Origin of the sequence: Pseudomonas sp. RIT-PI-q (assembly GCF_001297125.1) — a bacterium.
Lineage (GTDB): Bacteria > Pseudomonadota > Gammaproteobacteria > Pseudomonadales > Pseudomonadaceae > Aquipseudomonas.
On the sequence record NZ_LHPC01000010.1, the window covers coordinates 1 to 49,115 of the forward strand.

The 49,115-nt window shown below is 60.4% G+C and carries 43 protein-coding genes and 1 pseudogene; 17 read left to right on the plus strand and 27 right to left on the minus strand.

The features are described from left to right. Positions 1 to 691: 691 nt before the first annotated feature. The 12 genes from AEQ67_RS02285 to AEQ67_RS02340 form a co-directional block, all read right to left on the minus strand. Entirely contained in the window at positions 692 to 1,093 is a 402-nt protein-coding gene (locus tag AEQ67_RS02285; protein ID WP_019578566.1) for an ExbD/TolR family protein, read from the minus strand. Between the two features lies 1 nt (position 1,094). Beyond that, the gene (locus AEQ67_RS02290) at positions 1,095 to 1,820 is read right to left on the minus strand and encodes a MotA/TolQ/ExbB proton channel family protein (protein WP_059402269.1); all 726 of its coding nucleotides are present in this window, start codon (positions 1,818 to 1,820) and stop codon (positions 1,095 to 1,097) included. A gap of 84 nt (positions 1,821 to 1,904) precedes the next feature. Then, positions 1,905 to 2,714, minus strand: coding sequence for an energy transducer TonB (locus AEQ67_RS02295; protein WP_059402270.1), 810 nt, complete (start codon positions 2,712 to 2,714; stop codon positions 1,905 to 1,907). 116 nt (positions 2,715 to 2,830) lie between these two features. Beyond that, positions 2,831 to 5,599, minus strand: a complete 2,769-nt coding sequence (gene metC / locus AEQ67_RS02300; protein ID WP_059402271.1) for a cystathionine beta-lyase — start codon at positions 5,597 to 5,599, stop codon at positions 2,831 to 2,833. A gap of 8 nt (positions 5,600 to 5,607) precedes the next feature. Then, positions 5,608 to 6,204 carry a cysteine dioxygenase gene (locus AEQ67_RS02305; RefSeq protein ID WP_059402272.1) on the minus strand — a complete coding sequence of 199 codons (597 nt, stop codon included), beginning with the start codon at positions 6,202 to 6,204 and terminating at the stop codon, positions 5,608 to 5,610. 17 nt (positions 6,205 to 6,221) lie between these two features. Further along, complete coding sequence (locus AEQ67_RS02310) at positions 6,222 to 7,058, minus strand: amino acid ABC transporter ATP-binding protein (RefSeq protein ID WP_059402273.1); 837 nt, start codon at positions 7,056 to 7,058, stop codon at positions 6,222 to 6,224. Further along, a complete protein-coding gene (locus AEQ67_RS02315) occupies positions 7,045 to 7,833 on the minus strand; it encodes an amino acid ABC transporter permease (protein WP_059402274.1) in 789 nt (262 codons plus the stop codon). The genes AEQ67_RS02310 and AEQ67_RS02315 overlap by 14 nt, the downstream gene beginning before the upstream one ends. Next, entirely contained in the window at positions 7,823 to 8,557 is a 735-nt protein-coding gene (locus AEQ67_RS02320; protein WP_059402275.1) for an amino acid ABC transporter permease, read from the minus strand. Before AEQ67_RS02320 ends, AEQ67_RS02315 begins: the two co-directional genes overlap by 11 nt. Further along, complete coding sequence (locus AEQ67_RS02325) at positions 8,554 to 9,765, minus strand: aminotransferase class I/II-fold pyridoxal phosphate-dependent enzyme (protein ID WP_059402276.1); 1,212 nt, start codon at positions 9,763 to 9,765, stop codon at positions 8,554 to 8,556. Before AEQ67_RS02325 ends, AEQ67_RS02320 begins: the two co-directional genes overlap by 4 nt. Next, positions 9,762 to 11,186, minus strand: coding sequence for an FAD-binding oxidoreductase (locus AEQ67_RS02330; protein WP_059402277.1), 1,425 nt, complete (start codon positions 11,184 to 11,186; stop codon positions 9,762 to 9,764). Before AEQ67_RS02330 ends, AEQ67_RS02325 begins: the two co-directional genes overlap by 4 nt. Then, positions 11,183 to 12,034 carry a transporter substrate-binding domain-containing protein gene (locus AEQ67_RS02335; RefSeq protein WP_059402278.1) on the minus strand — a complete coding sequence of 284 codons (852 nt, stop codon included), beginning with the start codon at positions 12,032 to 12,034 and terminating at the stop codon, positions 11,183 to 11,185. Before AEQ67_RS02335 ends, AEQ67_RS02330 begins: the two co-directional genes overlap by 4 nt. Positions 12,035 to 12,088: 54 nt before the next feature. After that, positions 12,089 to 12,931, minus strand: coding sequence for a transporter substrate-binding domain-containing protein (locus tag AEQ67_RS02340; protein WP_059402279.1), 843 nt, complete (start codon positions 12,929 to 12,931; stop codon positions 12,089 to 12,091). Positions 12,932 to 13,183: 252 nt separating this feature from the next. Between AEQ67_RS02340 and AEQ67_RS02345 the strand changes: the two genes are divergently transcribed. From AEQ67_RS02345 to AEQ67_RS02355, 4 genes are all read left to right on the plus strand, one after another. Continuing rightward, complete coding sequence (locus tag AEQ67_RS02345) at positions 13,184 to 14,044, plus strand: LysR substrate-binding domain-containing protein (protein WP_059402280.1); 861 nt, start codon at positions 13,184 to 13,186, stop codon at positions 14,042 to 14,044. Between the two features lie 116 nt (positions 14,045 to 14,160). Beyond that, entirely contained in the window at positions 14,161 to 14,322 is a 162-nt protein-coding gene (locus AEQ67_RS35930) for a hypothetical protein (protein WP_008156931.1), read from the plus strand. Positions 14,323 to 14,375: 53 nt separating this feature from the next. Next, positions 14,376 to 14,966 (plus strand): helix-turn-helix domain-containing protein, encoded by a 591-nt coding sequence (locus AEQ67_RS02350; RefSeq protein ID WP_442965624.1) that lies wholly within the window; start codon positions 14,376 to 14,378, stop codon positions 14,964 to 14,966. 185 nt (positions 14,967 to 15,151) lie between these two features. Next, a complete protein-coding gene (locus tag AEQ67_RS02355; RefSeq protein ID WP_059402282.1) occupies positions 15,152 to 15,580 on the plus strand; it encodes a nuclear transport factor 2 family protein in 429 nt (142 codons plus the stop codon). A gap of 130 nt (positions 15,581 to 15,710) precedes the next feature. Here AEQ67_RS02355 and AEQ67_RS33500 read toward each other — a convergent pair. Then, positions 15,711 to 16,688, minus strand: a pseudogene (locus AEQ67_RS33500) (sterol desaturase family protein); the annotation flags it as partial. 397 nt (positions 16,689 to 17,085) lie between these two features. Here AEQ67_RS33500 and AEQ67_RS02365 point away from each other — a divergent pair. Together AEQ67_RS02365 and msrA are read left to right on the plus strand one after the other, a co-directional pair. Then, positions 17,086 to 17,505, plus strand: a complete 420-nt coding sequence (locus AEQ67_RS02365; protein WP_059402284.1) for an organic hydroperoxide resistance protein — start codon at positions 17,086 to 17,088, stop codon at positions 17,503 to 17,505. Between the two features lie 134 nt (positions 17,506 to 17,639). Continuing rightward, entirely contained in the window at positions 17,640 to 18,146 is a 507-nt protein-coding gene (gene msrA, locus AEQ67_RS02370; protein ID WP_059402285.1) for a peptide-methionine (S)-S-oxide reductase MsrA, read from the plus strand. Between the two features lie 22 nt (positions 18,147 to 18,168). On the opposite strand, the gene map is transcribed toward msrA, so the two are convergent. The 4 genes from map to AEQ67_RS02390 all read right to left on the minus strand — a co-directional run bounded on the left by map (position 18,169) and on the right by AEQ67_RS02390 (position 20,751). Then, positions 18,169 to 18,960: a type I methionyl aminopeptidase gene (gene map, locus AEQ67_RS02375; RefSeq protein WP_059402286.1), complete on the minus strand. Its 792-nt coding sequence runs from the start codon at positions 18,958 to 18,960 to the stop codon at positions 18,169 to 18,171. Beyond that, positions 18,957 to 19,223, minus strand: a complete 267-nt coding sequence (locus tag AEQ67_RS02380) for a ParD-like family protein (protein ID WP_059402287.1) — start codon at positions 19,221 to 19,223, stop codon at positions 18,957 to 18,959. The genes map and AEQ67_RS02380 overlap by 4 nt, the downstream gene beginning before the upstream one ends. A gap of 409 nt (positions 19,224 to 19,632) precedes the next feature. Beyond that, positions 19,633 to 20,070 carry a cupin domain-containing protein gene (locus AEQ67_RS02385; RefSeq protein ID WP_059402288.1) on the minus strand — a complete coding sequence of 146 codons (438 nt, stop codon included), beginning with the start codon at positions 20,068 to 20,070 and terminating at the stop codon, positions 19,633 to 19,635. A 153-nt stretch (positions 20,071 to 20,223) separates the two neighbouring features. Next, positions 20,224 to 20,751, minus strand: a complete 528-nt coding sequence (locus tag AEQ67_RS02390) for a winged helix-turn-helix transcriptional regulator (RefSeq protein WP_059402289.1) — start codon at positions 20,749 to 20,751, stop codon at positions 20,224 to 20,226. Between the two features lie 99 nt (positions 20,752 to 20,850). On the opposite strand from AEQ67_RS02390, the gene AEQ67_RS02395 reads away from it, so the two are divergent. Further along, on the plus strand, positions 20,851 to 21,480 hold the full coding sequence (locus AEQ67_RS02395; RefSeq protein WP_059402290.1) for an isochorismatase family cysteine hydrolase: 630 nt from the start codon (positions 20,851 to 20,853) through the stop codon (positions 21,478 to 21,480). 6 nt (positions 21,481 to 21,486) lie between these two features. Beyond that, positions 21,487 to 23,052: an aldehyde dehydrogenase (NADP(+)) gene (locus tag AEQ67_RS02400; RefSeq protein WP_059402291.1), complete on the plus strand. Its 1,566-nt coding sequence runs from the start codon at positions 21,487 to 21,489 to the stop codon at positions 23,050 to 23,052. A 143-nt stretch (positions 23,053 to 23,195) separates the two neighbouring features. Here AEQ67_RS02400 and AEQ67_RS02405 read toward each other — a convergent pair whose 3' ends face one another. After that, the gene (locus tag AEQ67_RS02405) at positions 23,196 to 23,918 is read right to left on the minus strand and encodes a cysteine hydrolase family protein (protein WP_059402292.1); all 723 of its coding nucleotides are present in this window, start codon (positions 23,916 to 23,918) and stop codon (positions 23,196 to 23,198) included. Between the two features lie 153 nt (positions 23,919 to 24,071). On the opposite strand from AEQ67_RS02405, the gene AEQ67_RS02410 reads away from it, so the two are divergent. Then, positions 24,072 to 24,968 carry an AraC family transcriptional regulator gene (locus AEQ67_RS02410; protein ID WP_059402293.1) on the plus strand — a complete coding sequence of 299 codons (897 nt, stop codon included), beginning with the start codon at positions 24,072 to 24,074 and terminating at the stop codon, positions 24,966 to 24,968. Positions 24,969 to 24,988: 20 nt separating this feature from the next. Then, positions 24,989 to 25,315: an NIPSNAP family protein gene (locus AEQ67_RS02415; protein ID WP_059402294.1), complete on the plus strand. Its 327-nt coding sequence runs from the start codon at positions 24,989 to 24,991 to the stop codon at positions 25,313 to 25,315. 8 nt (positions 25,316 to 25,323) lie between these two features. Here AEQ67_RS02415 and AEQ67_RS02420 read toward each other — a convergent pair whose 3' ends face one another. The 5 genes from AEQ67_RS02420 to speB form a co-directional block, all read right to left on the minus strand. Beyond that, the gene (locus AEQ67_RS02420) at positions 25,324 to 25,782 is read right to left on the minus strand and encodes a GNAT family N-acetyltransferase (protein ID WP_059402295.1); all 459 of its coding nucleotides are present in this window, start codon (positions 25,780 to 25,782) and stop codon (positions 25,324 to 25,326) included. Positions 25,783 to 25,928: 146 nt separating this feature from the next. Next, on the minus strand, positions 25,929 to 27,617 hold the full coding sequence (gene betA, locus AEQ67_RS02425) for a choline dehydrogenase (RefSeq protein ID WP_059402296.1): 1,689 nt from the start codon (positions 27,615 to 27,617) through the stop codon (positions 25,929 to 25,931). 2 nt (positions 27,618 to 27,619) lie between these two features. Beyond that, positions 27,620 to 29,188, minus strand: a complete 1,569-nt coding sequence (locus AEQ67_RS02430; protein ID WP_059402297.1) for a purine-cytosine permease family protein — start codon at positions 29,186 to 29,188, stop codon at positions 27,620 to 27,622. Positions 29,189 to 29,416: 228 nt separating this feature from the next. Next, entirely contained in the window at positions 29,417 to 30,925 is a 1,509-nt protein-coding gene (locus AEQ67_RS02435) for an aldehyde dehydrogenase family protein (RefSeq protein ID WP_059402298.1), read from the minus strand. 66 nt (positions 30,926 to 30,991) lie between these two features. Further along, positions 30,992 to 31,990, minus strand: coding sequence for an agmatinase (gene speB / locus AEQ67_RS02440; RefSeq protein WP_059402299.1), 999 nt, complete (start codon positions 31,988 to 31,990; stop codon positions 30,992 to 30,994). A gap of 151 nt (positions 31,991 to 32,141) precedes the next feature. On the opposite strand from speB, the gene AEQ67_RS02445 reads away from it, so the two are divergent. The 7 genes from AEQ67_RS02445 to AEQ67_RS02475 all read left to right on the plus strand — a co-directional run bounded on the left by AEQ67_RS02445 (position 32,142) and on the right by AEQ67_RS02475 (position 42,388). Beyond that, the gene (locus AEQ67_RS02445) at positions 32,142 to 33,056 is read left to right on the plus strand and encodes a LysR family transcriptional regulator (protein WP_059402300.1); all 915 of its coding nucleotides are present in this window, start codon (positions 32,142 to 32,144) and stop codon (positions 33,054 to 33,056) included. Positions 33,057 to 33,112: 56 nt separating this feature from the next. Continuing rightward, the gene (locus AEQ67_RS02450; RefSeq protein WP_059402301.1) at positions 33,113 to 34,621 is read left to right on the plus strand and encodes a sigma-54-dependent transcriptional regulator; all 1,509 of its coding nucleotides are present in this window, start codon (positions 33,113 to 33,115) and stop codon (positions 34,619 to 34,621) included. Between the two features lie 426 nt (positions 34,622 to 35,047). Beyond that, positions 35,048 to 35,425: a glycine cleavage system protein GcvH gene (gene gcvH, locus AEQ67_RS02455; protein WP_059402302.1), complete on the plus strand. Its 378-nt coding sequence runs from the start codon at positions 35,048 to 35,050 to the stop codon at positions 35,423 to 35,425. Between the two features lie 10 nt (positions 35,426 to 35,435). Then, positions 35,436 to 38,285, plus strand: a complete 2,850-nt coding sequence (gene gcvP / locus AEQ67_RS02460) for an aminomethyl-transferring glycine dehydrogenase (RefSeq protein ID WP_059402303.1) — start codon at positions 35,436 to 35,438, stop codon at positions 38,283 to 38,285. Between the two features lie 156 nt (positions 38,286 to 38,441). Further along, a complete protein-coding gene (glyA, locus tag AEQ67_RS02465; RefSeq protein WP_059402304.1) occupies positions 38,442 to 39,698 on the plus strand; it encodes a serine hydroxymethyltransferase in 1,257 nt (418 codons plus the stop codon). A gap of 254 nt (positions 39,699 to 39,952) precedes the next feature. Next, entirely contained in the window at positions 39,953 to 40,942 is a 990-nt protein-coding gene (gene lipA / locus AEQ67_RS02470) for a lipoyl synthase (RefSeq protein WP_059402305.1), read from the plus strand. A gap of 30 nt (positions 40,943 to 40,972) precedes the next feature. Continuing rightward, positions 40,973 to 42,388 (plus strand): M15 family metallopeptidase, encoded by a 1,416-nt coding sequence (locus tag AEQ67_RS02475; RefSeq protein WP_059402306.1) that lies wholly within the window; start codon positions 40,973 to 40,975, stop codon positions 42,386 to 42,388. A 372-nt stretch (positions 42,389 to 42,760) separates the two neighbouring features. On the opposite strand, the gene AEQ67_RS02480 is transcribed toward AEQ67_RS02475, so the two are convergent. The 4 genes from AEQ67_RS02480 to AEQ67_RS02495 form a co-directional block, all read right to left on the minus strand. Next, the gene (locus tag AEQ67_RS02480) at positions 42,761 to 44,173 is read right to left on the minus strand and encodes a purine-cytosine permease family protein (RefSeq protein ID WP_059402307.1); all 1,413 of its coding nucleotides are present in this window, start codon (positions 44,171 to 44,173) and stop codon (positions 42,761 to 42,763) included. Positions 44,174 to 44,223: 50 nt separating this feature from the next. Next, positions 44,224 to 44,964: a TorF family putative porin gene (locus AEQ67_RS02485; protein WP_059402308.1), complete on the minus strand. Its 741-nt coding sequence runs from the start codon at positions 44,962 to 44,964 to the stop codon at positions 44,224 to 44,226. A 112-nt stretch (positions 44,965 to 45,076) separates the two neighbouring features. Beyond that, entirely contained in the window at positions 45,077 to 46,819 is a 1,743-nt protein-coding gene (locus AEQ67_RS02490) for an amidohydrolase (RefSeq protein WP_059402309.1), read from the minus strand. Positions 46,820 to 46,837: 18 nt separating this feature from the next. Beyond that, the gene (locus AEQ67_RS02495; protein ID WP_059402310.1) at positions 46,838 to 48,697 is read right to left on the minus strand and encodes an amidohydrolase; all 1,860 of its coding nucleotides are present in this window, start codon (positions 48,695 to 48,697) and stop codon (positions 46,838 to 46,840) included. Positions 48,698 to 49,115: the final 418 nt, after the last annotated feature.

The window sequence follows — 49,115 nt, forward strand, 5'->3', positions numbered from 1 at the left end:
ATCAAACTCTTCAGTTCAAACATCTTTGGGTTTTTAAGAAACCCTAAACTTGGCTCAGCAATCGTTGGTTACATCTTTGATTTCTCGCGGAGTAACTTGTGATGCTGATAATCTTGTTGACTATCAGCCTGACTCCACAAGCACCCACACGAATTGCTTGATTCAGTTGTTAAAGAGCGGTTGATCAAGACTTTCGTCTCAACCGAGGCGCGCATTCTACAGCGCCCCCTGTATCTGTCAAGCGGTTATTTTTCGAAGTTTTCAAAGTTTCCTTTGCAACTTCAACCACTTGCGCCTCCGATCTCTCGTTAGCGGGAGGCGAATTCTACAGCGTTACTCGCTGCTGTCAACACCTCTTTTGAGCCGCTTTCGACCGAGAAGATCGAATCGTTGATAAGGCGAAAACACACTGCCTTAATAACTCCTTCCAGGCTTCGATGAACTGAAGCAACCCGCTGCCGAAAACTGCGTAACTCTTTGTTTACCAATGAGTTTTCCGTTTCGACTGCGCCGGAAGTGGGGCGAATTATAGACTTCCAGAGTCTGCCGTCAACACTTAATTACAGTTTTCTATCACCAACTTGCGGATCGCCGCAAAGCAGCCCATTTCCTTCTATATAGAAGAGCAATTCACGCCCTTCTATATAGATGAACAGCAAATCGACTACCAACCCCACTACCCGGCGCTCACTCACTTCGCCGTAATCACCGACAACTTGGTAATCCCCGCCCGCTCGATAGAAGCCATAGCCCGGGCCACTTCGCCATAATTCACCCCGTTGTCCGCCTGCAACTGCACACGGACGTCGGGGTTTTTCGCCTTGGCAGCTTGCAGGTTGAACTCGAGCAGATCCGCCTGGATTTCATCCTTGTTGATGAACACCTTACCCTTGTCGTCGATGCTCACCACCAGCGGATCCTTCTGTTCCACCGGCGCCACCGATTCGGTCTTTGGCAGGTTGATCGGGATCGCATTGGTCAGCAGCGGCGCGGTGACGATAAACACCACCAGCAGCACCAACATGACGTCCACCAATGGCGTGACGTTGATCTCGCTGAGCACTTCATCGCTGTCTTGGGTCGAGAACGCCATATCAGGACGCCTCCTTGACTTTCTGCCCGGCGACGGTCGCACCGGATTTGCTCAGCACAGGATGCAGCAGCACACGGAACGCGTTTTTCTGCGCCAGGCTGTAGAAGTCGTGGGCGAAGTCATCGAGGTCGGCGGCGGTCAGTTTCAGGCGACGCAGAAAGTAGTTGTAGACCAGCACCGCCGGCACCGCGACGGCGATACCCACACCGGTGGCGACGAGGGCGGCACCAATCGGCCCGGCCACGGTTTCCAGGCTCGCCGAGCCCGCCGCACTGATGCCTTTCAGGGCCGACATGATCCCCCAGACAGTGCCGAACAGACCGATAAAGGGCGAGGTGCTGCCGATACTGGCGAGGATAGCCAAGCCGCTTTCCAGCGAGCGTCGTTCCCGCACGATCTGCTGGCGCAGGGCGCGTTCGAGGCGGTCTTGATGGTTGATTGCCTGGCTCAAGTCGGCGGCATGCGCGTCCTCCGGCACCTGGATCGCAGCGTAACCGGCCAGCGCGACGCGAGCGGCGGCGCCCGGTTGGCTATGGGCCAATTCAGCGGCGGAATCGAGACTGGAAGCGGCCCAGAAGTGTTTATGGAATTTTCGATCCTGCGTCTTCAGGCGGGTGAACTGCACCCCCTTGAGCAAGGCAAGGCCCCAGGTTGCAACGGAAAACAGGATCAACAGCCAGATGACGGTGTGTTCGATGGATTCGAAGGGGGACGCGATTAGATTCATGGTGGGCGCTCTCTGATATTAAGTTCTTTGAGTGGCTGTGCTCCTTTTGTGGGGTGGCACTCTGTTGCTGCGGAGGAAACCGACTTATTTGATCTTGAAATCGATGGGCACGCTGACCCAACCATCCAGGGCAACATCGCCCTGCTTGGCCGGGACGAAACTCCAGCGCTTGACCGCTGCCAGTGCGGCGTCGTCAAGTTGATCGCGGCCACTGCTTTTCTGGATCTGGATCTCACCGGGTTTGCCGCTGGCCAGGACATGCACCCGCAGCAGCACCGTGCCTTCCCAGCCGCGACGCATCGCCAGTGACGGGTATTCCGGCGCCGGGTTCTTCAGATAACCGGCGCTGGCCGACGCCGGGGTCACCGGTTTTGGCGCGGGGGGTGCCGGAGGGGCCGGCGCGGCGACCGGTTGTGGCGGCGCAGGGGGTGCGGGCGGCTGCTCCACTGGCTTAGCCACGGGCTTGGGAACCGGTTTGACCACGGGCTTAGGCTTGGGGACAGGTTTGGGTGGTGGTGGTTTCACGGCCAGTTCATCTTCAACCGGCGGTGGCGGTTCGACTACCGGCTGTGGAATCGGCTCGGGCGGCGGCACCACCCCCGGTGGCGCCGGCTGGGAGAATTTGATGGGCATCGGCGGGATCTCCGGGGGCACCACGGGCAACGCCGGCGGTGGGGCCTGGTTAACCCAGACAATCACCGCGCCATGCAGCACCAACGCGAACACCCCCAACAAGACCACTTCGCGACGACTCAATACGCGCTTGGGCGTGCTGTGCAGACGCGATAGCGCCAAGGGCTCCCGAAAAACCCGACCAAGGTCGAGCAGCTCGCCGCCGGGCAGCGGGTGCCGGAACACCTCTAGGGCACTTCTGGCGCTCTGGACATTGCCCATTCATTAACTCCTGTAGACCTTTGAATTTATCTGCCTACAGGCATAATCAACGAAAGCTATTATCTCTTAAAAGAATATTTAATTATCCAAATATGCAATTTGTGCATAACGATCCACTAAGCGAAAGTGCCAACCCAGGTTGCCGCAGCGAATCCCCGCTGCAAATCCTCGATCAACGCCTCGACATCCTCCAGCCCGATGTGCAACCGCAGTACCGGATTCATTGCGCGATCTGCGGCGCTGACACGATCCGTCGTGTCAGTAATCGTAATCAGGCTTTCGTAGCCGCCCCAGGAAGCACCCAGACCAAACAGCTGGAGCGCATCGATGAATCGCTCGACATAGGCGCCGTCTACATCGCGCAGTTCGAAGGACAGCAGACCGTTGCTGCCGTTGAAATCCCGCTGCCACAAGGCGTGACCAGGATGATCAGGCAAGGCCGGATGGAAAACCCGTTTCACCTGCGGTTGCGTTTGCAGCCACTGAGCGACTTCCAGGGCCTGGCGCTCGTGCACCTCCAGGCGTGGCGCCAGGGTGCGTGCGCCGCGCAGCACCAGGTAGGCATCGTCCGGGCTGACCGTACTGCCAAAAGTGTCGCTCATGGCGGCCAGCGCCGGCCAGACTTCTTCCCGCGTGCAGACGCTGCCCATCACCACATCACTATGGCCGCACAGGTATTTGGTCAACGCCATGATCGAGATGTCCGCGCCCAGGGCCAGTGGCCGATACAGGTAGCCCGAGCCCCACGTGTTGTCCACCGCCAGCAGGATGCCCCGCGGCTTGCAGAGCGCGGCGATGGCCGGCAAGTCGCAGAGTTCATACAGCAATGAACCAGGCACTTCGGTGTAGACCATTTTGGTGTTGGCTTGCAGCTGCGCTTGCAGGCCGCTGCCGTCCGCCGCGAAGTAGCTGACCTGGATGCCAAACGGTTCAAGAAATTCTTTGGCCAGACGTCGCACCGGCGAGTACACCGCATCGGTGATCAGCACATGATCGCCGGGGCGCAGGTAGGCCAGGAACGTCTGCGCGACCGCTGCCAGCCCAGTGCCGAACAAGCGGGTGCGATAGCCACCCTCCAGTTCGCTGACCAGGTCTTCCAGGGCGAAGGCCGTCGGGTTGCCTCGGGCGCCATAGCTCAGGACCCGCTCGCTGTCGCGACGGGAACGGGCGTCGCGCATCTGCGCAAGGTTGTCGAACAGTACGGTGCTTAAGCGGGTGACCGGCACGTTGACGGCCCGACCGCCTCCGCCCTTCTCGTTACGCGCCGAATGGACCAGGCGAGTACGTACCCGTGCATCATTACGCGCTTGTGGTTGCAGCGGCTTGAGACTGGCGATTTCTTCTTCGCTCATCTGCGCCAGCAAGCCGATTTCCCAGGCCAAGTACTGACGCGCCGCGTCTTTGTTACCGGAATGACGATCGTGGGTGAAGAACAGAAAATCAATGCAGTGCGCATCGGGCGGTGTATGGGCATTCTCTTGCACGGCAAAACCCGCCGCGCGCCAGGCACCGAGACCACCGTCCAGCAGCCTGGTTTGTGCGCGCTGAACTTCGGGCAATTCCAGCGCTGCAAAAGCGCCCAGCCGTGGATCATCGACCAGCAACACCAAAGGCCGCTGCTCACCGGCAACCTCTGCCGCCAACCTCGAACGGATCGACCAACGCGCACCGGCAATATGACCTTTGCGATAGACCATGCTCGGACGCAGATCCACCAGCACAACCGCGTCATCCTTCAGCGCATCGGCCAGTCCTTGTGCGGTGATCAAGGGCAACGCCTCGTGAGCGGCGGCCTCAAGCGCGGGCAACGCCAACCCACTGCTCACCCCGTCCGCCAGAACATAAGCTTCATGGCCCAATTGCCGCAGCCAACTGGCTACGATTGGTGCCCGCACGCCATCGCTGTCGATCAGCACCAACCGCGCCTGACGCACGCCGACATACAGATCGGTGGATTGAATCAACTGCCCGCCCGGTGTGTGTTGAGCGCCCGGCAGACTGCCCTCGGCATACTCCTCGGCGGTACGCACATCACACAGGAACAGACTGCGTCCGACGTCCCTGCCCCACTGCTCAACCTGAGCGGCTTCAACGGTTTCCACCCCGGCCCGCGCCGCCAGTTGCGCGGCGGCGAGACGCTGAGCCGGCAAAATCTTCGACGACACCTCATCGGCATAGCGTCGGGTGCTGCCATGCTCCAACTGGAAATCTTCCAGATACCAGCCCTGAGTGCCGTTTTCCAAGGCGTACACAGGGTTCTTCAAACCGAGATTGATCAACGTCTGAGCGCCGATGATGCTGCGGGTGCGGCCGGCGCAATTGACCACAATCGGCGTGCGCTCGTCCGGCACCAGATCGTGAACGCGATAGCCCAACTCGCCGTTAGGGCAGCACACAGAACCGGGAATGGTCATCTTGCGGTATTCATCGAACGGCCGCCCATCGAGCACCACCAACGGCTCACCCCGGGCCTGCCATTCGGCCAGTTGTTGTGCGGTGACATGAGGGGTGTGACTGGCCTCCTCGACCAATTCGCCAAAGGCCTTGGAGGGCACATGCACACCGGCAAACAGCTCAAGACCAGCCGCCTTCCAGCCATTGGCACCGCCGTCGAGCACATGCACGTTGCCATAGCCCAGCGCCTGTAATCGCTGTGCAGAGCGCGCCGCGACTTCCCCGCCGTCCTGGTCATAAATCACCAGCCGTACTAGAGGATTCGGCGCCAGACGCCGGGCCTCCAGTTCCAGTCGGCTATAGGGCAAATTCACCCCGAAAAACAGGTGCGCTTCGCCATATTGGCCGTGTTCGCGCACATCAAATAGGGCAATCTCCTGCGCGTCGAACAGCCATTGTTGCAGTTGCCCTGGGGTTACGGTCTGGCTCATGGGAACGATCATGCGTAGGCCTTGATCGACGGCGCCATTTGCGAGGCGTTGTAATTGAGAATGCGTCCGTCGCCCTCGACGCCGTAACGGCCGTTGAGGGATTCCAGCGGCAAACCGTAGAGGTGGAAATGCAGGGTCGCTTGCTCGCCTTCGACACGGATGCCATGCAGGTCGTCACCGAGAAACGAGATCGACGTGCCGGGCTGCACGATCACTTCCTTTTCCAGGTGCAAGGTGGTGAAGCCCGGCTCGCGACCTTCATCATCCCGGGCGTAGACGTAGTTGATTTCCTGGCCTTCGACCGCGCTGATGATGGCCCAGGTTTCATGGTTGTGCGCGATTGTACTTTTGCCCGGCAACAGCGAATTCAGGTACAGCGTCGGTGTGTCGCCGTCGTCATTGAGGCGATAGCGAAACGCCGTGCTGCCCTGCCCCGGCACCGGTGCCGGGAATTCGTCGAAGTTGAACAGATCACGGCGCTCGGCCAGGTTTTCCAGCAAGGCGACGATTTCCGCCAGCGCGGCGCGGTCGACGCCCCGTTGATTGATGACGCGGATTTTCTTCAGGAAATCCTCAATGACAGCGGCACGGTTAACGGTACTCATGAACAGGCTCCTCAGTATTAGACGGACAGGCTGTAGCGACTCAGATTGGTCAGCAGGTAGGGATCGTGAGCGATCACAGGTCGGCGCCCCGGATCGCCCAGGGCGTGACGGAGAAATTCCTGGGTACGTTCGCTGGTGGGGTTCTGGAAGATTTGCGCGGCGCTGCCGTGCTCGACGATCACGCCGTTTTCGGTGAAGTAAACGATGTCGCTGATTTCTTCGGCGAAGCGCATTTCATGGGTCACCAGCACGCAGGTCATGCCCTCCTCAGTCAGCTCGCGAATCACCGTCAGCACCTCGCCGACGGTTTCCGGGTCGAGGGCCGAGGTCACTTCATCGAACAGAATCAGTTCCGGGCGCATGGTCAGCGCCCGGGCAATCGCCACCCGCTGTTGCTGGCCGCCGGACAACTGTCCCGGATAGGCATCGGCCTTGTGCTCCATCCGCACCTTGGCCAACAACGCCCGTGCGTCTTTTTCGGCATCGACGCGGCTGCGACCCAGGACCTTGCGCGGCGCAATCACCAGGTTTTCCAGCACCGACAAATGCGGGAACAGGTTGTACTGCTGGAACACAAACCCCACACGTTTGCGCAACTCGATGCGCTGGGCTTCCTTGGCCAGGGTGTGAACCTCGGTGGCGCCGACGCGGATGCACCCGCGCTGGGGCTGCAACAGGCCGGTGATGCAGCGCAGGATGGTCGACTTGCCCGAGCCGGACGGACCGATGATCGACACGGCCTGGCCGCGATACACGTCGAGGTCGATGCCCTTGAGTACCGGGTTGCTGGCGAAGGACAGGTGCAGGTCGCGTAGGCTGACCAAGGGCTCGGCGACGGTTTCAGTAGAAGGCATAACGTCGCTCCAGGCGTTGGGTGAGTCGGGAAATCGGATAGCAGTAAGCAAAAAACAGCACCAGCAAACTCAGGTAAATCACCACGGTGAAGCCGGTCATGTTCACGGTGTTGCTGGCGATTTGCGCGGTGTCGATCACGTCATGCACACCCACCAGTGAGGCCAGTGCAGTGCCCATGGTGATCACCGCATACAGGTTCATCCACGGCGGCAACATGCGCTTGAAGCACTGCGGCAGGATGATCGAACGGAAAATCTGCCCGCGCGTGAAGGCCAGGGAACGAGCGGCTTCCCATTGGGTGCTGGGGATCGATGCAATGGCGCCACGGAAGATTTCCGCGACGTTGGCACTCGCCGGCAAGGCTAGGCCGATCGTGACCTTGACCCAGTCCGGGAACGAAACATAGGCGCTGCCGATGTGGATCTCGAACGGGAACACGTAGGTGGTGAAATAGATCAGCACCAGCCAAGGAGCATTGCGAAAAATCTGCACCCAGATCCGTGCCGGCAAACACAGCAGACGCAACGGCGAAAGCGCCAGTGCCCCGACCAACAAGCCCAACAACGAGCCCAGCCCGATCGCCACCAGACTGATCAGAATGTTCAGCCCAAAGCCTGCGGCCAGGGCCGGCGACCACTGCAGCAAGGCGTTGAACACCGGGCTTTGCGGCGCGAAATACACCAGCCACAGCACCGCGCCAGCCAACAGCAACAGCTTGCCGACATGCCGACGCGGCCAGGTCACCGGGGCAATGACGGACGATTCAATGGCCATAACCAGGCATCCTCAGGCGTGCTTCGAGCAAGCGCCCCACACAATTGACGATAAAACTCAGCAGGCCGAAAAAGCTCAGGATCAGGATCATCAACTCCAGCACGTTATCGCTCTGGGTCCAGATCATGATCGCGGCGTAGGTGATATCCCCCACGGCAATGGCCGAGGCCACGGCGGTCATTTTCACCAGGTCGATCAGGTTGTTGATCAGCGATGGCAAGGCGAAGCGCAGGGCCAGCGGCAGCTGCACATTCCACAACAACTGGCGGCTGCTGAATGCCAGCGAACTGGCGGCCTCAAGGGTCACCGCCGGCACCGCCTCAATCCCGGCGCGCAAGGCTTCGGCATGGAACGCGCCCTTGTGCAGCGAGATCACAATCACCACCCAGGCGAACGGTGTCAGCGGGTTGGCCGCGCCGACGGCCTGAGTCAGCAGCATGTTCAGCACCAGGAACGCGCAATACAGCTGCACCAGCGTCGGCGTGTTGCGGGTGACTTCGACAAACACCCGTGCCGGTTTGGCCAGCCAGGGTTTGCCTGACGTCAGCATCGCCGCCAGCCCGACACCCGCCAGCAGACTGCCGACGATGGTGAACAGGCACAGCAACACCGTGGTCAGCGCGCCTTGTTCCAGGGTGCCGCGTTGATAGGCGTCCAGCAGAAAGCTGTAGTTCAGGCCGAACCCGGCAGTCCAGTGGACGAAAAGCTCCAGCCAATGACTCATGCTTCGCCTCGCAATTGCCCGCAGGCATAAGCGATGCGGCGCCCCGCTTCAACGATGCTGTCGGTCGCCGTGGCGATGGACAGGCGAAACCAGGGTGACAAGCCATAAGCGCTGCCCGCCACACCGGCAACGCCCTCCTCCAGCAAATACGCGACGACATCGGCGTCGCTTTGCAGACGCTGACCGTCCGGGCGATAGCGGCCCAACAACCCGGCGCAGCGCACAAACACAAAGAAGCCGCCCTGAGGCTCAAGCACTTCAAGACCGTCGACGTCGCGCAAAGCGCTCACCAACACATCCCGACGCTGCTGATACGCCGCGACCTGCTCCGGTAAAAAATCCAGGCCACCTTCAAACGCGGCCAACGCGGCGGCCTGCCCTACCGAGGAAGCGCCCGAGGTGGATTGCGATTGCACGACCGCCATTGCCGCCGTCAGCACGTGCGGCCCGGCACCAAAACCGATGCGCCAGCCCGTCATGGCATACGTCTTGGACACTCCGCCGACCAGCAGGCAGCGCGCCTGTAAATCCGGTGCGACGTTGAGCAGGCTCTGGGCCGGCTGACCGTCAAAGCGAATGTGCTCGTAGAGTTCATCCAGCAGAATCAGCACCTGCGGATGACGACGCAATACCTCGGCCAACGCGTGCAGTTCAGCCGTGCTGTACACCGCGCCGCTGGGGTTGCCGGGACCGTTGAGAATCAGCCAGCGCGTGCGCTCGCCAATGTGTTGCGCCAGCTGTTGCGCCGTGAGTTTGCAACCTTGCGCCAGCCCGCATTCGATGAACACCGGCTCGCCACTGTTAAAGCGCACGCTGTCCGGAAAGGACGGCCAGTAAGGCGTTGGCACCAATACTTCGTCGCCATCGTCGAGGGTCGCGGCGAAGGCATTGAAGATGATCTGTTTCGCTCCGTTGGCAATCACAATGGATTCCAGCGGATAGTCCAGATGGTTTTCCCTTTGGAGCTTGCGTTGCACGGCGATACGCAAGTCCTTCACACCCGGCGTCGGGGTGTATTTGGTGGCACCGTTCGCAATGGCCGCATAGGCGGCTTGCTTGATGTGTTCGGGGGTGTCGAAATCCGGCTCGCCAGTGGTCAGGTCGAGAATATCGCGACCGGCATCACGCAATGCCGTGGCCTGGGATTTTGCCGCGGCATTGGCCGACAGCGAAACGCGCTGCACGCGTTTGGACAGGTGAAATGTCATGATTGAACCGCCTCAATGACCTTGCCTGGATTGAGCAGGTTTTTCGGGTCCAGCGCCTGTTTGATGCGGCGCATCAGGTCGAGCTCCACCGGACTTTTGTAGCGCTCAAGCAGGTCCAGCTTACGCTGGCCGATCCCGTGTTCGGCACTGATCGAGCCGCCGTGGGCGTGGGCACTGTCATGCACCAGCAAGCTGAGTGCCGCGTAATTCGCCATGTGCGCATCCACTGTCGAACCCAGCGGATGGGCGACGTTGTAGTGCAGGTTGCCGTCGCCCAGGTGGCCGAATGTGAAGTGGCGGACGCCGGGGAATTTCGCCTGCAACAACGCATCGGTGTCGGCGACAAAATCGACGATGCGGGAAATCGGCACCGAGATGTCGTGCTTCATGTTGCGACCGGCACGTTTCTGCGCCTCGCTCATGTGCTCTCGCAACAGCCACAAAGCTTCGCTTTGCGCGAGGCTTTCGGCGATCAGGGCATTGGCCAGCAAACTGTTTTCGAATGCTTCGCCGAGCACCTCTTCAAAGGCTTCGCGGGCGTGACTTTCGCTGTGGTTATCCGACAGTTCCAGCAGCGCGAACCAAGGCTGGTCAGCACTGAGAAAGGGCTGCGCCCCCTGCGGAAATTGTTCGCGCAACAGCGCCAGGCAATCGGCACTGAGCAATTCGAACGCGGTGAGGCTGGCACCAAAACCGGCACGCGCATGGGACAGGAATTGCACTGCCTGGGCCAACGAATCGAAGGCCAACAGCGCCGTAGCCTGTGCGTTGGGCAATGGGAAAAGTTTCAGGGTCGCGGCAGTGATAATGCCAAGAGTGCCTTCACTGCCGATAAACAGGTCGCGCAAGTCGTAGCCGGTATTGTCCTTGCGCAAACCGCGCAGGCCATTCCATATCTCGCCTTGGGCGGTGACCACTTCCAGGCCCAGGGTCAGTTCGCGGGTATTGCCGTAACGCAGCACCGCCGTACCCCCGGCGTTGGTGCCGAGGTTGCCGCCAATCGTGCAACTGCCTTCGGCGCCGAGGCTCAGGGGGAACAGTCGTCCGGCGTTGCGCGCCACATCCTGCACGGTTTGCAGGATGCAGCCGGCCTCGACGGTCAGGGTGTCGTTGTCCGTGTCGACGTAGCGCACGCGGTTCAGGCGATTGAGCAGCAGCAACACGGCGCGGCCACTGGCGTCCGGGGTCGCACCGCCCATCAGGCCGGTGTTGCCGCCCTGCACCACGATCGGCGTGTCATTGGCGACGCAGGCACGGACCACCGCCGCGACTTCCTCGGTGTTGGCCGGGTGCACGGCAGCGATCACCTGGCCGACGTAGCGTCCCTGCTTGTCGGTCAGGTACGGCGCCGCCTCTTCGCTGCTTTGCACATGAGCGGCGCCGAGCAACTGCTGCAATGTCGCGAACAACCCTTGGCTCATGGCTGAACCGCCAATGGCGCGGCGTTGCGATACTGTTCATGCAAGTCACGCAGGGCCTGGGACGGTGCCATACCGGTGCGTTCGCCCAAGGCGATCAGCCAACCACTGCGGTGCCAGTCGCGGACGATAGCGTCCAGTCTGGCCTGGGTATCGTGCTCGCCCTTGCGAATCCAGATCACTGAGTTCGACGGGATCAGATCCCCCGGTAGCGGAGTTTCATAACCGGCCCACTCGGCATCGCTCAACAATGCATGCATGGTCGGGCTGACATGCACCGCCGCCACGCAACCATTGCCCCGCAGGGACAACAGCGATTCCGACTGGCTGCGGAACGCCTTGATCTCGGCGCCGTAGGTTTCCTGCAACGGCTTGATGAAGTTGCTGCCCTGGGACACGCACACCGGCTTGCCCTTCAGGTCGGCCCATTGGCTGATGCCCGCGCCTTTGCGAATCAGCGCCGCGCCGCCTACTTCTTCGTAGGGCGTGGGCACGTAGTCGAGTATCTCGGCGCGCTCTTCGGTGAACTGCATGTTGGCGATCAGGATGTCGACCTTGCCCTGTTGCAGGAACTGCACGCGGTTGGGCGCCAGCACTGAAACCGTCTTCGTCTCCACACCAAGTGCCTTGCCGATGCCCTTGGCCAGTTCGACGTTGTAACCCAGGTGCTCACCTGTCTTCGGGTCGAGGGTGCCGAACGGCGGACCACTGAGAATCACCCCGACGCTGATGGCGTGGCGTTGCTCGATCTTGTCCAGGGTGGCATCGGCCTGGGCCAGGTTTGCGGTCAGCGCGGCGTATCCGGCCAGGCACAGGGTGGTCAGGGTTCTAGCGGAAAAAATTGACTTCATGCACGGCTACCTTGGGCGACGGTCGGTGGAAAACGCTGAGGTGCGAAACAACACTCAGGCGCCGTTGGCCTGGAACTGTTTCTGCAACTCGACCAGCGCCGGGGATGCCGGGGTGATGCGGTTGCGAGTCTGCGCTTCGATCAGCCAGCCACTGCGGTGCAGCTCTTTGATGATCGGGTCGAGTTTGGCCTGGGTATCGCTTTCGCCACGCCGGGTCCAGATCACGGATGGGGCCGGGTTGAGCTCCGGACTGAGCGCGCGATAGCCCTGCCATTCGGCGGTGTCGGCGAGCAACGGGTTGATCAGCGTGGCGTCATGCACCGCGGCGACGCAGTTGTTGCCCCGCAGCGCCAGCAAGGATTCCGACGAACTCTTGAAGGCCTTGATCTCGGCACCCAACTCGGTGAGCGGCTTGACGTAGCTGCTGCCCTGAGAGGTGCAGACCGGTTGGCCTTTGAGGTCTTCCCAGCGGCTGATCTTGCTGTCCTTGAGCACCGCTGCAGTGCCGCCGACACGGTAGAACGGCGTCGGCACGAAGCCGAGGATTTCGCCGCGTTCGGCGGTCCATTCCATGTTGGCGATCAGCAAATCAACTTTGCCCTGCTGCAAAAACTGCACGCGGTTGGCGGGCAATACCGGCACCAATTGTACTTCGGCGCCCAGTTGCCGACCCAATTCCTCAGCGAGGTCGACATTCAAGCCACGGGGTTTCTGTGTGGCGGGATCAATGCCGCCAAAGGGTCCGCCGGACAACAACACACCGACCACCAGCACATGACGTTGCTGGATTTTGTCCAGGGTGGCATCAGCCTGAGCGCTGGTCATCCCAACCATCGAGATCAAGGCCCCCAACATGACAGGCAACAATCGTTTAACCGGCGAGCGCTCAAGCAACATGGATTTCCCCTCAAGAATGATCGGCGTACCCCGACCTGATGTGTGGGCATCCTAGGTACAGTCCTGAAGTAACGGAAATTCAAATATCTAATATCGTTATAACTTACAGTATCAAAATTGACAGGCGATCGTCATAAAGCCCGTTTTTGCTGGGTGTTTTTTCCTGACAACTAAAACACCACCCATAACACATAAAGAACTGTAATATTTATGTTTGCACCCTTGATATAAAAACAACGCCGGGAAATGGCCATGTCGACCTCACCTACTCTCGATCTCGAATTACTGCGCACCTTCATCGCCGTGGTTGATCACCACAGTTTTGCCGAGGCCGGCGCGCAACTGGCCCGCACGCAATCGTCGGTCACCCAGCACATGCAACGCCTGGAACAACTCGTCGGTGTGAACCTGTTCGAGAAACGCGGGCGGCAAAAGCAACTCACCGAAGCCGGGTTGCAGTTACTGCGCCATGCACGGCAGATGCTCTCGCTCAACGACGACGCGCTGAACTCCCTGCGTGAAAGCAGTTTGAGCGGCGTGTTGCGCATCGGCTCGCCGCATGACATCGCCGACACCATCCTGCCGCCGATCCTCAGCCACATTGCCCGCTCGGCACCGCGTTTGCGCCTGGAGATCGATGTCGGCCGCAGCCCGTTCCTGATGGACGACCTGCACCGGGGCAAGGTCGACATGGTGATCTCCACCCGCGAAGACCCAAGCCTCGAAGGCTTTGCCTTGCGCACCTCGCCGGTGTGGTGGATCTGTTCGGCGCAGTACATTCATAACCCCGGCGAACCCTTGCCGCTGATCCTGGTGGATGAACCGAGCATCTATCGCCGCTACGCGCTGGAGGCTCTGGAACGCGCCAACATTCCCTGGCGCCAGGCGTATCTGGCGTCAAATCTGATTGGCATCAAAGCGGCCACTCGCGCAGGCCTTGGGGTCACGCCGAGAAGCATGGAAATGCTCGGCCCGGACATGCGCGTCCTGGGCGAGAACGACGGCTTGCCACGGCTGCCGGACGTGACCTATCACTTGTGGATTCGCCCCAACACCGTGAATCCGCTGGTGCGTCGGGCCTACGAATTGATCAGGAGCAGTCGGGGCCTCTGATCAGCGCCACTAAGAACCAAAAGGTATTAATAAATACAAAATAGGTATTTATCGTTATAAAAATATCCGCGTAGTCTCAGCTCATCCCGACATTCATCACCACAGTGAAGTGCCCCATGAATCCGACTGACAACCTCATCGACTTCGCCAGCTACCGCAAACGCAAACAGGCTCAGCAACGGGCACGGGCCATGTGGGAAATGTACGCACGCAACGCAGGTCTACAGGCCTTTCAGTGGGTGCAAGCCGCGAAAGCCACCGAGACTCGTCACGCGTGAACGTGCACGAACCCTCGCGCTTTCTGGCGAGCGCCGACGAACCCGTGCTGGATCTGAACAATTTGGAGTCACTGGAAGAAGACCCGATTTGCGAGCGGGTTGCACAGAACCTGCAGCGTCTGCGGGGCAAGCGTCATCTGTCGCTCGACGCCCTCGCCCGGCAATGCGGTGTAAGCCGGGCGATGCTCGCGCAGATTGAATCCGGGCGCAGCGTGCCCTCGATCAAAGTGCTGTGCAAAATCGCCAAAGGCTTGAAGGTATCAGTCGCGGCGTTTCTTGAGCATCGGGCCTTCGAAGGTGTGGCGGTGCTGTCGGCAAGCCAGAGCAAACGCCTGGTCAGCGCCAACGGAGCCTTTGTCAGCCGAGCACTGTTCCCTTTCGACGTTGCGCGCCAATCGGAGTTTTACGAACTGCGCCTCAGCCCCTTGGGAGAAGACCAGTCCGAGGGGCACGGCCCCGGCGTACAGGAGAACCTGGTGGTGTCGCAAGGCGTGCTGGAAATCAGCGTCAACGATGAACGCTATCTGCTCTCCACCGGCGACTCGATCCTGTTTTATGCCGACCAACCGCACCGCTATCGCAACCCCGCCGACAGTGAAGCAGTGGCGTATCTAGTGGTGACTTACCCGGAACGCCTCGACTGACAAACGCGCATGAAAAAGCCCGGCACGGATAATCCCTGCCGGGCTTTTTTGCGCCATTTTTATCGCAAGGATTATGTTCGGCCCTGTTGATTCTGTTGTGTCGGTCGGCAGATGATGCGGCGGAGCCCTTTATCGGTGCTTTCGAAAAACTGCCTCGCACAACAACAAAAATACAGGAGTAGAAAATGACCGAACTGAAACTGCATCCCAACGCCGCAGAATCCCTGAGCCAATGGCACGCCATGATCGGTAGCGGTGACTTGCGCGCCTTGCCCGAATTGCTGGACCCACACGCCGTATTCCGCTCGCCGATGGCGCACACGCCTTACCCGGGAGCCGCTGTGGTATCGATGATTCTCAACACGGTCATCGAGGTGTTTGAAGATTTTGTCTACCACCGCGAATTGGCGACGGCAGACGGGCTGAGCGTCGTCCTGGAGTTCAGCGCCAAAGTCAGCGGAAAAGAGTTAAAGGGCATCGACATGATCCGCTTCAATGAACAAGGAAAAATCGTCGAGTTTGAAGTGATGGTCCGTCCCTTGAGTGGTTTACAAGCCTTGGGCGAGCAAATGGGACAACGTCTTGGCGCGTACCTGGCAGCCAGTAAAGCCTGACCACGCGGCATCGTTTCGGGCGAGGCGCAGCACCCCGCGCCTCGCTTCTATCGACTTCGGCGCCTGAGTCGCTCGCACCTTTTAGCGTGGAGAGGCTCGACAGCAAATCCATGGCACGTCTGACGGGGATCTGCCGGGCAATGTCTAAAAACGGGGTGACGATCAGGCTGTAAACCGTCAGGTAACGATCGTGATCCTGTTCAGCGATGCCGAACCGGATGAGTTCGGGCTTCGAATGTGTGAGATACAGCGTACCGAACATCCAGTCCCACAGTGACAGGTTGATCCCGAAATTCCTGTTGTAGTGCCGGGGCGCGTCACTGTGGTGGATCTGGTGCTGGGCTGGGCTGTTCAGCACATGCTCAACCACGGGGCCGAATGAAAGCCAGACATGGCTGTGACGCAGGTTTGCCGCCAATGCGTTGAGGATCAACACCACATAGGTCACGCCAAACAGGGTGTAAGGGCTGATCTTCCCGCCACAGGCGTACCAGAAGACACCGGCATAGACGCCGACGCATAAGGTGTCAGTCAGTTTTTCGACGATCTTTTCCACAAAGTGAACCCGACTTGCCGTCGCCGGGACCAGCACAGGCGCCGAGTGATGGACTTTGTGGAACGCCCAGAGATACCGGGAATGAAAGGCGCGGTGGGCCCAGTAATGGATGAAGTCCTGGACAACAAACACACCCAGGCCGTAGAGCAAGCAGAGCGGCAGGTTCTGCGCCACTTGCGCGCGGGCGCCCCAAAGGTGGGTGAAAAAGCTGATGTAGTCGCCGGAGCGCAGGACGTGTGGATCAACCAGGCCGACGATGGGCAGCACCAGCGCAACTTTGAGGATGCCCCGCACGAAGTAGTAGCGGTAATCCAGCAACGCCGAACGATGGAAATAGACCCCACTGCCGCCAATGAATTGCCAGAAAGAATCGGCATCGGTCAGGCCGCGGGGCTTCCGGTATCGGAACAGGCCGTAGGCGACGCAGTAGGACGTAAAGAGAAAGACGACGCTGAAACGGCCGTTCAGATCGAACATACCCAGAAACTGGTCAGTGACCGGCTGGATAACCCACTTGATCAGGCCGTCATGGAAAAGCGCGAGAACGTCCACAAGAGACAGCCCTCCGACAAAGGTAGGGCATTGTAGATCAGAAACCGGATGCTGGTGTTCGCGCGGTGATTTGTATCGCTGTGTATTTATGCGGACGATCTTACACAGCGTTACACAACCGCTGGATCAAGACACATAGGCAGTACATGAAGGTGAAAAAGTAGGGCCGTCGCCTGATGCCGATCATTCAAACCATAACGCAATCCCTGTAGCAGCTGGCGAAGCCTGCGTCCGGCTGCGCAGCAGTCGTAAACCCTGCCGACGCGGTTTGCCTGACATACCGCGCGGCCTGATTTCACGACTGCTTCGCAGCCGAACGCAGGCTTCGCCAGCTGCTACAGGGATCGTGTTGTGGCTTGGTATGGGGCAGCCCTCAAACCTTTAGCAGGAACCCGAAATGATCAATAAAATCGACACCGTGCTGTACACCGGCAAAACCCACACCACCGGCGGCCGTGATGGCGAGTCGCGCAGCTCCGATGGTCGTCTGCAGATCAAGCTTTCCCCTCCCGGCTCGTCGGGCAGCGGCACCAATCCCGAACAACTGCTCGCTGCCGGTTGGTCGGCCTGTTTCATCGGTGCAATGGGCAAGGCGGCTGCCGCGTTGAAGGTGACGCTGCCGACGAACCTCGCTGTCGATGCCGAAGTAGACCTGGGCAAGACTGAAGATGCCTTCTTCCTTCAGGCGCGCCTCAATGTCAGCCTTCCGGGCCTGGACCCGGCTGTCGCTCGGACGGTGGTCGATGACGCACATCTGCGGTGCCCGTACTCCAAGGCGCTGAGTGGCAACATCGACATCACGATCAATCTGGTTTGACCGGTGCTGCCTGCCTTACCGGCAGGCATACTAAACATCGCGCATCCAAACGTTCAGGAGATCATCATGAGCAAGATCGCCACCTGCGAGTGGCTCACTCAATGGGCACGTTCACTGATGGGAAGGACCGTATTATGACGACGCAAACTGAAACGGCCATTCTGGCCGGCGGCTGCTTCTGGGGTATGCAGGATCTGATCAGGCGCCAGCCCGGCGTACTGGCCACGCGGGTGGGCTACACCGGCGGCGATGTGCCCGACGCGACGTACCGCAACCATGGCACACATGCGGAAGCGATCGAGATCGTGTTCGATCCGGAGCAAACCAGCTATCGCCGGATCCTTGAGTTTTTCTTCCAGATCCACGATCCGACAACGAAAAACCGTCAGGGCAACGATATTGGTTTGAGCTACCGCTCTGCGCTCTTCTATCTCGACGATGAGCAGAGGCGCGTAGCCGAGGATGCGGTGGCCGACGCTGATGCATCCGGCCTCTGGCCAGACAAGGTCGTGACTGAAGTCAGCCCCGCCGGCCCGTTCTGGGAGGCAGAACCTGAGCATCAGGACTACCTCGAACACTACCCCAATGGTTACACCTGCCACTTCATTCGGCCCGGCTGGAAATTACCCAAACGAGCGTGACGGTGCCGCAGGGCGATTGCGTTTAAACAATGGCGGGGTATTCATCGACACTGTCCGGCCAGGGCGTCAGCACCTTGAAGCCGTCGTCAGTGACCGCCACCATATGTTCCCATTGGGCCGAGAGTGAATGATCCTTGGTGACGACCGTCCAGCCGTCACTCAGGGTTTTCACATGGCGTTTGCCGGCGTTGAGCATCGGCTCGATGGTGAAGATCATGCCGGTTTTCAGCTTCAGGCCCTGGCCCGGAAAGCCGTAATGCAAGACCTGCGGCTCATCGTGATAAACCTTGCCGATACCATGGCCACAGTATTCGCGCACGACGCTGAAGCCATCCCTTTCGGCGACGCTCTGAATCGCATAACCAATGTCGCCCAGGGTAGCGCCTGGCTGGACTACCCGGATGCCGGCACACATGGCTTCATAGGTGGTTTTTACCAGACGTTTGGCGTCCGGGGACGGTTCGCCGACGAAGTACATGCGGCTGGTGTCGCCGTACCAACCGTCCTTGACCACGGCAATGTCGATGTTGACGATGTCGCCATCTTCGAGCGGCCTGGCCGACGGAATACCATGGCAGACCACCTGGTTGACGGACGCACACACGGTTTTCGGGAAGCCGTGATAACCGACATTGCCCGGAATGGCTTTCTGTACGTTGACGATATAGTCGTGGCAGATCCGGTCGAGTTCGTCGGTGGTGACCCCGGCCTTGACGTGGGGAGTGATCATGGCCAGCACCTCGGCAGCCAAAGTGCCCGCAACGCGCGACAGGGCTATTTGTTCCGGGGTATTGATGGTGACGTTAGCCTTCATTGCTTGACTCCCGAGACCGCATCAACGTCCGTGCGATGGGCAACATCGGCGAGTGCGCACACTTGCTTCACGTCAAGACCGCCAGCCAGTTCGGCACGAATCAGCACGCGGCAGATTTCGCTGTGGTCGAGGTTGGGATGTAACTCCGTCAACATGCCGATGCGCATCCAGTGCTCAGCCTGGGCATTGATCGAGCGACTCAGCGCATTGCTGGCGACACGCAGATTCTCGTGCATGTCTTCTGAAATTTTTACGATACCCACAGACCCATCCGATACGAAATGCATATGAATCGTATATTAGTCGATTACACGGTGAGATCGCAAATTCAGGGCATGAAAAAGCCCGCACTGGGCGGGCTTGGGCTTGTGAAAGTGAGTAGGTGGCCGGTGCTGGTCTCCGGCTTACGAGGTTTATCAGGACTCTGACAGAACAGTTTTGTGCTCTTCTGCTTCACACGGCATAAGGGCTGGATCTCAGCACGGAGATCTTTCTAACCGTGTACCCTTCGGAACGCGCCCCACGCTCCCTCGCTATCCTCTTGCGCATCAGTCTGCGTCTTCACCTACAGGTTGAAGAATAGCAAAAAGTCCGAACTGCGGAAGGGGCTTTTTTAGAACGATTCCACCCAAGGGCAAACCCTGCAGGATGGAAAAACTCTATCGCCCGCTCTTACTTCTCCAGCACCACCAGCGGCGTGTCTTTCTTCACAATGTACGTCGCCAATTCCGCGCCGTTACCCGTACCAATGTTCTTCGCGATATGCGCAGTCCCGGCGGGGATGTACAAGGAGTCGCCAGCCTTGAGCGTCACAGGTGGCTGCCCTTCAAGCTGATACTCGAACGTACCCTCGATCACGAAGGCGACTTCCACCCCAGGATGTGAGTGCTTGGGCGAGGCCACGCCCGGTTCGAAATCAACGCGAACCTGGATGACTTCACGCCCGGCGACGTCCAGATCCTTACGCAGAAGATCGGTGCGGTGAAGCCCTGCTTGCCAGCCTTTGGTCTCTTGAGCTTGAGAGAGGCCGGCGAATGCGCTGAGTGCCGCGGCAGTGGCCAGGGCGACGCCAAACGCGCCAGCGGTCTTACGAATATTGATACGGGACATCGCATTTTCTCCAATGAGTGCCGCAGATGCGGTGGTTCATTTCAAGCCCGCGTTGTATCGCGCACGTGTCCCGCAACGCATGGATTTGTATGTGAACGTAGCTACCGCGGCGGTGGATACGCACAGATACAAACTGCCGCGACCGGATCGACGCTAGACCTCCTGATCGCTCGGGCCCGCCCCGCGAATGCCCTTGAAGGCTTCACGTCGTGCTGATCGCTCTGCGGCATAGGCCGGGCTTTGCTGACTGATCAACTCTTCACGGCGCAAGAGTTCGCCGCAATGATCGCAGAGCGGCCCCAGCCCGGCGGTGTGGCCACAGGTTTTATGGGTGTACACGACCGCCACCCCCTCCTCGCCCGACTTGCACCAGGTTTCGCCCCAGGCGCGTAGCGCGAGCACCACTGAATAAAAGGCCTGCCCTTTCTCGGTCAGGTGGTACTCGTAACGCAGCGGCCGCTCGCTGTAGGCGCGACGCGAGACGAGCCCATCACCTTCCATACTCTTCAAGCGTGCAGCGACCATTTGCGGGGTTGCGCCAGTCTGCGCGTGGATCTCATCAAAGCGATGACTGCCCATGAACAACTCGCGCAGTACCAGCACGGTCCAGCGGTCGCCCACTACGGCCTCGGCCCGTGAAATCGGGCAGAGGGTTTCGGGAGCAGTTTTGTTTACCGACATTCGGTGTTGCCTCTTCATCACATACTATGATTATCATATCAACACGATGCCAGGGCAAGTCTACGGCACCGATCACTTGAAATCTGCGGAGAAATTGCCATGTCAAACGCCAGCTATCCTCTCGATCGGACCGCCTATCTGCTGGTCGATCCGTACAATGACTTTCTCTCGGAGGGCGGCAAGGTCTACCCCTTGATCGAGCCAATCGCCAACCAGGTCGGCCTGCTCGACAATTTGCGCACCCTCGACCGCGCCGTCCGTGCCAGCGGCCTGCAGGTGGTTATCGTACCGCACCGCCGTTGGCAGGAAGGCGACTACGAAGGTTGGGATCATCCAAGCCCCACCCAGTGCAAGGTCATGCACATGCATCACTTCGCACGCGGTGAATGGGGCGGCGACTGGCACCCCGATTTCGCGCCAAAGGACGGCGACATCGTCGTTCAGGAACATTGGGGTTCGAGCGGGTTTGCCAATACTGACCTCGATTTTCGCCTCAAGCAAAAGAGCATCACGCACGTAATCATCGTCGGCCTGCTGGCCAATACCTGCATCGAAGCGACAGCCCGTTATGCCGTGGAACTGGGTTACCACGTCACGCTGGTGCGCGATGCGACCGCCGCCTTCAAACCGGAAATGATGCATGCCGCGCATGAACTGAACGGCCCGACCTTCGCCCACGCGATTGTCACGACGGACGAACTCGTCGCGTCCCTTGCGGCGCAGGGGTAACGGACGATGAAATTGACCGGAAATCTGTTTATCGGCGCAAACGATGTCGCCGCCACCGAAGGAACCATGAAGGCGCTCAATCCCACCACCCACCAGCTGATCGAACCGGATTTCGCCTTGGGTGGCGTGGCCGATGTCGACCGGGCCGCGATACTCGCCGACGAGGCGTTTGATCTTTACAGCCATACCTCGCTTGCCCGGCGTGCGACGTTCCTTGAAAGCATTGCCGACAATCTCGATGCGGTCCGCCAGGAGTTGGCTGCACGGGCGGCACTCGAAACGGGTCTGCCTGAGGCGCAGCTTGAGGGCGAAGTGACAAGAGCCGCGACCCAGTTCCGCCAATTCGCCGAGGTCGTGCGCAGAGGGCGTTTTCTGCAGTTGGCCATCGACCCGGCACAGCCTGATCGTTTGCCACGTCCACGCATGGACCATCGATTGCAGAAGATGGCGATCGGCCCGGTGGCTATTTTCGGTGCGAGTAACTTCCCCATTTCCTACTCGGTCGCCGGTGGCGACACCGCGTCGGCGCTGGCGGCAGGCTCAACCGTTATCCTGAAGGCGCATAACGCGCATCCTGGCGCTTCGGAAATTCAGGCGCGGGCCATCCGCAAGGCCGTGCAGGAGAACGAATTGCCTGAGGGTGTCTTCTCGATGGTGCGCGGCAGTGGCAACGCGATCGGCGAAGCGCTGGTCGATCATCCCTTGGTCAAGGCCGTGACGTTCACCGGCTCGGAGCAAGGTGGCATGGCGCTCTATCGACGGGCGCAGCAACGCCCCGATCCCATCCCGGTCTTTACCGAGATGACCAGCGTCAACCCCACGTTTATCCTGCCCGATGCGCTGGCCGCACGTGGCGCACAGATTGGCGATGGTTTTGTCGAGCGGATGCTGGTCAATGTCGGGCAAGCCTGTCTCAAGCCCGCCATTCTGATCGCGATTGAAGGGGATGGCTTTGAGGCGTTACGCGCCGCGATGGTGAAACGTGTGAGCGAGGCATCGGCGCGCACGATGCTGACGCCGGGGATTCATGCGTCGTACATCAGCGGCCTCGCCGGTATGGAGAACGCTGGTGCACATCGTGTTGCCGAAGGTTCGGCATCGGGTGCGGATTTTGAGGGTCAATCGGCGTTGCTTGAGGTCGACGGTCGGCATTTCCTGAGCGACACCGCGCTTGCGCAAGAGGTTTTTGGTCCGTCTGCATTGCTGGTGAAGGTCAAGGATGAGGATGAAATGTTCGCTGTGGCTCGCTCGCTTCGCGGCCAGCTCAGCGCGGCCATGCATCTTGAAGAGGGTGATATGCCGCTGGCGCAGCGCTTGCTGCCGGTTCTGGAGCGGCGCACCGGGCGCATCGTTGTCAACGCTTTTGCCCATCCGCAGGAGGTGACTTTTGCCACCGTTCACGGGGGGCCGTTTCCGGCAACGTCGGATAGCCGCTTTACTTCGGTTGGCATGACGTCGATTGAGCGTTTTTTGCGGCCGGTGGCTTATCAGGGGTTTCCTGATGCGCTGTTGCCTGAGGCTTTGCGTGAGATCAACGCGTTGGGGTTGCCTCGGAGTGTGGAGGGGCGATAAGAGACCTGAAGACAAAACACCGCCCCCTGTAGGAGCTAGCTTGCTCGCGATGGACCCACAGGCACCGCGTTTATCCTGTTAAAACGCGCCATCTTTGACGTTCTTCGCGAGCAAGCTCGCTCCTACAGGGGTTAGCTCGCCTCCTATCGAACCTGAAGCAACCCAACCGTCTGCGCCGTACTCCAAAGCGCATTAGCGATGTACCGAAAGTTAATCAATGCCGCCAGATAACCATCCCCCTCAGGCGTCGTCGGCCCAGCAGTCGCATCACGCACCACTGCCACTTCAAACCCCTGCTCGAGCAACTCACGCAGATGCGACTCGACACAGAGATTGGCCGCCATACCCGCCAAAATAACCTGCGATACGCCATGCTTACGCAGCTGCAACGCCAGGTCATTGGTCTCCGGGCCATACACCTTATGCGGTGAAGCAATAATGGTTTTACCGTCAAGAATGTAGGGCTTGTACTCAGGCATAAAGTCCGCACCAGAGTTCTCAAACCCGTCAAGCGTCAACGGCCCCTTGCGATCAAACATACCAATACTGTGCATGACCTTCTCCAGCGGCCCGCCGAAATGCCACTCGTGATCACACGGATAGTAATAATGTGGAGACACGGCCACCGTGATGCCCGCCTCTTTGGCGGCAGCAAACAACTGGCCAAGGTGCTTGACCACGTCGTGTTCAACCACACTCTTGCCAAACACACCCCAACTCACGCCCTCGGGGCTGAGGAAGTCGATTTGCGGATCGATGACCACCAACGCCGCCCGTGACAGGTCAAGCTTCATCCCCGGATCCGGCAGCGCAGGCTCCGCCGGGTCGGCATACTGGGGGGCAGTGCGAATTGAATCGTTGCTCATGACAGTGGACTCCGGTCGCTTACAAGAAATATCACGCTACGCCATGGCGCCCTGAAGGAGCGTTGTCTACCATCGGCGAGCACTTCATCCTATGGCCGCGCCCTGCTCGACTTTTGCCAGGACGTACAGAGTCTTTACCCCGGCGTCTCTATCATGGATATCCTGTCCGAATTCTTCGAACGCACGAACCTCCAGGGTCGCTTGTTCTTCGCTGGCCAGGTGGAAGGTACGCTGGTGCTCGACAAGCCACCGGGCATGGCATTTATCCACGTCATCAGCCAGGGCGGTATCGACATGGTCCAGCCAGGGCTCCCGAAAATTTCAATCACCGAGCCGAGCGTGCTGTTTTGCCCCAGCAGCTGCCGCTACCAGTTGCGCTCCAGTTCGGTACAGGGCACGGAGCTGATTTGCGCCTCGTTCCAGTTCGGGCGCAACTCGCTGCAACCCTTCCCGCTGGGCCTCAAGGAAACGCTGGTGTTTGCGTTCAGCGAACTGGAAAACCTCGGGCCCGTGATCGCTTCACTGGTCGGCGAATTCCAGGATCAGGCGCCCGGCCGAACCAAGGCGCTCAACCTGCTGCTCGAATACATTTTCGTGGTGTTGGTGCGGCGCTCGGTCATCGAGCGCAAGATTTCCAGCGGCTTGCTCTACGCCCTCCAGGACGGACGCCTCGGCGCAGTATTCACCCGGATCCACGAGGAACCCGAGGCGCTGTGGACCGTCGAGAAACTGGCGAGCCTGGCGCACATGTCGAGGTCGAAATTTTCGGCGTGCTTCACCCGGATCATGGAAATATCACCGATGGGCTACGTCACTGCCTGGCGGATGAAAGTGGCCCGGGACATGCTGCGCGACGGTGTGCAAATCAAGGTGATCGCCGCGTCGGTGGGCTACAGCTCGCAAGCGTCGTTCTCCCGAACCTTCCTCAATGTGGTGGGCTCGCCACCAGCCGAATGGCTCAAGCGCGACGTCAGTGGTGAAGATGCTCCTCAGCTGACGGCGCGGGTATTGCGAGACCTGCCAGACGATTCAATCCCTGAAAACCCGTAACCCTGTGAGAGAGAAAACAGATGGTCACTTGCTACCTGAAATACGTACTCGACCCGTTCAAACTCGAAGCGTTTGAACACTACGGCAAGCTGTGGATTCCACTCGTGGAAAAATTTGGCGGCCAGCATCACGGCTACTTCCTGCCGTCCGAGGGTGCCAACAACATTGCGCTGGCGATGTTTACTTTCCCCAGCCTGGCGGCCTACGAAAGTTATCGCCAACAGTCGGCGAACGACCCGGAGTGCATCGCCGCTTTCAAGTACGCAGAAGAAACCCGCTGCATCCTCAGCTATGAGCGCAGCTTCTTCCGGCCGGTGTTCGGTGCCCAAGGAAATCAGACGATGTGAGCGCTGGATCAGCGTTGTTTCAAATCGAGGCAATAGGTGAAGTAACCCGTATCGCGCACGTACCCCAAGGACTCGTACAAGCGTTGCGCGCCGTAATTATCCGTCGCCGTTTCCAGCGTTATGCCCTTGGCGCCGGTCAATAGCGCAACGTCGCGGGCCGTATTCATCAACAGCGTCCCGACGCCCTTGCCTCGGGCGTCGGGTGCTGTGAACAAGTCACCGAGCAGCCAGGTGCGGTGCGCTTCGATGGAGGAAAAGGTCGGGAACAATTGCACGAAACCCAGTGCTTCGCCGCTGGCGTCCTCGGCGTAGAAAATCACCGATTCGTCCCGGGCGATGCGCTCGGCGATGAAGTCGCGGGACTGAGGCAGGTTCGATGGCTGGCCGTAGAAGCCTCGATAGGCGTCGAACAGGCTGGCGATTTTGTCGAGGTGGGAGGCGTCGGCGCGCAGGGCCAGGATAGCCATGAGGGTGCTCCATTGCGGTCTCAAGGATTTACAGCCTAGCAAAGGATCAAAAGATCGCAGCCTCGTTTCACTCGACAGCTCCTACAGGGTTTCCATTTCTCTGTAGGAGCTGTCGAGTGAAACGAGGCTGCGATCTTTTCGTAGAGTCAAACCCGCACATTACGCCCCGGCGACGTTGAGCGCTGGCTGTTCTCCCAGTTCTCGACCAGCCCCACCGGCGCATCGGACGCCGGCAGCATGCTGCGTCCAAGCACCAGATCGGAGGCCCGCTCGGCGAGCATGATCGTCGGTGCATTGAGGTTGCCGTTCGGCTCAGTCGGGAACACCGAAGAATCGATCACCCGCAACCCGGCGATGCCATGCACCCGCAGCTCGGAATCCACCACCGCCATGTCGTCCTCGCCCATACGGCACGAACCACAAGGGTGGTAAGTGCTCTCCAGGTTTTCACGGACGAAGGCGTCGATTTCTTCATCGCTGTTCACCAGTGACCCCGGTGCAATTTCGCCGTCGCGGAAACGGTCCATCGCCTTCTGGCCGATGATCTCGCGGGTCAGGCGAATGCAGCGGCGGAAGCCTTCGCGGTCCTCTTCCCGTTGCAAGTAGTTGAACTGGATTTCCGGATGCTCGTAAGGATCAGCCGAGCGCACGCGCACATGGCCACGGCTTTTTGGTTTGTTCGGCCCGGTGAGCACCATGAAGCCATGGCCCTTGATCGGTTTATTGCCGTCGTAACGCATGGCTGCCGGCAGAAAGTGAAACTGAATGTCCGGCCAGCGCAGGCCCTTGTCCGAGCGGATGAAACCACCGGCCTCGAAGTGGTTGGTGGCGCCGAGCCCGTCCTTGAACAACAGCCAGCGCAGGCCGATCAACAGCTTGCTCAGCGGGTCCATTTTGCTGTTGAGCGTCACTGGTTCCTTGCAGCCGAACTGAATGTACACCTCGGCGTGATCCTGCAGGTTCTCCCCTACTCCCGGCAGGTCATGACGCACGCCAATCCCGGCTTTGCGCAGCACCGCAGCCGGACCGATGCCGGAGCGTTGCAGCAGGTGCGGCGAACCGATGGGCCCGGACGATATGAGCACTTCCCGGTTGCAATAGACCTGGTGGGTCTGACCTTCGTGGTCATAGATGATGCCCACCGCACGTTTGCCTTCGAGGATGACCTGACGGGTCATCGCGTGGGTGATCACTGTCAGGTTCGGACGGCCCATGGCCGGGCGCAGATACGCGTTAGCGGTGGAACAGCGCACGCCATTCTTCACCGTCATGTGCATGGCACCGAAACCTTCCTGCATGAAACCGTTGCAGTCGTCGGTCTTGATGTAGCCCGCTTCGGCGCCGGCTTCGACCCAGGCCCCGTACAGCGGGTTCTTCATGTGGTTGCCGTTGGTGGTGTGCAGCGGCCCGGTTTGCCCGCGATAGTTGTCACCACCCGACTCGTAGCTCTCGGCCCGTTTGAAGTACGGCAGGCAATTGCGATAACCCCAACCCTGCGCGCCGAGGGATTCCCACTCGTCGAAGTCATAGGCATGGCCACGGATGTAGACCAGGCCATTGATCGACGACGAGCCGCCCAGCACCTTGCCTCGCGGACAGTGGATGCGCCGGCCGTTGAGGAACGGCTCCGGCTCGGTCTCGTAGCGCCAGTTGTACTTCTTGGTGTTCATCGGGATCGAGAACGCACTGGGCATCTGAATCACCACACTGCGGTCGCTGCCACCGAATTCCAGGACCAGGACCGAAGTGGCCGGGTCTTCGCTCAAGCGGTTGGCCAACACACAACCCGCCGAGCCGGCACCGATGATGATGTAGTCGTATTTTTGCGTATTCATGATTATCTCCGGACCGTCGATTCGTTGAAAACGTGCAATGAAGGCAGGGTTAACTTGTCGCCGGTGGTGTATTGCGGGCAGGTCTTTTCGATGTCCTGGATGACGGTTTCTTCACGTTTGAGATCGATCGAGCGGCTGAACCAGTAGTACACCAGCCCCGACACGATCAGCCCGACCAGCCAGGCGATGTCGATACTGCCGAGCGCTTTGGCCAGCGGGCCGACATACACCTCGCGCTGCTCGACGCCGTCGTAGATGTAGAAGAACGGGATCATCGAGATGAAGCCGATGGCGTACGCCGCGATGCCGCGCAGGCCCCAGCTGCCGTAGATGTTGCCGTGGGGCATGAAGAAGTGCGGGATGGCGTAGCGACCTTTGCGGACGAAGAAGTAGTCGGTCAGGTTGACCGAGGTCCAGGGCACCAGGAAGTACAGCATCACCACCAGATAAATGCCCAACACCGACAAGCCTTTACCCGAACTCTGGATGCTCAGGGCTACGCCCAGTTGCAGCAGGATCACGAAACCGATGGCCAAGATGCGCGCCTTGCGGGTCGGTTCGATGTGCTTGATGGAATCGACGCAGGTCAGCGTGGTCAGCTTGGCGCTGTAGATGTTCATCGCGATCACCGGCAGGAACGCCAGGATCGTCACGACTACCACGGCGGTGCCCATCAGCGGCGACACGGTATTGCCCACTTGCCCGAGGGCCACCAGCACGTCAGTGGAATGCAGGTGATCGGCCAGCCAGCCGCCTACGGAAATCATCCACGCGCCGGACAACGAGGCACCGAGGAAGACCACTGCAATCAGCTTGCCGCTGGAAGTGTTTTTCGGCAGGTAGCGCGAGTAGTCGGAGACATACGGGGCGTACGCGATGTTGTAGCTCGCCGCCGCCGCGAACTGGGCGATGAAACCGGTCCAGTTGAAACCCAACGGCGCCGGGGCCACTTCACCTTCCGCCAGTGCCGGCAGCACCGCATCGGGCACCCAGCCCATCACCACCGCCAAGGTCACCAGGCCGTACAGCGGCAGCGACAGGTAAAGCGCCCATTTGAAACTGCGGTGCATCCAGTCATGGCCAAGGATCGCCAGCACCGCCGCCGGTATAGTCACGGCCACCGCGATCACGGCGGGGTTGAAGCCGAAGAGCGTGTGCAGCCCTTGCATCATCAACACCAGGTTGACGATGTTGAAACCGGCGAACACAAACAGCGTTGCCAGCAGCACCAGGATCACACCGCGATAGCCGAACTGCGCGCGGGACTGGATCATCTGCGGCAGGCCCAGGTGTGGGCCTTGCGAACCGTGAAAGGCCATGAACAGCGTGCCGAACATGATGCCCAGCGTGCCGGCGAGTGTGGTCCAGAGCGCGGTCAGGCCGACGCTTGGGCCGACGAAGCCGATGGTCATGGTAAAGAAGGTGAAGTTGCCGAGGAACCAGAACGGGCCCTGGCTCGACAGTTTGTCGGTGCGCTCGTTTTCCGGGATGAAGTCAATCGAATGGCTTTCGACGACGGGTTTGTCATCGAGGACCGACACGCTCGGGGCTGACTTGGCGTTAGTGTTCATGATGGTCTCTTATTGTTGGAAGATCATGACGAGGTAACAGCATTCTTTTGGGTGAACGACGCCCCTTTGCCTCCTTGCCGTTCCAATGTCTTCAACCGCCGAAACCGTTTTTCTGTAGGAGCGAAGCTTGCTCGCGAATGCGGCGGATCAGCTGACATCAATATTGGATGTGCCGGCCTCTTCGCGAGCAAGCTTCGCTCCTACAAAGGCCGGGCGGTGTTCACCCGTTCAAGGCAACGTGATCCAGACTGCTTTGGTTTCGAGCAGGTAATCGAGCTGCTCTGCGCCCAGGTCCTTGCCGAATCCGGACTGTTTGTAGCCGCCGAACGGCATCGACGGGTCGAGGGTGCCGTGGGCGTTGACGTAGACCGAACCCGCTTTCAGCCGGGGAATCAGGCTGTGCACTTTCCCAAGGTCATTGGAATACAGTGCAGCGGCCAGGCCGTAGGGCGAATCATTGGCCAGGGCCAGGGCCTCTTCCTCATCGTCGAACGCTGCGGTGACCAGCACCGGGCCAAAGATCTCTTCCTGGACGATGCGCATGTCGTTGCGGCAATGGGCGAAAATGGTCGGCTCGACGAAGAAACCGGGACCTTCGACTGGCTGGCCGCCGTAGACCAGTTCGGCACCTTCCTGCTTGCCGGTTTCGATGTACTCGGTCACGCGCTGCTTTTGCAGGGCCGAGACCAGCGGGCCGATGAAGCAGTCTGGGTCCAGGCCCGGTGCCATTTTCAAGGTGCGCGTGTAGGCGATCAGCTCGCGGAGGAATTCGTCGTAGACGCTGCGATGAATATAGGCCCGCGTGCCGGCGTCGCACACCTGGCCAGAGTTGAAGAACACGCCATTGGCGACCGCTTGCGCAGCGGCCGGAATGTCGGCATCGGCCAGGACGATTACCGGTGATTTTCCTCCGAGTTCCAGCGTTAGTCGCTTCATTTCGTCCAGCGCAGCGCGTCCGACGGTGCGGCCGACCGGGGTCGAACCGGTGAAGGTCAGTTTGTCGATGCCGGGATGGGTGGCCATGGCCGCACCGACCACGCTGCCGCGCCCGGTGACGATGTTGATCACCCCGTCCGGAATGCCGGCTTCCTGCACCAGCTCGGCAAAACGCAAGGCCGACAGCGAGGTCAGTTCGGCGGGTTTAACCACCACGGTGCAACCGGTGGCCAGCGCAGCGCCAAGCTTCCAGGCCATGGTTTGCAGCGGGAAATTCCACGGCACGATGGCGCCCACCACACCCACCGCTTCCTTGCGTGTATAAGCCAGGTAATTGCCCGGCAGCGACGGCTCGACGGTGCGCCCATGAAGCTTGGTGGCCCAACCGGCGAAATAGCGCAGGGTATCGACCGTGCCCTGGATATCGACATCCTTGGCGAACGCCACGGACTTGCCCATGTCGATCGATTCGATTTCCGCCAGCTCAGCGGCGTTGGCTTCAATCAAGTCCGCCAGACGCTGGATCAGCCGTTCGCGTTCCGCCGGTTTCGCCTGGCGCCAGGCACCGCCGTCGAACTGTGCGCGGGCGGCTTGCACGGCGCGGTCCAGATCCTCGGTGGTGCCCATGGGAATGCGAGTGATCAGGCCTTCGGTAGAAGGTTCGATGACGTCGGAAGTCTGGCCGTCGCTGGCCTCGACAAAGGCCCCGCCAATGAACATTTTCTGGACCTTGCCGAGGAAAGTCTGGGTCGCTTCACAGACGCCGAATTTTTGCAGGTATTGCTTGACGATCGCGTCCATTTTTATTCTCTCTGCCCGGCGGTCAGTTCACACCGGGCACTGTGGTTTCGATGATCGAACCGGCATTCAGGCCGGGATGGTTTCGTTCTCGGCCGCACGTACCTTGGTCCGTTCGTGGAAGATGAAACCGATGCTGTTGAGCAGCAGTTGCGCCGCCAGAATCGAGGTCATGCCGGTCGGGTCATACACGGGCGCGACTTCCACCAGGTCCATGCCGACGATGTTGCCTTGGCTGCGTTTGGCCAGGGCCTGGATGATTTCCAGCACTTCGTAGTAGAGGAAGCCGCCATGGCTCGGCGTGCCGGTGCCGGGGGCGATGGACGGGTCGAAACCGTCAATGTCGATGGTGATGTAGTAGTTGATGTTTTGCGGAATCAACGCCAGCACACCTTCGACGCCAAGGCGGCGCACGTCGCGTACCGAAAGAATTTTCGAGCCCGCTGCATGGGCCGCTTCGTAGTCATCGCGGTTGGAAGAAGACACGTTGCGGATGCCCATCTGGGTCATGCCGACGATGTGGTTCATTTCCGAGGCGCGGCGCAGCGGGTTGCCGTGGCCGTAGCGAACGCCGTGGCGCTCGTCGACGAAATCCAGGTGCGCATCGAAGTGGATGATGTGGATCGGGCCGCGTCCCTCGAAGGCCTTGATCACCGGGGCGTGAACCGAGTGATCGCCGCCCAGTACCACTGGCATGACACCGGCATCGAGAATCTTGCGCACGGCGTATTCGGTGTTCTGGTTACTGGTGACCATGTCGGTGTGCACGATGTCGGCATCACCGACGTCGACCATGCGCACGTCGGCGGCGGTCAGGTACATGACGTCATCTTCGTGGTCGTAGGCGCCGGCATGACCGAAGGAAAACAGCGTCGATGCCTCACGAATGCCGCGTGGTCCGAAGCGTGCGCCGGAGCGCCATTGGGTGCCCATGTCGTTGGGCACGCCGAGGACCGCCACGTCCGCGTCCAGGGCATCCCAATCGGTGCAAACCGGGGATTTGCCAAAGGTGCAATGACCCACGAATGGCAGGTTCAGACGACCGGATTCATAACCGTTGTTGGACATTTCAAGCCTCTCCACTTTTTGTTTTCGGCTTGGCGGACTGCAAGGCGACCGCCGTTGGAGTGACTATGAGCGCAGGTTTTCGTGGAAAAAATGCTAAACATCAGATACTCATATCGGCATTACCGATGCATCCACACGCGGGAGGTCCAAGGTGATCCAGCTCCACGATGTCGATCTGAAACTGCTCAGGGTGTTTGCCACGATTGTCAGGTGCGGCGGGGTTTTCGCCGCGCCGGCGGGGGTGAGCGCCGGCCCGCCCACCACCACCGAACAAACGACCCCTCTGGAACCCCGCCTCGGGGTCAAACTCTGCCAACGCGGGCGCAGCGGCTTTCGCCTGACCGAGCAAGGCGTGGCGATTCATGAAGCCACCCAACGCCTGCTGTCGGCGGTGGAAAACTTCTGCATGGACGCCGACGTGCTCAAGCAGCACATCAGCGGCAAGCTCAATCTGGGGATCATCGACACCACCATCACCGACCCGGATTCGCCGATCCCGCGCACCACCCAGCGCTTCGTATCGCGCGGGCATGATGTGCACCTGAACGTGTATGTCGGCACCCCCGCCGAGCTGGAGGAACGCGTGCTCGACGGCCGCCTGCACCTGGCCATCGGGCATTTCCCGATCCATGTGCCGGGCCTGTTGCACTCACCGTTGTATCGAGAGGCCCTGGGACTGTATTGCGGGCGGCGCCATCCGCTGCATGGCAGCAAGGCCGAGGGTGGCGAACTGCTCGAAGAGATTGCCGCGAGCCGGATTGTCGTGCGCGGCTACATGCAGCAATACGACCTCGAACACCTGGGTGTGAGCAAAGCGGCGGCCACCGTCGACAACATCGAGGCGCTGGCGATCCTGATCATCTCGGGGGCTTATCTGGGCTTTCTGCCCGCGCACTTTGCCGCTCAGTGGATCAAGACCGGCGAGATGCACCAATTGGCGCCAGGCAGCTTGCAATTGATGTCGCCGTTCGATGTGATCACCCGCCGAGGCACGGCCCCCCCGCCGATCCTTCAGGCGTTCCTCGAAGACCTGGGCGCCAGTTCGCGCAAGGCCGGCAACACCTGACAGACACGAGTCGTGCCGGTCATACTCATTCAGTTCGCCAACTTTGCAGGCTACCTATGCGCATCCACGTCACCTTTATCGATCGCGTCGGCATCACCCAGGAAGTCCTGGCCCTGCTCGGTGGGCGCAGCTTCAATCTGGATGCGGTGGAGATGGTGCCGCCCAACGTTTACATCGATGCGCCGACACTCGGCGCCGATGTCCTGGAAGAACTGCGCGAAGCCTTTCTCGGGGTGAAGGGTGTGCAAGCGGTGACGATGGTCGACATCCTTCCGGGGCAGCGCCGCCGCCTGCAACTGGATGCTTTGCTGGCGGCCAGCACCGATCCGGTGCTGGCGGTGGATGGGCGCGGTCATGTGTTGCTGGCCAATCCGGCATTGATCGCATTGTGTGGGCGGGAACCGGCGGGGGAGTCGCTGACGGCGCTGTTCGATGATCCCGACTTGCAGCCCACATTGATCGAGCACAGTTTCCGCTTGCCCATGCATGAGGTCAGGCTCGGTGGCCAGACCTTGCTGCTCGATGCCATGCCGATCACCGATGCCGGCGCCCTGCTGACCTTGTACCAACCGAACCGCATCGGTGAACGCCTCTCGGCGCTGCACCACGACCACGCCGAAGGCTTCGATGCGCTGCTCGGCGAGTCGCCGCCGATCCGGGCGCTCAAGGCCCGCGCCCAACGCGTTGCAACGCTCGACGCACCGCTGCTGATACAGGGTGAAACCGGCACCGGCAAAGAACTGGTGGCCCGCGCTTGCCATGCGATCAGCACACGACGTGACGCACCGTTCCTCGCCCTGAACTGTGCGGCACTGCCGGAGAGCCTCGCCGAAAGCGAGCTGTTCGGCTACGCCCCTGGCGCCTTCACTGGCGCGCAACGGGGCGGCAAACTCGGCCTGCTGGAACTGGCCGATCAGGGCACGGTATTCCTCGACGAAGTCGGCGAAATGTCGCCGTACTTGCAGGCGAAATTACTGCGTTTTTTGAGCGATGGTTGCTTCCGCCGGGTCGGTGGCGACCGTGAGGTCAAGGTCAACGTGCGGATCCGCAGTGCGCCCCGCCGCGACCTGGAAAAAATGGTCAGCGAAGGCCATTTTCGCGAGGTCCTGTCCTACCGCCTCAACGTGCTCAACCTGCAAGTGCCGCCACTGCGCGAACGCGGTCACGATATTCTGTTGATGGCCAACCCCTTCATGCAGCAAGCCTGTGCGCAGATCCAGCGGCCGGTCTGTCGTCTGGCGCCGAGCACCTTTCCCGCACTGCTCGGCAACCGCTGGCCGGGCAATGTGCGGCAACTGCAAAACGTGATCTTCCGCGCGGCGGCCATTTGCGAAAATCCGTTGGTGGACATTGATGATCTGGACATCGCCCGGACCGCCGTAGAGCGCCAGAACGACGGCGAAGTCGGCAGTCTCGAAGAGGCCGTCGAAGGGTTTGAAAAGAGCCTGTTGCAACAGCTCTATCGCAGCTATCCCTCCAGCCGCTTACTGGCCGCCCGCCTGCAAACCTCCCACAGTGCCATCGCCATCCGGCTGCGCAAATACGGCATCCCCAACAAACAGTAAGGCGACAATTTCGCAGGCACTGTCGATCCCTGTGGGAGCGGGCTTGCCCGCGAAGGGGCCATGTCTGACAACATTTTTGTAACCTGACACACCGCAATCGCGGGCAAGCCCGCTCCCACAGGGTTTTTGCTATAGCCAAAATGACCTGTCTGCAAATCGATACATCGTATCGAAATCGAGACAAACCAATTCCGATGTGTTCGGCCCGGATCTGGCTCTCTAGTCGGCGCATGTCTGTATTGATTTCAATACGGGCGAGTTCTTTCGATTTGTCCAAAAACATTTCAAGCCATTGAATTTAAAAGATTAAGAAAAACTGGCACCACCCTTGCTATCTCCTCTCACGCCACGCTCGTTACCCAATACGAGCCTGTCCACCGCCATCCGCCACCTGCAGCGGATGAGTCAGAACAATGAGGAGTTGATATGAGCGAATTGCGTTTTACCGTCGATCACGAATGGCTGCGTCTCGAAAGCGATGGCTTGATCACCGTCGGCATCACCGCTTACGCCCAGCAAGCGCTGGGTGACGTGGTCTTCGTTCAGGTGCCTGAGTTACGCACGTTCGATGCGGGCGATGAAGTGGCGGTGCTGGAATCGGTGAAAGCCGCCAGCAGCGTGTACATGCCATTGGATGGCGAAGTGGTCGAGGTGAACTCCGCGCTGGAAAGCTCCCCCGAGTTGATCAACCAGGACGCGTTGGGTGAAGGCTGGTTTTTCCGCATGCGTCCCAACGACGTGACCGCACTGGACAGCTTGCTCGACCAGGCCGCTTACGAGCGCCTGACCCACGAAGACGCTTGAGGACTTCTGTATGACCGCCCTCCTCGACACCCGTAACGAATTCATCGCCCGCCACATCGGCCCGCGTGCCGGCGACGAACAAGCCATGCTCAACAGCCTCGGCTTCGACTCGCTGGAAGCCCTGAGCGCCAGCGTCATCCCGGACAGCATCAAGGGCACCAGCGTGCTGGGCCTGGAAGATGGTTTGAGCGAAGCCGATGCCCTGGCACTGATCAAGTCCATCGCCGGCAAAAACCAGCTGTTCAAGACCTACATCGGCCAGGGTTACTACGGCACGCACACGCCGTCGCCGATCCTGCGCAACCTGCTGGGAAACCCGGCCTGGTACACCGCCTACACCCCGTACCCACCGGACATCTCCCAGGGCCGTCTCGAAGCGCTGCTGAACTTCCAGACCCTGATCAGCGACCTGACCGGCCTGCCGATCGCCAACGCTTCCTTGCTCGACGAAGCCACCGCCGCTGCCGAAGCGATGACCTTCTGCAAACGCCTGAGCAAGAACAAGGGCAGCCACGCCTTCTTCGCCTCCGTGCATTGCCACCCGCAAACCCTCGACGTGCTGCGCACCCGTGCCGCGCCGCTGGGCATCGACGTGGTGGTTGGCGACGAACTCGAACTGACTGACGTGACGCCGTTCTTCGGCGCCCTGCTGCAGTACCCGGCGAGCAACGGTGACGTGTTTGATTACCGCGCACTGCCCGAACGCTCCCACGCGGCCAATGCGTTGGGGGCGGCCGCCGCCGACGTGCTGGCCCCGACCGTGTTGACCCCGCCGGGCGAATTCGGCGCCGACGTGGCCATCGGCAGCGCGCAGCGTTTGGGCGTGCCGCTGGGTTTTGGTGGCCCGCACGCCGCGTACTTCTCGACGAAAGATGCGTTCAAACGTGACATGCCGGGCCGTCTGGTCGGTGTTTCGGTGGACCGTTTCGGCAAGCCGGCCTTGCGCCTGGCGATGCAGACCCGCGAGCAACATATCCGCCGCGAGAAAGCCACGTCGAACATCTGCACCGCGCAAGTGCTGTTGGCCAATATCGCCAGCATGTACGCCGTCTACCACGGCCCGAAAGGCCTGACGCAGATCGCCAACCGCGTGCACCACCTGACCGCGATCCTGGCCCAAGGCCTGAAAGCGATCGGTCTGAACGTCGAACAAGAAAACTTCTTCGATACGCTGACGATCAACACCGGCGCCCACACAGCCAAGCTCCACGACCAGGCACGGGCGCAGCAGATCAACCTGCGCGTGATCGATGGCGAACGTCTGGGCCTGTCCCTCGACGAAACCACGTCGCAAGCGGATGTGGAAACCCTGTGGGCGCTGCTGGCCGACGGTAAAGCGCTGCCGGATTTCGCGGCATTGGCGACAACTGTTCAAAGCACAATCCCGGCCGAACTGGTTCGCCAATCGCCAATCCTCAGCCACCCGGTATTCAACCGTTACCACTCGGAAACCGAGCTGATGCGCTACCTGCGCAAGCTCGCCGACAAGGACCTGGCGCTGGATCGCACCATGATCCCGCTGGGTTCGTGCACCATGAAACTCAACGCCGCCAGCGAAATGATCCCGGTGACCTGGGCCGAATTCGGCGCCCTGCACCCGTTCGCCCCGGCCGCACAAAGCGCCGGTTACCAGCAACTGACCGACGAACTGGAAGCGATGCTCTGCGCCGCCACCGGTTACGACGCGATCAGCCTGCAACCGAACGCCGGTTCGCAAGGTGAATACGCCGGCCTCTTGGCGATCCGCGTCTATCACCAGAGCCGTGGCGAAGACCGTCGCGACATCTGCCTGATCCCGTCGTCGGCCCACGGCACCAACCCGGCCACCGCCAACATGGCCGGCATGCGCGTGGTCGTCACCGCCTGCGACGCCCGTGGCAACGTCGACATCGAAGACCTGCGTGCCAAAGCCATCGAGCACCGCGAACACCTCGCCGCGCTGATGATCACTTACCCGTCGACCCACGGCGTGTTCGAAGAAGGCATCCGCGAAATCTGCGGCATCATTCACGACCACGGCGGCCAGGTGTACATCGACGGCGCCAACATGAACGCGATGGTCGGCCTCTGTGCGCCGGGCAAGTTCGGCGGCGACGTGAGCCACTTGAACCTGCACAAAACCTTCTGCATCCCGCACGGCGGTGGCGGCCCGGGCGTTGGCCCGATTGGCGTGAAATCGCACCTGACGCCATTCCTGCCGGGCCACGCGCAAATGGACCGCAAGGAAGGCGCGGTCTGCGCCGCACCGTTCGGCAGCGCGAGCATTTTGCCGATCACCTGGATGTACATTCGGATGATGGGTGGCTCCGGTCTCAAACGTGCTTCGCAACTGGCGATCCTCAATGCCAACTACATTTCCCGGCGCCTCGAAGAGCATTACCCGGTGCTCTACACCGGCAGCAACGGCCTGGTGGCGCACGAATGCATCCTCGACCTGCGTCCACTGAAAGACAGCAGCGGCATCAGCGTCGATGACGTCGCCAAGCGCCTGATCGACTTCGGTTTCCACGCCCCGACCATGTCGTTCCCGGTGGCCGGCACCTTGATGATCGAGCCGACCGAAAGCGAATCCAAAGAAGAACTGGACCGCTTCTGCGACGCCATGATCCGCATCCGCGAAGAAATCCGCGCGGTGGAAAACGGCACGCTGGACAAGGACGACAACCCGCTGAAAAACGCCCCGCACACCGCGGCGGAAATCGTTGGCGAGTGGACGCATCCGTACAGCCGTGAGCAAGCGGTTTACCCGTTGGAGACCTTGATCGACGCCAAATACTGGCCTCCTGTGGGCCGCGTCGACAACGTGTTCGGTGATCGCAACCTGATCTGCGCCTGCCCTTCAATCGCCGACTACGCCTAACAACACACCCCAAACAACCCCCATCCCCGTAGGAGCTGTCGAGTGAAACGAGGCTGCGATCTTTTGATCTGGCTTTTTAAAAGATCAAAAGATCGCAGCCTCGTTTCACTCGACAGCTCCTACAGGGGAATATCAGCCCCTACAGAGGATTTCACCATGTTCAGCAAACACGACCAGATCAAAGGCTACGACGACGAACTGCTGGCGGCGATCAACGCCGAAGACGCGCGGCAAGAGCACCACATCGAATTGATCGCTTCGGAAAACTACACCAGCCAACGCGTCATGGAAGCGCAAGGCAGCGGCCTGACCAACAAGTACGCCGAAGGCTATCCGGGCAAGCGGTATTACGGCGGCTGCGAACACGTCGATGTGGTTGAGCAACTGGCCATCGACCGCGCCAAACAACTGTTCGGCGCCGACTACGCCAACGTCCAGCCACACTCCGGTAGCCAGGCCAACGCGGCGGTTTACCTGGCATTGCTGCAGGCTGGCGACACTGTGCTGGGCATGAGCCTAGCCCACGGCGGCCACCTGACCCACGGCGCCAAGGTCAGTTTTTCCGGCAAACTCTACAACGCGGTGCAGTACGGCATCGACACCGTGACCGGGTTGATCGATTACGACGAAGTCGAGCGCCTGGCGGTTGAGCACCAACCGAAGATGATCATCGCCGGTTTCTCCGCCTACTCGAAGACTCTGGATTTCCCCCGCTTCCGTCAAATCGCTGACAAAGTCGGCGCTTACCTGTTTGTCGACATGGCCCACGTTGCCGGGCTGGTGGCCACCGGTTTGTACCCGAACCCGATCCCGTTTGCCGACGTGGTCACCACCACAACTCACAAAACCCTGCGCGGCCCACGCGGTGGCCTGATCCTGGCCAAGGCCAATCCGGAACTGGAGAAAAAACTCAACGCCGCGGTGTTCCCCGGTGGCCAGGGCGGGCCGCTGATGCACGTGATCGCCGCCAAAGCCGTGTGCTTTAAAGAAGCGCTCGAACCGGCGTTCAAGACCTATCAGGCGCAAGTCATCCGCAACGCCCAGGCGATGGCCAAGGTCTTTATCGACCGTGGTTACGACGTGGTGTCCGGCGGCACTGATAACCACCTGTTCCTGGTCAGCCTGATTCGTCAGGGCCTCACCGGCAAAGACGCCGACGCCGCTCTCGGCCGTGCCGGCATCACCGTGAACAAGAACTCCGTGCCCAACGACCCGCAATCGCCGTTCGTGACCTCGGGTCTGCGCATCGGCACGCCGGCGATCACCAGCCGTGGTTTCAAGGAAGCCCAGAGCATCGAGCTGGCAGGCTGGGTCTGCGACATCCTCGATCACCTTGGCGATGCCGATGTCGAGGCGCACGTCGCCCGCCAGGCTGCGGCGATGTGCTCTGACTTCCCCGTCTACCGCGACTGATGCAACGCCTACCTTGGCGTTCGGTTCTGTAGCAGCTGTTCGGTTCTGTAGCAGCTGTCGAGCCTGCGAGGCTGCGTTCGGCTGCGAAGCAGTCGTGAAATCAGACGATGCGGTGTGTCAGTAAAACCTCGCACTCAGGTTTTACGACTGCTTCGCAGCCGAACGCAGCCTCGCAGGCTCGACAGCTGCTACAGAGCCGAACGCAGGCTCGACAGCTGCTACAGGGGCCGTTGCTTGCATAAAAGGAAAAGTATATGAGCACAGTTGTGGAAGCACCCGGCAAAAGCCCGGTAAAAATAGAAGTCGGCACCAAACTGCGCGGCGCGGAAAAGGTCGCGCGGATTCCGGTCAAGATCATCCCCACCGATGAGTTCCCACGTAAACCCGACTGGATTCGGGTGCGCATCCCGGTTTCCCCGGAAGTCGACCGCATCAAGGCGCTGTTGCGCAAACACAAGCTGCACAGCGTTTGCGAAGAAGCGTCCTGCCCGAACCTCGGCGAGTGCTTCTCCGGCGGCACCGCGACGTTCATGATCATGGGCGACATCTGCACCCGTCGCTGCCCGTTCTGCGACGTCGGCCATGGTCGTCCGAAACCACTGGACGTCAACGAACCGCAAAGCCTGGCCATTGCCATCGCCGACCTGAAACTCAAGTACGTGGTGATCACCTCGGTTGACCGCGATGACCTGCGCGACGGCGGTGCCCAGCACTTTGCCGACTGCATCCGCGAGATCCGCAAGCTGTCGCCGAACGTGCAGCTCGAAACCCTGGTCCCGGACTACCGTGGGCGCATGGACGTCGCGCTGGAAATCACCGCCGCCGAGCCGCCGGATGTGTTCAACCACAACCTGGAAACCGTGCCGCGTCTGTATAAGGCTGCGCGCCCGGGTTCGGACTACCAGTGGTCGCTGACCCTGCTGCAACGCTTCAAGCAGATGATGCCGCACATTCCAACCAAATCCGGCCTGATGCTGGGCCTGGGCGAGAACGACGAAGAAGTCATCGACGTCATGCAGCGCATGCGCGAACACGACATCGACATGCTGACCCTCGGCCAGTACCTGCAACCGTCGCGCAGCCACTTGCCGGTCCAGCGTTTCGTGCACCCGGACGTGTTCGCCTGGTTCGCCGAGGAAGGTTACAAGATGGGCTTCAAGAACGTCGCCTCCGGGCCGCTGGTGCGCTCGTCCTACCATGCCGACCAACAACTGCATGGCAGCCAAGCGGGTTTGAAGCCATGATGACGCATTCGTCTTTTCTGGAAGCCTCGCATGCGCCTTCTGTGCAAATTCCTCTACCTGAGCCTGATCATGCCGTGCCTCGCCAGCGCCGAGCCACGGCCCGGGCACATGGTGTATTTGCGTACGGTTGATCCGAGTATCGAGCAAGACATCCGCTATGCCGGCGCCCACAACTTCACCGGGCACCCACTCGACGGTTACGCGGCGCCGGAATGCCTGTTGTCGCAGGAGGCCGCCAAAGCACTGGCTCGGGTACAAACGGCATTGCGCAGCGAAGGCTACGGTTTGAAGGTGTTCGACTGCTATCGCCCCAGTCGTGCCGTTGCGGACATGGGCCGCTTCGCGAACGAGCCGGGGGACCCGCTGAAAGGCGAGTTCTATCCGCGCCTGGACAAGAAAGACTTCTGGCGCCTGGGGTATGTGGCACGGGTTTCCAATCACTCCAAGGGCGGCACTGTCGACCTGACACTGACCGGTCCGGACGCCCTGCCCGCCGACACCTGGACGCCGTCCGCCAAGCCTGTCGATTGCACCGCGCCTTATGGCCAGCGTTGGCATGACGGCGCGCTCGATATGGGCACCGGCTTCGATTGCTTCGATGAACCGGCGCATACCGACAACCCGACGATCATCGCGGTCGCCCGGCAAAATCGCCAGATACTCAGCAGCGCCATGGAAAAACAAGGCTTTGTCGGGTACTCGAAGGAGTGGTGGCACTTCACCTACACCCGCGACGAGACGCTGAACAACGTCATGGATTTCCCCATCACCCCGCTGGCGGCCAGCGGTGTTCTCGACACCAGCAACCAGCTGATCGTGGTCACCAGCAAAAACTGGACTGACACCCAAGGAACCGCCCAGCGCTACGTGCGCCAAGGGAACCGTTTTGAAAAATACCAGGCCTCGTTTCCGGTGGTGCTGGGCAAGAACGGACTGGCCTGGGGCAAGGGTTTGACCCGCGTTGATCAGCGCGAAGGCCCGCTCAAACGTGAAGGCGATGGCAAAGCACCGGCCGGGATTTTCAAACTGGGAACGGCTTTCGGGTATGACAGTTTGGCCGACACCAAACTGCCTTACCTCGCGCTGACCTCCACCACCGAATGCGTGGATGACAGCCAGTCCAAACGCTACAACGAGCTGGTCGACGGGGCGACAACAGCAAAGGACTGGAACAGCTCCGAACACATGCGCGGCATGGATGAGCTGTATCGAAAAGGCATCGTCATCGAACACAACATGCCAGCCTCGCCCGCTTCAGGCTCATGCATTTTCATGCACATCTGGCGTAGCCCCACCTCCCCGACGCTCGGCTGCACCGCCATGAATCAAGCGGACATCAGCCGTTTGTTCAGTTGGCTCGACCCGCGCCAATCCCCTCTGCTGATTCAACTGCCCGAGCAGGAATACGAGCAGTTGCGCGAAAGCTGGAACCTCCCCGAACGTTGATACACAGCTTTCGCTGGCAAGCCAGCTCCTACAAAAGACCGCAATCCCCCCGTAGGAGCTGGCTTGCCAGCGAAGAGGCCCTGACCTTCACCACACCTTCCACTGAATAAATGCAGCGCCCGAGCGATTGCTTTCGCTGGCAAGCCAGCTCCTACAAAAGACCGCAACCCTCCGTAGGAGCTGGCTTGCCAGCGAAGAGGCCCTAATCTTCACCACACCCTTCGCTGAATAAATGCAGCGCCCGAGCGATTGCTTTCGCTGGCAAGCCAGCTCCTACAAGAGACCGCAATCCCCTGTAGGAGCTGGCTTGCCAGCGAAGAGGCCCTGAGCGTCACCACTCCTTCCACTGAATAATCGAAACGCTGGTGTGGGTTATGCCTTTGAACCCCGCTCAACCGACACCGCAAGCGCTGAATTCCTGGCCAGCCCGTAATAGAGAATGCCTGGCACCACCAGCCCGACGATCCAGGAAATATCCACCCCGCCAAGCTGCGCAACCATCGGCCCGGAGTAAAAGTGCGTGTCGACAAAGGGCAACTGGATCAACACGCCGATGACATACACGCTGATCCCCAGCACGTTCCAGCGACCATAACGACCGGCCGGATCGGACAGCGCCGGGATGTCATACCGCTCTTTGTTGATGAAGTAGTAATCCACCAGGTTGATTGCGCTCCACGGCGTGAAGAAGGTCAGCAGGAACAGGATGAAATACTTGAAGCTGTTCAGAAACGAGTATTGCCCCAGCAACGCCAGCGTGGTCGATGCCGCGACAATCAGCAGCACAAACAGCATGCGCTGCCTCGCGGTTATTTCCAGACGACTGCGAAAGCCGCTGATGATGGTGGCCACGCACATGAAGCTGCCATAGGCGTTTAGCGTGGACACCGTGACCTTGCCGAACACCACGCTCAAATACAGCAGCGAAGCCATCATGCCGGTACTGCCCAAGCCGACAATCGTCGCCACCTCATGACCACGAAAATTCGCCCCCGCCAGTGCAGCGGCGAACACCCCGAGCACCATCGATGCCTGGGCGCCCAGCACCGTGCCGAGACCAACAGCGGTGAAGGTTTTCCAGGACGAGGTCTTGCTCGGCAAGTAGCGTGAGTAGTCGGCCACATAAGGACCAAAGGCGATCTGCCAGGACGCAGACAGCGACACCGCCAGCAAGAAAGTGCTCCAGCCGAAGTGGCGATTTTCCAGTAACAGGCCGATATCGTTGAGGGTCATCAGCCGGGTAAACAGGTACGAGAAGGCAATGATCCCCAACACGCTGGCCACCCTTCCCACCAGGTGAATCACCCGATAACCGAAGATCGTCAGAAACGTGATGCAGGCCGCGAAAATCAGGATGCCGGTGCTGTCGCTGACGTGGATCAGCTGCGCAATCGCCTGCCCCGACAGCACCGCGCCGGTAGCGCTGAAGCCGAGGTACATCAGGCACACCAACACAATCGGGATCGCCGCTCCATAGACGCCGAATTGCACCCGGCTGGAGATCATCTGCGGCAAGCCAAGCTTCGGCCCTTGCGCCGCGTGCAGGGCAACCACCGCGCCGCCGAGCACTTGGCCGATCAGCAAGCCGATCAGCGACCAGAACACATCACCGCCCAGCACCACGGCCAACGCCCCGGTGACTATTGCGGTGATTTGCAGGTTGGCGCCGAGCCACAGGGTGAACTGGCTGTAGAGGCTGCCGTGACGCTCGGCCTCGGGAATGTAATCGATCGATCGGGTCTCGATCAGGGGACTGCGTTGCGGACTATCGCTGACCTTGGTCATTGCGCTGTTTTCCTGTGAGGAACTGATTTTTATGGTCGGGGCTTGAACGCTTAGAAGGTCTTGGTGGCGCTGGCAACCACAGTCGCGGTACACAGATCACCGTAGCCATACCAGCCCGCGCATTCGCTTTTCGACAGGTCGGTATCGATGTAGCTGAGGCCCCAGGTCACGCCGACGAAATCGCGGGTCAGCTTGGCTTCCCACTCGTAATAAGACTCGCGGTTATCGCCGTTGGTGGACCAGTACGCCGGGTCCTTGACATCGCCGCGCCCCACGCGCAGGTCCAGGCCGAGTTCGGCCGGCAAGGCGATCTTGTAGCTGAGGTAGGTGTAGAGGGTGTCCTGGTCTTCGCCGAAAACGTTCGGCGTATCGTTCGAGTAATACGCACCGAGCTTCACGCCATAGACGTCGAGGATGGCGTAGACCTCACTCAGGTTGAACTGGCTTTCTTTGGGATAGCTGTACTTGATGTAGCCCAGGTCAAGGCTGATCGCGTCAGTCGCCTGCCAGTAGTAGCCCGCGTAGTATTCAAGCTCCTGGCGAGTCTTGAATTCGCCGCCGAAATCGACATTCGAGGTCCAGGCGCCGATGTACAGGCCACTGCTGTGCACCAGCGTAGCTCCGGCCTGAACCGCCGGATCCCCGAGGGTTTGCGAAATGCCGCGGGTGCGATAGTCGCTGACCGCCGCCAGGCTCATGTCGAGGCTGAAATCGTCGTTGAGGGGTAATGCTTGCGTGGTCAAAGGCGCCAATACCAACGTGGCCAGGGTGAAGAGTGCGCGTGTGTTCATACCAATCTCTTATTGTTATGGAGGTGCAGGGGAATGTCGGGCATGGCGATGCAGAGCCCCTCGCAGCACGAGGGGCCAGGCATTTTTCTCGGGTGCTGCGGTGGGGTAATCGTCAGGACGCGGGCGCGTAGACCTCTTTGCCGGCGAAGAAGGTTTTCAGGACTTTGGTGTCGAACAGTTCGTCGTCGCTGACCTTGAATACATCGCGGTCGAGGATGATCAGGTCGGCCTGTTTGCCCGGTGCCAGCGAGCCAATCTGCTGCTCCAGCCGCAGGGCTTTCGCGGCATTCAAGGTGTAGGCGTAGAACATGCTCTGGCGGTCGATGCTTTCCTTGGCATTCAGCACACCCAGCGGCCCTTTGCGGGTGTGCGCCTGAGCAATGGCGTTCCACGGATTGGGGCTGGACACCGGCCAGTCACTGCCACCGGCGATGACTGCGCCAGCGTTATGCAGGGACCTGGCGGGATACTGGTAACCGTAGGCAAACGCGCTGATATAGGGTTTGACCAATTCGACGGTGTACGTCTCGCCGGTGGCCCACAACAGCTGCATGGAGGCAATCACCCCCAGTTGCTTGAAGCGCGCAAACTCCTTGGGGTTGACCAGTTGCAGGTGGCTGATGCTATGGGCCACCGGTGTCGGATTGAGTTTGCGCGCATAGGCAAAACCATTGAGCGACTCACGCACCGCGCGGTCACCGACCGCGTGCATGTGCACGATCCAGTCGCGCTTCTCCGCCGCCACCACCAATTCACCGAAGTGCGCAGGGTCGATCAGCAGTTGACCGTTTTTATGGCTGTTCTTGAAGGGCACGATGACCGCAGCGGTCTGCCCCGGAAACTCGAGAACGCCGTCAGCGAACACCTTGATCCCGGGAAAGCTCAGGTTGGGTACGCCCTCGAATTTCTTCATGACCTTGGCCAACACTTCCAGGTCGGCCGGTCGGCTTTTCGGGTTGGCCAGCAGCAGAGCGGCGACGTGGGCGCTGAGTTCGCCCTTCTCGGCCAGTTCACGGTACAGCGGCAGGACGCCGTAGCTCTGCTCGGTGGCCTGGAAATCGAACAGCGAATCGCCACTGCCGGCATTCGCCGCCGCGTCCATCCAGGCGGTGACCCCATATTGATTGTTGACCCTTACCGCCTCGCGGGCGGCTTTCAACATGACCTCTTCGCTGGGCGCGGGGATCTGGCTGCGCACCTGATCCCAGCGCGACTCGGCGAAATAGCCGTTGGGGGTGAAATCCTTGTCGTGCCCCACATAGCTGCGATCCTGTTCAGACAGGCCTTTAACCAGCGCCGCGTCGATCTTCAGACGCTTGAGCATGGCGTTGTTGGCCCATCCGGTGTGACCGTCAATCCCGCTGAGCACCACCGGTTGATCCACCCAGCGGCCCTGATTGAAGCGCTGGCCGAGCTCACGGCTTTTGTCCCAATAGGCCGAACTCACCCCGGCAATGCTGATCACATCACCGGCGCGCGCACGACCCGCCTGATCCTGCTCGATGATCCATTGCTCAAGTTCCGGCAAGGGCTTTTCTTCGTCCAGCAAATTGGCGCCCATGCTGTCGAATGCCGCCACCACCGGGTGGCTATGGCTATCGATCATGCCCGGCATCAGCACTTTGCCCGCCAGATCGATCCGTTGCGTTTGTGCGTCAGCCAACGCGTTGATGTCGGCGTTGCTGCCCACTTTAAGAATCTTGCCGTCTTGCACCGCCACCGCTTGAACCAGCCCTTGGCCGGGTTCGGCGGTGAATACTTTGCCGTTGAACAATACCAGGTCAGCGGCGGCCATGGCGTGCACCGAAGACAACGCCAGGGCTGCGGCCAACAAGTTGGGGATAAATCGCTGCATGGGAAAGCTCTCTTGTTTTTATTGGGCTGGACGGGAGACGGATGCCTGAGTTGCTTGCAGGCCAACGAACGGCGCCTTGGCCCACACGACCTTGCCGCCCACCACGGTCAGCAGCACTTCATTTCGCGCCAGTTCTTGCTCGGGAACTTGCATGAAGTTCTTGTCGAGGACGATCAAGTCGGCGAACTTGCCGACCTCGACCGAGCCGACCACCGCGTCGAGTTTCAGTTGCTCGGCGGCATTCATAGTGATGGTGCGCAGCACGTCGGTACGTGACAGCGCCGGATCGGCATTCAGCCTGCCGGCATACTTGGGTCCATAGCTGTGCGGGTTCAGCGGATCGCCCGAGCGGGTGACGCCGACCTTGAGTGCAAGGAATTCGTCGAGCGGGTCGACGGGCCAGTCGCTGCCATACGCCACCCGGCCACCGGCGCGGGCGATGCTGCCCGACGGTTCCATGCGGGCAAACCGCGCAGGCCCGAGATGATCGCTGGTGCCGTCGACCGTGGACGGTGCCTGCTGCGCCCACTGAAAGGACATGTTGGCGGTCACGTCGAGCGCCTTGAAGCGCGGATAGTCGGCGGGGTCTACCGACTCGTTGTGAGTGATAGTCGGGCGAAAGCCATTGCCGGGCAGTTGCTGGCGCACGTATTCGATGCCGTTCAACGAGTCACGCACCGCGCGGTCGCCAGTGGCGTGAAGGTGCGGGTCGAGGCCGGCCTGCACGGCTTTGAGCAGCAGCGGATTGAGCACTTGCGGCGGGAAGTACAGCTCACCTTTGTTCTTGCCGGGCGCCCAGTGTGGCGCCTTATCGGTTCCGGCATTGTGCAGGTACGGCGTCAACATGGCCCCGGTGTCGGCCGGCGCGTTGATGATGCCATCCATGAACAATTTGACGTGGCGCATGCTCACACCCGGCGCGACCTTGGCGTCGCCCTGATCGTAAGTGTTGGCCAGTGCCTTGGCCTCGGCGATGGTTTTGTCCGGGTCGGCAGCGGCGGCGGCCGGATCGAGTTTGATCGCCAGCAACGCCCGAGCGGTCAGCTCGCCCGACTGCTGCAGGCTGGTAAAGGCTTTGCCCGTTTCCGGCCCCGACAAGGCATCGAAGAAGCTGGTGATGCCTTGCTGGCGCATGGCGTCGAGCGCCGCGCGTGTCTGGTTGAGTTTCTCGGCGTCGGTGGCGGGCGGCACCACGGCCGCCATGGTTTCGGCTGCGCCGTCTTCGCAAATACCAGTCGGGTCGCCGGCGCTGTCGCGGGCGTACTTGCCATCACTTGGGTTGGGCGTGTGCTTGTTGATGCCGGCCACCGCCAGGCCGCGCGAGTTGGTCAGTATGGTGTGGAAGTCGGTGGAACGGACCTGAATCGGCCGCTTGGTTTTCAAGGCGTCGAGGGTGGATTTGTCGGGATCGCCGTCGAGGCCGGTCATGCCCATGCGGTCCCAACTGCCGACTTCGAGCCAGACGTCGTCGCCCTTGTCCTTGTCCGCATCGAGACAGGCCTGGATGGATTCCTGGAAAACCTTGCGGGTCATGGTCTGGTATTTCAGGTCGCACAAGGTCATGGCGCGGCCGCCGTCGCCCGGGTGCATGTGCGCGTCGATGAAGCCCGGCATCAACATGCGCCCGGCCAGATCGATCAGTTGCGTCTGCGTGCCGATGTACGAGGCAACCCCGTCATCGTTGCCTACATAAACGATCTTGCCGCCCGTGATGGCGATCGCCTGCTGCACGGAATTCTTGCCGTCGACGGTGTACACATAGCCGTTGCGCAGCACCATGTCGGCGGCGGTCGACGCGTGTGTCTGACACCCCACCAGCGCCACACAGGACAATGCCGATGCGGTGGTTACGGCGATAAATAGCCTGGAAAGTTTCACCTGCCTCACCTCTGTTTTTATAGTTTTGAAGTGGCCCGAACAGACTGCCGTGCAAGCCCTGTTATGCAGGGCACACGATATAGAGCGCAGCACAAATACGGACCTCCACAAATGAGGAGGGGTAAGGCAAATACCGACCGTCGACGGCTGCGTTCGGCCCCTGTAGGAGCTGTCGAGCCTGCGAGGCTGCGTTCGGCTCTGTAGCAGCTGTCGAGCTTGCGAGGCTGCGATCGGCTCTGTAGCAGCTGTCGAGCTTGCGAGGCTGCGTTCGGCTCTGTAGCAGCTGTCGAGCCAGAGTGTGCAAAAACTGATTCCAACATCGTCGACGCGTAGCGCCGACGATGTTTGGCTGGCTGATTGCTCCTAAAGCGTTCTTCGTAGCTCCAGTCCGTTCTCAAGGCCGCTAGTAATGCTTTAC

Excerpts from the sequence above, each read along its gene's own strand:
- AEQ67_RS02285 (WP_019578566.1), bottom strand. The coding sequence starts at position 1,093 with ATGGCGTTCTCGACCCAAGACAGCGATGAAGTGCTCAGCGAGATCAAC.
- AEQ67_RS02290 (WP_059402269.1), bottom strand. The coding sequence starts at position 1,820 with ATGAATCTAATCGCGTCCCCCTTCGAATCCATCGAACACACCGTCATC.
- AEQ67_RS02295 (WP_059402270.1), bottom strand. The coding sequence starts at position 2,714 with ATGGGCAATGTCCAGAGCGCCAGAAGTGCCCTAGAGGTGTTCCGGCAC.
- metC (WP_059402271.1), bottom strand. The coding sequence starts at position 5,599 with ATGAGCCAGACCGTAACCCCAGGGCAACTGCAACAATGGCTGTTCGAC.
- AEQ67_RS02305 (WP_059402272.1), bottom strand. The coding sequence starts at position 6,204 with ATGAGTACCGTTAACCGTGCCGCTGTCATTGAGGATTTCCTGAAGAAA.
- AEQ67_RS02310 (WP_059402273.1), bottom strand. The coding sequence starts at position 7,058 with ATGCCTTCTACTGAAACCGTCGCCGAGCCCTTGGTCAGCCTACGCGAC.
- AEQ67_RS02315 (WP_059402274.1), bottom strand. The coding sequence starts at position 7,833 with ATGGCCATTGAATCGTCCGTCATTGCCCCGGTGACCTGGCCGCGTCGG.
- AEQ67_RS02320 (WP_059402275.1), bottom strand. The coding sequence starts at position 8,557 with ATGAGTCATTGGCTGGAGCTTTTCGTCCACTGGACTGCCGGGTTCGGC.
- AEQ67_RS02325 (WP_059402276.1), bottom strand. The coding sequence starts at position 9,765 with ATGACATTTCACCTGTCCAAACGCGTGCAGCGCGTTTCGCTGTCGGCC.
- AEQ67_RS02330 (WP_059402277.1), bottom strand. The coding sequence starts at position 11,186 with ATGAGCCAAGGGTTGTTCGCGACATTGCAGCAGTTGCTCGGCGCCGCT.
- AEQ67_RS02335 (WP_059402278.1), bottom strand. The coding sequence starts at position 12,034 with ATGAAGTCAATTTTTTCCGCTAGAACCCTGACCACCCTGTGCCTGGCC.
- AEQ67_RS02340 (WP_059402279.1), bottom strand. The coding sequence starts at position 12,931 with ATGTTGCTTGAGCGCTCGCCGGTTAAACGATTGTTGCCTGTCATGTTG.
- AEQ67_RS02345 (WP_059402280.1), top strand. The coding sequence starts at position 13,184 with ATGTCGACCTCACCTACTCTCGATCTCGAATTACTGCGCACCTTCATC.
- AEQ67_RS35930 (WP_008156931.1), top strand. The coding sequence starts at position 14,161 with ATGAATCCGACTGACAACCTCATCGACTTCGCCAGCTACCGCAAACGC.
- AEQ67_RS02355 (WP_059402282.1), top strand. The coding sequence starts at position 15,152 with ATGACCGAACTGAAACTGCATCCCAACGCCGCAGAATCCCTGAGCCAA.
- AEQ67_RS02365 (WP_059402284.1), top strand. The coding sequence starts at position 17,086 with ATGATCAATAAAATCGACACCGTGCTGTACACCGGCAAAACCCACACC.
- msrA (WP_059402285.1), top strand. The coding sequence starts at position 17,640 with ATGACGACGCAAACTGAAACGGCCATTCTGGCCGGCGGCTGCTTCTGG.
- map (WP_059402286.1), bottom strand. The coding sequence starts at position 18,960 with ATGAAGGCTAACGTCACCATCAATACCCCGGAACAAATAGCCCTGTCG.
- AEQ67_RS02385 (WP_059402288.1), bottom strand. The coding sequence starts at position 20,070 with ATGTCCCGTATCAATATTCGTAAGACCGCTGGCGCGTTTGGCGTCGCC.
- AEQ67_RS02390 (WP_059402289.1), bottom strand. The coding sequence starts at position 20,751 with ATGTCGGTAAACAAAACTGCTCCCGAAACCCTCTGCCCGATTTCACGG.
- AEQ67_RS02395 (WP_059402290.1), top strand. The coding sequence starts at position 20,851 with ATGTCAAACGCCAGCTATCCTCTCGATCGGACCGCCTATCTGCTGGTC.
- AEQ67_RS02400 (WP_059402291.1), top strand. The coding sequence starts at position 21,487 with ATGAAATTGACCGGAAATCTGTTTATCGGCGCAAACGATGTCGCCGCC.
- AEQ67_RS02405 (WP_059402292.1), bottom strand. The coding sequence starts at position 23,918 with ATGAGCAACGATTCAATTCGCACTGCCCCCCAGTATGCCGACCCGGCG.
- AEQ67_RS02410 (WP_059402293.1), top strand. The coding sequence starts at position 24,072 with ATGGATATCCTGTCCGAATTCTTCGAACGCACGAACCTCCAGGGTCGC.
- AEQ67_RS02415 (WP_059402294.1), top strand. The coding sequence starts at position 24,989 with ATGGTCACTTGCTACCTGAAATACGTACTCGACCCGTTCAAACTCGAA.
- AEQ67_RS02420 (WP_059402295.1), bottom strand. The coding sequence starts at position 25,782 with ATGGCTATCCTGGCCCTGCGCGCCGACGCCTCCCACCTCGACAAAATC.
- betA (WP_059402296.1), bottom strand. The coding sequence starts at position 27,617 with ATGAATACGCAAAAATACGACTACATCATCATCGGTGCCGGCTCGGCG.
- AEQ67_RS02430 (WP_059402297.1), bottom strand. The coding sequence starts at position 29,188 with ATGAACACTAACGCCAAGTCAGCCCCGAGCGTGTCGGTCCTCGATGAC.
- AEQ67_RS02435 (WP_059402298.1), bottom strand. The coding sequence starts at position 30,925 with ATGGACGCGATCGTCAAGCAATACCTGCAAAAATTCGGCGTCTGTGAA.
- speB (WP_059402299.1), bottom strand. The coding sequence starts at position 31,990 with ATGTCCAACAACGGTTATGAATCCGGTCGTCTGAACCTGCCATTCGTG.
- AEQ67_RS02450 (WP_059402301.1), top strand. The coding sequence starts at position 33,113 with ATGCGCATCCACGTCACCTTTATCGATCGCGTCGGCATCACCCAGGAA.
- gcvH (WP_059402302.1), top strand. The coding sequence starts at position 35,048 with ATGAGCGAATTGCGTTTTACCGTCGATCACGAATGGCTGCGTCTCGAA.
- gcvP (WP_059402303.1), top strand. The coding sequence starts at position 35,436 with ATGACCGCCCTCCTCGACACCCGTAACGAATTCATCGCCCGCCACATC.
- glyA (WP_059402304.1), top strand. The coding sequence starts at position 38,442 with ATGTTCAGCAAACACGACCAGATCAAAGGCTACGACGACGAACTGCTG.
- lipA (WP_059402305.1), top strand. The coding sequence starts at position 39,953 with ATGAGCACAGTTGTGGAAGCACCCGGCAAAAGCCCGGTAAAAATAGAA.
- AEQ67_RS02475 (WP_059402306.1), top strand. The coding sequence starts at position 40,973 with ATGCGCCTTCTGTGCAAATTCCTCTACCTGAGCCTGATCATGCCGTGC.
- AEQ67_RS02480 (WP_059402307.1), bottom strand. The coding sequence starts at position 44,173 with ATGACCAAGGTCAGCGATAGTCCGCAACGCAGTCCCCTGATCGAGACC.
- AEQ67_RS02485 (WP_059402308.1), bottom strand. The coding sequence starts at position 44,964 with ATGAACACACGCGCACTCTTCACCCTGGCCACGTTGGTATTGGCGCCT.
- AEQ67_RS02490 (WP_059402309.1), bottom strand. The coding sequence starts at position 46,819 with ATGCAGCGATTTATCCCCAACTTGTTGGCCGCAGCCCTGGCGTTGTCT.